The 56,263-nt window shown below is 72.6% G+C and carries 49 protein-coding genes and 1 pseudogene (1 of these 50 cut by a window edge); 33 read left to right on the plus strand and 17 right to left on the minus strand.

Translation table 11 applies throughout. The features are described from left to right. Positions 1 to 326: 326 nt before the first annotated feature. The 3 genes from AC069T_RS33705 to AC069T_RS33715 are packed head-to-tail and all read left to right on the plus strand — an operon-like array spanning position 327 to position 2,878. Positions 327 to 1,085, plus strand: a complete 759-nt coding sequence (locus AC069T_RS33705) for an NUDIX hydrolase (RefSeq protein WP_478786361.1) — start codon at positions 327 to 329, stop codon at positions 1,083 to 1,085. Next, positions 1,082 to 2,104, plus strand: a complete 1,023-nt coding sequence (locus tag AC069T_RS33710) for an ADP-ribosylglycohydrolase family protein (RefSeq protein ID WP_478786362.1) — start codon at positions 1,082 to 1,084, stop codon at positions 2,102 to 2,104. Before AC069T_RS33705 ends, AC069T_RS33710 begins: the two co-directional genes overlap by 4 nt. A 3-nt stretch (positions 2,105 to 2,107) precedes the next feature. Further along, positions 2,108 to 2,878, plus strand: coding sequence for a nucleotidyltransferase domain-containing protein (locus tag AC069T_RS33715; protein ID WP_478786363.1), 771 nt, complete (start codon positions 2,108 to 2,110; stop codon positions 2,876 to 2,878). On the opposite strand, the gene AC069T_RS33720 is transcribed toward AC069T_RS33715, so the two are convergent. Then, positions 2,783 to 3,547 carry a nucleotidyltransferase domain-containing protein gene (locus AC069T_RS33720; protein ID WP_478786364.1) on the minus strand — a complete coding sequence of 255 codons (765 nt, stop codon included), beginning with the start codon at positions 3,545 to 3,547 and terminating at the stop codon, positions 2,783 to 2,785. The two genes, AC069T_RS33715 and AC069T_RS33720, sit on opposite strands and share 96 nt — an antisense overlap. 251 nt (positions 3,548 to 3,798) lie before the next feature. Between AC069T_RS33720 and aroH the strand changes: the two genes are divergently transcribed. The 5 genes from aroH (at position 3,799) to der (ending at position 8,378) form a co-directional block, all read left to right on the plus strand. Then, a complete protein-coding gene (gene aroH / locus AC069T_RS33725; RefSeq protein WP_478786365.1) occupies positions 3,799 to 4,161 on the plus strand; it encodes a chorismate mutase in 363 nt (120 codons plus the stop codon). Further along, a complete protein-coding gene (locus tag AC069T_RS33730; RefSeq protein ID WP_478786366.1) occupies positions 4,158 to 5,243 on the plus strand; it encodes a prephenate dehydrogenase in 1,086 nt (361 codons plus the stop codon). Before aroH ends, AC069T_RS33730 begins: the two co-directional genes overlap by 4 nt. A gap of 192 nt (positions 5,244 to 5,435) precedes the next feature. After that, positions 5,436 to 6,131, plus strand: a complete 696-nt coding sequence (gene cmk / locus AC069T_RS33735) for a (d)CMP kinase (protein ID WP_358854130.1) — start codon at positions 5,436 to 5,438, stop codon at positions 6,129 to 6,131. Then, positions 6,089 to 6,799 carry a lysophospholipid acyltransferase family protein gene (locus tag AC069T_RS33740; RefSeq protein ID WP_478786367.1) on the plus strand — a complete coding sequence of 237 codons (711 nt, stop codon included), beginning with the start codon at positions 6,089 to 6,091 and terminating at the stop codon, positions 6,797 to 6,799. Before cmk ends, AC069T_RS33740 begins: the two co-directional genes overlap by 43 nt. Before the next feature lie 103 nt (positions 6,800 to 6,902). After that, positions 6,903 to 8,378: a ribosome biogenesis GTPase Der gene (gene der / locus AC069T_RS33745; RefSeq protein WP_358854132.1), complete on the plus strand. Its 1,476-nt coding sequence runs from the start codon at positions 6,903 to 6,905 to the stop codon at positions 8,376 to 8,378. Positions 8,379 to 8,433: 55 nt separating this feature from the next. Here der and AC069T_RS33750 read toward each other — a convergent pair whose 3' ends face one another. Both AC069T_RS33750 and AC069T_RS33755 read right to left on the minus strand, forming a co-directional pair. After that, positions 8,434 to 8,859, minus strand: a complete 426-nt coding sequence (locus AC069T_RS33750; protein ID WP_478786368.1) for a hypothetical protein — start codon at positions 8,857 to 8,859, stop codon at positions 8,434 to 8,436. A 131-nt stretch (positions 8,860 to 8,990) separates the two neighbouring features. After that, entirely contained in the window at positions 8,991 to 9,779 is a 789-nt protein-coding gene (locus AC069T_RS33755; protein WP_478786369.1) for a hypothetical protein, read from the minus strand. Positions 9,780 to 10,187: 408 nt separating this feature from the next. On the opposite strand from AC069T_RS33755, the gene AC069T_RS33760 reads away from it, so the two are divergent. From AC069T_RS33760 to AC069T_RS33775, 4 genes are all read left to right on the plus strand, one after another. Then, complete coding sequence (locus AC069T_RS33760; RefSeq protein WP_478786370.1) at positions 10,188 to 10,985, plus strand: transglycosylase family protein; 798 nt, start codon at positions 10,188 to 10,190, stop codon at positions 10,983 to 10,985. A gap of 38 nt (positions 10,986 to 11,023) precedes the next feature. Next, entirely contained in the window at positions 11,024 to 12,292 is a 1,269-nt protein-coding gene (locus tag AC069T_RS33765) for a glycosyltransferase family 4 protein (protein WP_478786371.1), read from the plus strand. After that, entirely contained in the window at positions 12,289 to 13,119 is an 831-nt protein-coding gene (locus AC069T_RS33770) for a hypothetical protein (protein WP_478786372.1), read from the plus strand. The genes AC069T_RS33765 and AC069T_RS33770 overlap by 4 nt, the downstream gene beginning before the upstream one ends. Before the next feature lie 84 nt (positions 13,120 to 13,203). After that, entirely contained in the window at positions 13,204 to 14,214 is a 1,011-nt protein-coding gene (locus tag AC069T_RS33775; RefSeq protein ID WP_478786373.1) for a helix-turn-helix transcriptional regulator, read from the plus strand. On the opposite strand, the gene ctaD is transcribed toward AC069T_RS33775, so the two are convergent. After that, on the minus strand, positions 14,123 to 15,853 hold the full coding sequence (ctaD, locus tag AC069T_RS33780; RefSeq protein WP_478786374.1) for an aa3-type cytochrome oxidase subunit I: 1,731 nt from the start codon (positions 15,851 to 15,853) through the stop codon (positions 14,123 to 14,125). The genes AC069T_RS33775 and ctaD overlap by 92 nt on opposite strands. A 403-nt stretch (positions 15,854 to 16,256) precedes the next feature. On the opposite strand from ctaD, the gene AC069T_RS33785 reads away from it, so the two are divergent. Continuing rightward, entirely contained in the window at positions 16,257 to 16,475 is a 219-nt protein-coding gene (locus tag AC069T_RS33785) for an I78 family peptidase inhibitor (RefSeq protein ID WP_358854141.1), read from the plus strand. 99 nt (positions 16,476 to 16,574) lie between these two features. On the opposite strand, the gene AC069T_RS33790 is transcribed toward AC069T_RS33785, so the two are convergent. Then, positions 16,575 to 17,597: a phosphatase PAP2 family protein gene (locus AC069T_RS33790; protein ID WP_478786375.1), complete on the minus strand. Its 1,023-nt coding sequence runs from the start codon at positions 17,595 to 17,597 to the stop codon at positions 16,575 to 16,577. A gap of 501 nt (positions 17,598 to 18,098) precedes the next feature. On the opposite strand from AC069T_RS33790, the gene AC069T_RS33795 reads away from it, so the two are divergent. Both AC069T_RS33795 and AC069T_RS33800 read left to right on the plus strand, forming a co-directional pair. Next, positions 18,099 to 19,715: an MFS transporter gene (locus tag AC069T_RS33795; protein WP_478786376.1), complete on the plus strand. Its 1,617-nt coding sequence runs from the start codon at positions 18,099 to 18,101 to the stop codon at positions 19,713 to 19,715. Positions 19,716 to 20,097: 382 nt separating this feature from the next. After that, positions 20,098 to 21,288 (plus strand): acyl-CoA dehydrogenase family protein, encoded by a 1,191-nt coding sequence (locus AC069T_RS33800; RefSeq protein ID WP_478786377.1) that lies wholly within the window; start codon positions 20,098 to 20,100, stop codon positions 21,286 to 21,288. Between the two features lie 54 nt (positions 21,289 to 21,342). On the opposite strand, the gene AC069T_RS33805 is transcribed toward AC069T_RS33800, so the two are convergent. Next, complete coding sequence (locus AC069T_RS33805; RefSeq protein ID WP_355793185.1) at positions 21,343 to 21,780, minus strand: cell division protein SepF; 438 nt, start codon at positions 21,778 to 21,780, stop codon at positions 21,343 to 21,345. A 291-nt stretch (positions 21,781 to 22,071) separates the two neighbouring features. Between AC069T_RS33805 and AC069T_RS33810 the strand changes: the two genes are divergently transcribed. Further along, entirely contained in the window at positions 22,072 to 23,286 is a 1,215-nt protein-coding gene (locus AC069T_RS33810) for a DUF5685 family protein (protein WP_478786378.1), read from the plus strand. A 129-nt stretch (positions 23,287 to 23,415) separates the two neighbouring features. On the opposite strand, the gene AC069T_RS33815 is transcribed toward AC069T_RS33810, so the two are convergent. After that, positions 23,416 to 24,375 (minus strand): ABC transporter substrate-binding protein, encoded by a 960-nt coding sequence (locus AC069T_RS33815; RefSeq protein WP_478786379.1) that lies wholly within the window; start codon positions 24,373 to 24,375, stop codon positions 23,416 to 23,418. Between the two features lie 524 nt (positions 24,376 to 24,899). Here AC069T_RS33815 and AC069T_RS33820 point away from each other — a divergent pair. The 9 genes and pseudogenes from AC069T_RS33820 (at position 24,900) to AC069T_RS33860 (ending at position 34,896) form a co-directional block, all read left to right on the plus strand. Continuing rightward, positions 24,900 to 25,745, plus strand: coding sequence for an amino acid ABC transporter permease (locus AC069T_RS33820; protein WP_478786380.1), 846 nt, complete (start codon positions 24,900 to 24,902; stop codon positions 25,743 to 25,745). Next, positions 25,742 to 27,517, plus strand: a complete 1,776-nt coding sequence (locus AC069T_RS33825; RefSeq protein ID WP_478786381.1) for an FAD/NAD(P)-binding protein — start codon at positions 25,742 to 25,744, stop codon at positions 27,515 to 27,517. Before AC069T_RS33820 ends, AC069T_RS33825 begins: the two co-directional genes overlap by 4 nt. Before the next feature lie 238 nt (positions 27,518 to 27,755). Further along, on the plus strand, positions 27,756 to 28,646 hold the full coding sequence (locus tag AC069T_RS33830) for an amino acid ABC transporter permease (protein WP_478786406.1): 891 nt from the start codon (positions 27,756 to 27,758) through the stop codon (positions 28,644 to 28,646). Next, positions 28,643 to 29,446, plus strand: coding sequence for an amino acid ABC transporter ATP-binding protein (locus AC069T_RS33835; RefSeq protein ID WP_478786382.1), 804 nt, complete (start codon positions 28,643 to 28,645; stop codon positions 29,444 to 29,446). Before AC069T_RS33830 ends, AC069T_RS33835 begins: the two co-directional genes overlap by 4 nt. 64 nt (positions 29,447 to 29,510) lie before the next feature. Continuing rightward, positions 29,511 to 30,482 (plus strand): ABC transporter substrate-binding protein, encoded by a 972-nt coding sequence (locus tag AC069T_RS33840; protein ID WP_478786383.1) that lies wholly within the window; start codon positions 29,511 to 29,513, stop codon positions 30,480 to 30,482. Between the two features lie 104 nt (positions 30,483 to 30,586). Continuing rightward, entirely contained in the window at positions 30,587 to 31,666 is a 1,080-nt protein-coding gene (locus AC069T_RS33845; protein ID WP_478786384.1) for an LLM class flavin-dependent oxidoreductase, read from the plus strand. Further along, positions 31,663 to 32,971: pseudogene (locus AC069T_RS33850) on the plus strand (NtaA/DmoA family FMN-dependent monooxygenase). The gene AC069T_RS33845 and the pseudogene AC069T_RS33850 overlap by 4 nt, the downstream one beginning before the upstream one ends. A gap of 4 nt (positions 32,972 to 32,975) precedes the next feature. After that, positions 32,976 to 33,758 carry a DUF1684 domain-containing protein gene (locus AC069T_RS33855; protein WP_478786385.1) on the plus strand — a complete coding sequence of 261 codons (783 nt, stop codon included), beginning with the start codon at positions 32,976 to 32,978 and terminating at the stop codon, positions 33,756 to 33,758. Positions 33,759 to 33,993: 235 nt separating this feature from the next. Continuing rightward, positions 33,994 to 34,896 (plus strand): S1 family peptidase, encoded by a 903-nt coding sequence (locus AC069T_RS33860; RefSeq protein WP_478786386.1) that lies wholly within the window; start codon positions 33,994 to 33,996, stop codon positions 34,894 to 34,896. A 197-nt stretch (positions 34,897 to 35,093) separates the two neighbouring features. Here the strand turns inward: AC069T_RS33860 and AC069T_RS33865 are convergent, their stop codons facing one another. Further along, the gene (locus AC069T_RS33865) at positions 35,094 to 36,158 is read right to left on the minus strand and encodes a DUF3533 domain-containing protein (RefSeq protein WP_478786387.1); all 1,065 of its coding nucleotides are present in this window, start codon (positions 36,156 to 36,158) and stop codon (positions 35,094 to 35,096) included. Positions 36,159 to 36,314: 156 nt separating this feature from the next. On the opposite strand from AC069T_RS33865, the gene AC069T_RS33870 reads away from it, so the two are divergent. Together AC069T_RS33870 and AC069T_RS33875 are read left to right on the plus strand one after the other, a co-directional pair. Then, entirely contained in the window at positions 36,315 to 39,827 is a 3,513-nt protein-coding gene (locus AC069T_RS33870) for a DNA polymerase III subunit alpha (protein WP_478786388.1), read from the plus strand. Beyond that, positions 39,824 to 40,798, plus strand: coding sequence for a DNA polymerase Y family protein (locus tag AC069T_RS33875; RefSeq protein WP_478786389.1), 975 nt, complete (start codon positions 39,824 to 39,826; stop codon positions 40,796 to 40,798). The genes AC069T_RS33870 and AC069T_RS33875 overlap by 4 nt, the downstream gene beginning before the upstream one ends. Positions 40,799 to 40,820: 22 nt before the next feature. Here the strand turns inward: AC069T_RS33875 and AC069T_RS33880 are convergent, their stop codons facing one another. Further along, positions 40,821 to 41,195 (minus strand): cupin domain-containing protein, encoded by a 375-nt coding sequence (locus tag AC069T_RS33880; RefSeq protein WP_478786407.1) that lies wholly within the window; start codon positions 41,193 to 41,195, stop codon positions 40,821 to 40,823. 90 nt (positions 41,196 to 41,285) lie between these two features. On the opposite strand from AC069T_RS33880, the gene AC069T_RS33885 reads away from it, so the two are divergent. Together AC069T_RS33885 and AC069T_RS33890 are read left to right on the plus strand one after the other, a co-directional pair. Next, positions 41,286 to 41,732: a MarR family winged helix-turn-helix transcriptional regulator gene (locus AC069T_RS33885; protein WP_478786390.1), complete on the plus strand. Its 447-nt coding sequence runs from the start codon at positions 41,286 to 41,288 to the stop codon at positions 41,730 to 41,732. Between the two features lie 161 nt (positions 41,733 to 41,893). Beyond that, entirely contained in the window at positions 41,894 to 42,754 is an 861-nt protein-coding gene (locus tag AC069T_RS33890) for an esterase/lipase family protein (protein WP_478786391.1), read from the plus strand. Positions 42,755 to 42,858: 104 nt separating this feature from the next. Here AC069T_RS33890 and AC069T_RS33895 read toward each other — a convergent pair whose 3' ends face one another. Next, on the minus strand, positions 42,859 to 43,914 hold the full coding sequence (locus tag AC069T_RS33895) for a lytic polysaccharide monooxygenase auxiliary activity family 9 protein (protein WP_478786392.1): 1,056 nt from the start codon (positions 43,912 to 43,914) through the stop codon (positions 42,859 to 42,861). Positions 43,915 to 44,065: 151 nt separating this feature from the next. Between AC069T_RS33895 and AC069T_RS33900 the strand changes: the two genes are divergently transcribed. After that, positions 44,066 to 44,536 carry a GNAT family N-acetyltransferase gene (locus AC069T_RS33900; RefSeq protein ID WP_478786393.1) on the plus strand — a complete coding sequence of 157 codons (471 nt, stop codon included), beginning with the start codon at positions 44,066 to 44,068 and terminating at the stop codon, positions 44,534 to 44,536. A 73-nt stretch (positions 44,537 to 44,609) separates the two neighbouring features. Here the strand turns inward: AC069T_RS33900 and AC069T_RS33905 are convergent, their stop codons facing one another. After that, positions 44,610 to 44,744: a hypothetical protein gene (locus AC069T_RS33905; RefSeq protein ID WP_358855575.1), complete on the minus strand. Its 135-nt coding sequence runs from the start codon at positions 44,742 to 44,744 to the stop codon at positions 44,610 to 44,612. 147 nt (positions 44,745 to 44,891) lie between these two features. Between AC069T_RS33905 and AC069T_RS33910 the strand changes: the two genes are divergently transcribed. Continuing rightward, the gene (locus AC069T_RS33910) at positions 44,892 to 45,503 is read left to right on the plus strand and encodes a class I SAM-dependent methyltransferase (protein WP_478786394.1); all 612 of its coding nucleotides are present in this window, start codon (positions 44,892 to 44,894) and stop codon (positions 45,501 to 45,503) included. 322 nt (positions 45,504 to 45,825) lie between these two features. Here AC069T_RS33910 and AC069T_RS33915 read toward each other — a convergent pair whose 3' ends face one another. Then, positions 45,826 to 46,347 (minus strand): ribonuclease FAU-1 family protein, encoded by a 522-nt coding sequence (locus tag AC069T_RS33915; RefSeq protein ID WP_478786395.1) that lies wholly within the window; start codon positions 46,345 to 46,347, stop codon positions 45,826 to 45,828. Beyond that, positions 46,328 to 47,257, minus strand: a complete 930-nt coding sequence (locus AC069T_RS33920) for a GNAT family N-acetyltransferase (protein WP_478786396.1) — start codon at positions 47,255 to 47,257, stop codon at positions 46,328 to 46,330. The genes AC069T_RS33915 and AC069T_RS33920 overlap by 20 nt, the downstream gene beginning before the upstream one ends. Before the next feature lie 121 nt (positions 47,258 to 47,378). Between AC069T_RS33920 and AC069T_RS33925 the strand changes: the two genes are divergently transcribed. After that, complete coding sequence (locus AC069T_RS33925) at positions 47,379 to 47,750, plus strand: GntR family transcriptional regulator (protein WP_358855578.1); 372 nt, start codon at positions 47,379 to 47,381, stop codon at positions 47,748 to 47,750. 165 nt (positions 47,751 to 47,915) lie between these two features. Here the strand turns inward: AC069T_RS33925 and AC069T_RS33930 are convergent, their stop codons facing one another. Both AC069T_RS33930 and AC069T_RS33935 read right to left on the minus strand, forming a co-directional pair. Next, a complete protein-coding gene (locus AC069T_RS33930) occupies positions 47,916 to 48,701 on the minus strand; it encodes a DUF72 domain-containing protein (RefSeq protein WP_478786397.1) in 786 nt (261 codons plus the stop codon). 77 nt (positions 48,702 to 48,778) lie between these two features. Then, the gene (locus AC069T_RS33935) at positions 48,779 to 49,873 is read right to left on the minus strand and encodes a DUF5925 domain-containing protein (protein WP_478786398.1); all 1,095 of its coding nucleotides are present in this window, start codon (positions 49,871 to 49,873) and stop codon (positions 48,779 to 48,781) included. A gap of 158 nt (positions 49,874 to 50,031) precedes the next feature. On the opposite strand from AC069T_RS33935, the gene AC069T_RS33940 reads away from it, so the two are divergent. Then, positions 50,032 to 51,453, plus strand: coding sequence for a GH39 family glycosyl hydrolase (locus AC069T_RS33940; RefSeq protein WP_478786408.1), 1,422 nt, complete (start codon positions 50,032 to 50,034; stop codon positions 51,451 to 51,453). A 42-nt stretch (positions 51,454 to 51,495) separates the two neighbouring features. Here AC069T_RS33940 and AC069T_RS33945 read toward each other — a convergent pair whose 3' ends face one another. Beyond that, the gene (locus AC069T_RS33945) at positions 51,496 to 55,674 is read right to left on the minus strand and encodes a lipopolysaccharide biosynthesis protein (RefSeq protein WP_478786399.1); all 4,179 of its coding nucleotides are present in this window, start codon (positions 55,672 to 55,674) and stop codon (positions 51,496 to 51,498) included. Continuing rightward, a protein-coding gene (locus AC069T_RS33950; protein ID WP_478786400.1) for a polysaccharide deacetylase family protein crosses the window boundary here: on the minus strand, positions 55,667 to 56,263 show its 3' portion. It continues 207 nt past the right edge of the window; the window shows 597 of its 804 coding nt (coding positions 208-804); its start codon lies beyond the right edge, outside the window; it ends in the stop codon at positions 55,667 to 55,669. The genes AC069T_RS33945 and AC069T_RS33950 overlap by 8 nt, the downstream gene beginning before the upstream one ends.

Here is a 56,263-nt window from a genome sequence, read left to right on the forward strand (position 1 = left end):
GGAGTCGACGCGGAGCGTCGGCGACCGACGACAACGCCGCAGATGTGCGTGCCAGACCCCGCGACGCCGGCGTGATCCAAACGACAGGCCCTAGTCGCCCCGCGTCACCGCGTACTCCCTCGGCCGGCCCCGGAACTGTTCCGGGGCCGGCCGACGCGTTCGTCCCGCGCGGACCGGAGTCGATCTCCGGGCGGCGAACCCCCGAACGCCCCGCGAAATCCGCGGGGCCGTGGGGCTTGTGGGTGCCGCGCCACGCCTTTATGGTCGTCCTGACTATTAGTCGTCCCGGCTATCGGTCGTGCCGACCAGGAAGGGGGCGGGCGGACGTGCGTGCGCAGGAGGGCCGGGCACCCGGCGGCAGGGCACCCGAGGGCTACGACAAGTACGCGTTCGAGCCCTTCGCGGTCACCGTCGACCTCGCCGTGCTCACCGTCCGCGCCGGCGGGCTCCAGGTGCTCCTCGTGGAGCGGGCGCAGGAGCCGTACGAGGGATGCTGGGCGCTGCCCGGGGGGTTCGTGCTGCCGGACGAGTCCGCGGAGACGGCCGCCCGGCGCGAACTCGCCGAGGAGACCGGACTGTCGGACGTCTCCGGACTGCACCTGGAGCAGCTGCGGACGTACAGCGAACCCGGCCGCGACCCGAGGATGCGGGTCGTCTCCATCGCCTTCGCCGCGCTGCTCCCCGACCCGCCCCTGCCGCGGGGCGGCGGCGACGCGGCCCAGGCCCGGTGGCTGCGCTCCGACGCCCTCGGCCCGCTCGCCTTCGACCACGACCGGATCCTCGCCGACGCCCACGACCGCGTCGGCGCCAAGTTCGAGTACACCTGTCTCGCCACGTCCTTCTGCCCGCCCGAGTTCACCCTCGGAGAGCTGCAGCAGGTCTACGAGACCGTGTGGGGCACCGCCCTCGACCGGCCCAACTTCCGGCGCAAGGTCCTCGCCACGCCGGGCTTCGTCGAACCGGTCCCGGGCGCCGCGCGCCTGACCGGCGGCCGCGGGAAACCGGCCGCCCTCTACCGCGCGGGCGGCGCCACCGCCCTGCACCCGCCCCTGCTGCGCCCCGCCTCGGAAGGACGGAACCCATGACCACCACGACGCTCGCGAAACGCGCCGCCACCGGCTCCCTGATCGGCCTCGCCCTCGGCGACGCGCTGGGCTTCCCGACCGAGTTCAACGACGTGCCCTCCATCCTCGCCAAGTGCGGCCCGTGGCGGGAGATGGACCTGCCCAGGCCCGCCGTCGTCACCGACGACACGCAGATGACGCTGGCACTGGGACGCGGGCTGCGGACGGCGATGGACCGCGGGCTGCTCGGGCCCAAGCGGCTCGAGCGGGCCGTGCGCGAGGAGTTCGTGGACTGGTACCAGTCGCCCGACAACAACCGCGCGCCCGGCCGCACCTGCCTCGTCGCCTGCGATCTCCTCAAGTCGGAGCGACGCCCCTGGCAGGACGCCAGCCAGGTCCAGTCCAAGGGCTGCGGGGCGAACATGCGGGTCGCGCCGCTCGGCCTCATCCGCGGGCTGAGCGACGAACAGCGGGCGGGCGCAGCCCAGTTGCAGGCGGCGCTCACGCACGGGCATCCGACGGCGCTCGCCGCCTCGGACCTCACCATGCACGCGGTACGGCTGCTCGCCCAGGGCGCCGAGCCGAGGGGGCTGATCGGCCTCCTGCGCTCCTACGCCTACGAGAACCGCGGCCGCTATCACGAGCGGTGGCTCGGCGACCTGTGGACCCGCGGCCAGGACCCGACGCCCGAGCGCTTCATCGCGCGCGGCTGGGACGAGTGCCTGGACGTGCTGGACCGCCTCCGGCACGCCGTGCACACCGTCTCCCCCGAGACCGACCCCTGCCTGGCCACCGGGGAGGGCTGGATCGCCGAAGAGGCGCTCGCCACGAGCCTGTTGTGCTTCCTGATGTTCGTCGACGAACCCGTCACCGCGCTGCGCCGGGCCGCCTGCACCTCCGGCGACTCGGACTCGATAGCGTGCCTGGCCGGCGCCTTCGCGGGCGCCTACCACGGCTCGGACGCCTGGCCGCGGGAATGGGCCGACCGCATCGAATACCAGAGCGACCTCATGTCACTGGGAGCGCTCTGGGACGCTTGAGGCATGAGAGACGTCCTGGAATTCGATCTTGGCCCCGTGGTGGCGGAACAGCCCGACCCGCTGCTCTTCGCCACCGTCTCCGGAGCGCACCTCTACGGCTTCCCGTCGCGCGACTCGGACGTGGACCTCCGGGGCGTCCATCTGCTGCCGACGGCCGCCCTCGTGGGCCTGCGCGAGCCGGAGGAGACCCGGTCCCGGATGTGGGACCGGGACGGCGTCGAGATGGACCTGGTCACCCACGACCTGCGCAAGTTCGTCCGGCTGATGCTGCGGCGCAACGGTTATGTGCTGGAGCAGCTGCTCTCGCCCCTGGTCGTGCACACCAGCGACGCGCACCGCGAGCTGGCCGCGCTCGCACCCGGCACCCTGACCAGCCACCACGCCCACCACTACCGGGGATTCGCGACGACGCAGTGGCGGCTCTTCGAGAAGACCGGCGAACTGAAGCCGCTGCTCTACACGTTCCGGGTGCTGCTCACCGGCATCCACCTGATGCGCAGCGGTGAGGTGCAGGCCGACCTGCCCACGCTCGTCGGGCAGGTCGGGGCTCCGGCGTACCTGCCGGACCTGATCGCGGCGAAGGCCGAACAGGAACACGGAGCGGCGGACGTCGGCCGCGCGCGCGTGAGGGACGACGTGGAGAAGCTGCACGCCCGGCTGGACGAGGCGCAGGACGCCTCAGAACTGCCCGACGCCCCGTCCGTCCACGACCTCCTGCACGAGTTCGTCGTCCGGGTGCGTCTGGAGGGCTCGGGGGACGGTCCGCAGGGCTGAGGCGTGGCGGGTGCGGACGAGGAAGTCCTCGACGCGGGCGTGGTCCGGCTCGGCGGGGAGGGGGCTGCGGGTGGCCGCCTCGTCGGCCTCCGCCGCCAGGCGGGACATCCAGGTCTCGAAGCGGGCCCAGGAAACCTCGCCGCGCCGCACGGCCAGCAGCGGCTCGCGCTGGTCGCCGACGTCGGTCGTCAGGGTGCCGGTGCGCAGGAGGTCGCGGGAGGTCATGAGAAGACGGAGCAGGTGCATGGCGTGCTTCCAGCGCGGCACCCCGTGCCCGCGCACGTCCGCCTCCAGCTTCTTGTACTGGCCGAGGGCGTAACGGGCGAAGGTCTCGTGCACCTGCCGGGAGAGGAACGCCTCGCGCAGGGCGAGCAGTTCGCGGCCGGTGTCGTCGACGCGCTCCACCAGCGGGGAGTGCAGGCACTCCAGGATGTTCGGGTTGGCGCGCAGGGCGAGGGAGCAGAAGCGCTCCAGCTCCCAGCTGAACTGTTCGTCCGCCGGCCCCTCGACGTGGGTCGGGGGCTTGTCGAAACGCCAGAACAGCGGAGTCGGGGCGAGGAACACGCCCCGGCGGTCGGTGTCGCTGCCGTCCGTGGCCAGACCGAAGGCGCGCGAGCCCATCACACAGGCGTAGATCGTGTGGTCGCGTACCAGGGCCTCGGAGTGCATGCCCCGGAGCGTACGGGCCGTCCCCGACCCGGCGAATCGAATTTCCCGTCCCCGTGATCCTCTCCGCGCGGGCCCGACCAGCGGCGCGGGGCCCCTGGACGTGCCGGCCGGCCATGACTCCGAGGCACGGCCGGCGCAGAAGTACGCGTGCGCCCGGCCGTCTCGGCAGGCGGGCGCCGCGCACCGGCCCGCCGCGGGCTGACTACGCTGGTGGGACACGACGTGTACGCAGATCAGCGAGGAGCATCACCGTGGCGGTACGAGCGGTCCGGGGCGCCGTCCAACTGGAGCGGGACGAGGCCGGCCACATGGACGAGCAGGTCAGCGAGCTGCTCACCGCCGTCCTCGAGCGGAACGGCCTCACCACGGACGACCTGATCAGCATCTGGTTCACCGCGACGCCCGACCTGCACAGCGACTTCCCGGCCGCGGCTGCCCGCAAGCTCGGCATCGTCGACGTGCCGCTGATCTGCGCCCAGGAACTGGACATCGAGGGCGCGATGCCCCGGGTGGTGCGGATCCTCGCCCACATCGAGTCCGACAAGCCCCGCGCCGACATCACGCATGTGTACCTGGGTGCCGCGGGCGCGCTGCGCAAGGACATCGCCCAGTGAGGACCGCACTCGTCCTCGGAACGGGCCTCATCGGTACGTCGGCCGCGCTGGCGCTGACCGCCCGCGGAGTCGTCGTCCACCTCGTCGACCGGGACCCGGAGCAGGCCCGTACGGCCGCCGCCCTCGGCGCCGGCACGGACGAGGCGCCGGACGGGCCCGTCGACCTCGCCATCGTCGCGGCACCGCCCGCCCACGTGGCGGCGACCCTCGGCGACGCGCTCAGGCGGGGGGTGGCGCGCGGCTACCTCGACGTGGCCAGCGTCAAGGGCGGCCCGCGCCGTGAGCTGGAGGCGCTCGGCCTCGACCTCTCCTCGTACATCGGGACGCACCCCATGTCGGGCCGGGAGAAGTCCGGCCCGCTGGCCGCCACCGGGGACCTCTTCGAGGGCCGCCCCTGGGTCCTGACGCCCACCCGCGACACCGACACCGAGGTGCTCAACCTCGCCCTGGAGCTGGTGTCGCACTGCCGTGCCGTGCCGGTCGTCATGGACGCGGACGCCCACGACCGGGCCGTGGCCCTCGTCTCCCACATGCCGCATCTCGTCTCCAGCATGGTCGCCGCGCGCCTGGAGCACGCGGAGGAGGCGGCGGTACGGCTCTGCGGCCAGGGCATCCGCGACGTGACCCGCATCGCGGCCTCCGACCCCCGGATGTGGATCGACATCCTGTCCGCGAACCCGGGCCCGGTCGCCGACCTCCTCGCCGACGTCTCGGCGGACCTCGACGAGACGGTCGAGGCGCTGCGCGCCCTCCAGTCCTCGGACGAGTCGAAGCGCCGGGTGGGCGCCACCGGCATCGAGAACGTCCTGCGCCGCGGCAACGCGGGCCAGATCCGCGTGCCCGGCAAGCACGGCTCCGCCCCGCGGACGTACGACGTCGTCGCCGTCCTGATCGACGACCAGCCGGGCCAGCTCGCCCGCATCTTCGCGGACGCGGGCGCGGCCGGGGTCAACATCGAGGACGTGCGCATCGAGCACGCCACCGGACGGCAGGCCGGTCTGGTCCAGCTGATGGTGGAGCCGAAGGCGGCCCCGGTGCTGAGCGCGGCCCTGCGCGAGCGGGGCTGGGCGCTGCGGCAGTAGCCGCCGGTCGCGGGGCGCGGCGACGGGCCGGCCGCGGGGGCGGTGACGGGCCGCCGCGGGGGACGGTGACGGGCCGGTCGCGGGGCGCCGGGACGGGCCAGTAATACGGGGTCCGCGGAGCCAGTAACCTTGTGCGGGGCGCCCTCGTGCCCCGCACAGACCTCCACCACGCACCAGGAAGGTGTCCCCACCGTGGAAAACGGCGCCGCCCGGACCGCCCCGGCAGTGATTGTCGCCATCGACGGCCCCTCCGGCACGGGCAAGTCGAGCACCTCCAAGGCCGTCGCCGCGCAGCTGGGGCTCAGCTACCTGGACACCGGTGCCCAGTACCGGGCGATCACCTGGTGGATGGTGAACAACGGGATCGACATCACCGACCCCACGGCGATCGCCGCCGTCGCCGGGAAGCCGGAGATCGTCTCCGGGACCGACCCGTCCGCGCCGACGATCACCGTCGACGGGACCGACGTCGCCGGCCCGATCCGCACCCAGGAGGTCACCTCCAAGGTGAGCGCGGTCAGCGCGGTGCCCGAGGTCCGGACGCTGATCACGGAGCTGCAGCGCTCGATCGCCGGCACCGCGGAGCGCGGCATCGTCGTCGAGGGGCGGGACATCGGTACGACGGTGCTGCCGGACGCCGACCTGAAGATCTTCCTCACCGCGTCCCCGGAGGCGCGTGCCGCCCGCCGCAGCGGCGAGCTCAAGGGCGCCGACGTCGACGCCACCCGCGAGGCCCTGATCAAGCGGGACGCGGCCGACTCCAGCCGCAAGACCTCCCCGCTCGCCAAGGCGGACGACGCGGTCGAGGTGGACACCTCCGACCTCACGCTCCAGCAGGTCATCGAGTGCGTCGTCACCCTCGTCGAGGAGAAGCGGGCCGCGAAGTGAGTCGAGCCCTCGCGGCGCAGGCGCCGTCCGTCCGCGGCGCCGAGGTCGGCCGCCGTATCGGCGTCGGTCTGATGTACGGCCTGTGGAGGCCGCGCGTCCTCGGCGTCTGGAGGGTGCCCGCGACGGGGCCGGCGATCCTCGCCGTGAACCACTCGCACGCCATCGACGGCCCGATGGTCATGGGGGTGGCGCCCCGGCCCACGCACTTCCTGATCAAGAAGGAAGCGTTCATCGGACCGCTCGACCCGTTCCTGCTCGCCATCGGGCAGGTGAAGGTGGACCGCACCACCACCGACCGCACCGCCGTCACGCAGGCACTCGGCGTCCTCCACGACGGCGGCGTCCTCGGTATCTTCCCGGAGGGCACCCGGGGCGAGGGCGACTTCGCCTCGCTGCGGGCCGGGCTCGCGTACTTCGCCCTCCGCGGCGGCGCCCCCGTCGTCCCGGTGGCGGTGCTGGGAAGTTCCGGCGGGAGCAGCCGGTTGACGAAGGCGCTGCCACCGCTGCGCAGCCGGGTCGACGTCGTCTTCGGCGACCCCTTCGAAGCGGGCGACGGCAGCGGACGACGGACGCGCCAGGCGCTGGACGAGGCGACCCTGCGCATCCAGAAGCAGCTCAGTACGCACTTGGACCACGCCAGACGTCTCACCGGACGCCCGGCGCAATGAACGCCGGGCGCCCCGCCGGGCGCTGAGCGACACTTGAGTAGTGGATCACCCGGCACCGGGCGCATCCACCGATCACCACGATGAACGACGAGGTACGCACTTCATGAACGACCACATCCAGCCCGAGGGCTCGGCCGAGCACGAGCACGGGGCGCTTGGCGATGCCGAGTACGCGGAGTTCATGGAGCTCGCCGCGGAAGAGGGCTTCGACATCGAGGACGTCGAGGGCGCCCTCGACGCGGCGGGCCACGGCCCGCTGCCCGTCCTCGCCGTCGTCGGCCGCCCGAACGTCGGCAAGTCGACCCTGGTGAACCGCATCATCGGCCGCCGTGAGGCCGTCGTCGAGGACAAGCCCGGCGTCACCCGCGACCGGGTCACCTACGAGGCCGAGTGGGCGGGCCGCCGCTTCAAGCTCGTCGACACCGGCGGCTGGGAGCAGGACGTCCTCGGCATCGACGCCTCCGTGGCCGCGCAGGCCGAGTACGCGATCGAGGCGGCCGACGCGGTCGTCTTCGTCGTCGACGCCAAGGTCGGCGCCACCGACACCGACGAGGCCGTCGTGCGCCTGCTGCGCAAAGCCGGCAAGCCCGTCGTGCTGTGCGCCAACAAGGTCGACGGCCAGAGCGGCGAGGCCGACGCCTCCCACCTGTGGGCCCTCGGCCTCGGTGAGCCGCACCCCGTCTCCGCGCTGCACGGCCGCGGCACCGGCGACATGCTGGACGCCGTCCTGGAGGCCCTGCCCGAGGCACCGGCGCAGACCTTCGGCGGCGCCGTCGGCGGCCCCCGTCGCATCGCCCTCATCGGCCGCCCGAACGTCGGCAAGTCGTCCCTGCTCAACAAGGTGGCGAACGAGGACCGGGTGGTCGTCAACGAGATCGCGGGCACCACTCGCGACCCGGTCGACGAGCTGATCGAACTCGGCGGCGTGACCTGGAAGTTCGTCGACACGGCGGGCATCCGCAAGCGTGTCCACCTCCAGCAGGGCGCCGACTACTACGCCTCGCTGCGCACGGCCGCCGCCGTCGAGAAGGCCGAGGTCGCCGTCATCCTGATCGACGCGTCCGAGAGCATCTCGGTGCAGGACCAGCGCATCGTCACGATGGCCGTCGAGGCGGGCCGCGCGATCGTCCTGGCGTTCAACAAGTGGGACACCCTCGACGAGGAGCGCCGCTACTACCTGGAGCGGGAGATCGAGACCGAACTCCTCCAGGTGGCCTGGGCGCCGCGGGTGAACGTCTCGGCGCGCACCGGACGGCACATGGAGAAGCTCGTCCCGGCGATCGAGACGGCGCTGGCCGGCTGGGAGACCCGCGTCCCGACGGGCCGGCTGAACGCCTTCCTCGGTGAGCTGGTCGCCGCCCACCCGCACCCGATCCGGGGCGGCAAGCAGCCGCGCATCCTCTTCGGCACCCAGGCGGGCACCAAGCCGCCGCGCTTCGTGCTCTTCGCCTCCGGCTTCATCGAGCACGGCTACCGGCGCTTCATCGAGCGCCGGCTGCGCGAGGAGTTCAGCTTCGCGGGGACCCCGATCCACATCTCCGTGCGGGTGCGCGAGAAGCGCGGCGCCAAGAAGAAGTGATCACGGGAAAGGGGCGGCTCCTTCGAGGAGCCGCCCCTTTCCCGTGGGTCCCGCCTCAGATCCCCTTGCGGGGCGCGGGCGGCAGCGCCGCCGGAACGTGGTGCATCCCGGTGCCGTGCTGCCGTACGCCCGCCTGCCAGACGGCGGGCGTCGAGGCGGTGTGCGTCTCGTGTGAGCCCCGGTGCGGGTCCGTGTGCTGGGCGCTGCCCTGGCGCGCGGAGTGCGCGCCCGCGCTGTACGAGCTGTAGGTGCTGTACGAGGTGTACGAACTCGCCCCCCGCGGCAGGCTCCCGAAGGGGGTGAAGACCGTCTCCTCCTCCCCGTGGCGGTCGCCGGGCAGCGCCCTGAAGGACCTGACCCACTCCGCGTAGAGCGCGTCGTAGATCGGCGTGGCCGATGGGCCGCCCGGCGGGTCCTGGGCCGGTCGCGCGGACGGGATCGGCTGGAAGGGCTGGCGGCGGGGGGAGTCGTAGGTGTGCACGTCTGTGCCAACGACCCGGTCGCCCAACGGATGCGGTCGCCCCGCCGCTTTCGCAGGTCAGCGGTCATGTGGGGCAGCGTGAGGGAGCCGGGGCGCGACCGGCGGCGCGCCCCGGCTCCCGTCCCGGAGGCTCAGGTGCCCGCGAGCGGCAGGGCGGCGGCGACGAGCTGGCCGCCTGCGGCGGCCTTGTCGAGCGCGTCGCGCAGCAGGTCCTCGCGCGGCTGTCGCCCGATCGAGCCGACCGGGGCCGCGAACAGCAGCACCTGCTGGTGCTTGTTGGCGGCGGCCCGCCAGCTCTCGGTGACCTGGAGCGGCTGGTGCGCCTGCCACCAGGCGACCGGGGAGCCGCCGCCGGTGCCCGGCTGGAGCACCGCGTGCAGCTGGCCCATGGCGAGCAGCACGGACCAGCCGTGCAGCACGGAGGGCGCCGAGTTCAGCTCGGTCACCGGCATGAAGCCCTGTTCGATGAGCAGCGGCAGGAAGTCGTCCCCCGGGCCGTTCGTGCCCGGGCGGGCGATGGGTCCGGTGGGCTCGACGACGAGCGCCGGGTGCAGCTCGCCGCTGATCAGGACGAGTCCGCTGGTGACGCCGAGCACGGCCTGCTCGGGCGCTGCCTGCGCGGGTGCGGCCTGGGCCGGCGTGTCGTCGGCACCGATGGAGCGGGCGGCGCCCTGGAGCTGCTCCTCGGTGACCTGGACGACCTGGGAGGGCAGGCAGGTGGCGTGGGCGAAGGCCAGGACGGCGGTCTCGTCGCCGATGAACAGGACGGTGCTGGTGCGCTCCTGTTCCGAGTCGCCCGGGGTGCGGCAGGACGTGCAGTCGTAACTGCCCGGGGCGTTCTCTCCGGCGAGCAGCCGGTCGGCTTCTTCGTCGCCGATCTCGGCGCGTACGTCGTCGCTGACGTCGAGCATGCGCGGCACGGGTGGCTCCTCGGGATGCGGTACGTGGCGATGCCGGGTGGCTCCCGGCCCATGAACCGGGGGTCCCCGGCTCATGAAGAAGACAACGGGCGATCCGCGGCAGGGGTCACGCCCGGGGGCGAACGGAATCGAACCGGCCGGCGCACGGGGTGACGTACGCACCGGGATGCACTCCCGCCTGCCAACTGCTCGGGGCGGAGGGTGAGTTGTGCCGCTCCGGCGAGCCGTCGACCGTCGAGCCGACAGGTCGACAAATCCGGACATCGCCGCATGCGGGGGCTGACGTAAATTTCGCCGCCGCTCCCGAGGGCGGCCGGCCGGGCCGCCGGTCCTCCGACCGGGTGGGACCCCGGCCGCCCCCGGGCGCGGTCGGCGGCCCGGCGGCGGCCCGCGGCCTAGCGTGGGCCGATGCTCGCCGTGTCGATCAAGCGCATCCGGTACGCGGCCGTGGCCGCCGCCGCCCTGGCCGTACTCCTCCCGTCGCGGGCGACCGCCGCGCCCCCGCCGTTTCCCGGACCGCCGTTTCCCGGATCCACGCTTCCCGGATCGCAGGGAGGCCTGTACGACTGCGCGGCGAAGGACTGGCCCTGGGGGTGTCTCGCCGAGTGCGAGAGCAGCGGGCGGTGGCACGCGAACACCGGGAACGGCTTCTACGGAGGGCTGCAGTTCGGGCAGTCCACCTGGAAGGAGTTCGGCGGGCTCGCGTACGCGCCGCGCGCCGATCTCGCCACCCGCAAGCAGCAGATCAAGGTCGCCCGGGAGGTGCTGGCCTCCCAGGGGTGGGGAGCCTGGCCGTACTGCTCGAGGAAGTACGGGCTCGCGGGCCGGGTGCATGTGGTGAAGTCCGGCGAGACGCTGTCGTCGATCGCCCGCAAGTACGGCGTCAAGGGCGGCAGGACAGCTCTCCAGAAGGCCAACAAGCAGATGCTCGGTCCCCGTCCCGGCCGGCTGAACCCGGGCACGATGCTGGTCATCCCGCAGGGTTCCGGCACGGCCCGGCATGCGGACCGCGTGCTCTTCGGCCCCCCGCTCGCGTCCCCGGCCCCCGCGCCCTCGTCGGTGCCGTCACTCTCCGCCCCGGCGGCCCCGATGCACGACGCGGAACAAGGGTTCCCCTATTCGCCTACCGATCGGGCAACTGTTCGGGAACAACACGGTAAGGGGACCCAACCCCTTGATGAACCTCCGGGTCTAACCATGCGGTAGGTGGACGAGATAGGGGAACACAGCAGATTCGGGGACGCATGCATATTTCCTTCCTGATACACAACGCGTACGGCATCGGGGGGACCATACGGACGACGTACAACCTGGCCAACACCCTCGCCCGGCAGCACGACGTCGAGATCGTCTCGGTCTTCCGCCACCGCGACGAGCCGGCCTTCGCACCCGACCCGCGCGTACGGCTGCGGCATCTCGTCGACGTCCGTGATGACGGCGGGGGACGCGACGGCGACGATCCGGACCTGAGCCGTCCCGCCAAGGTCTTCCCCCGCGCCGAGGGCCGCTACGAGCAGTACAGCGCGCTCACCGACCGGCGCATCGCCGAGCACCTCGCGAAGGTCGACGCCGACGTCGTGATCGGCACCAGGCCCGGCCTGAACGTCCATCTGGCCCGCCAGACCCGCCGCGGTCCGCTCCGCGTCGGACAGGAGCACCTCACGCTCGACAGCCACTCCGCCGCCCTGCGCGCCCAGCTGCGCGGCGCCTACCCGCGGCTCGACGCCCTCACCACGACCACCGAGGCCGACGCCCGCGCCTACCGCGGCAGGATGCGGCTGCCCGGGGTCCGGGTGGAGGCCGTGCCCAACCCGGTGCCCGCCCCCGGCGTCGAGCCGGCGGACGGCTCGGGCAAGTGGGTCGTCGCGGCCGGACGGCTCGCCCCGGTGAAGCGGTACGACCTGCTCATCAGGGCCTTCGACCGGGTGCGCGCCCAGCGGCCGGACTGGCGCCTGCGGATCTACGGCGGCGGCCGGCAGAGGGACAAGCTGCGGGCCCTGATCGACGAACTCGGCCTCTACAACCACGTGTACCTGATGGGCCCCGTCAACCCCATCGAACCGGAATGGGCCAAGGGGTCCATCGCCGCCGTCACCTCCAGCCTGGAGTCGTTCGGCATGACGATCGTGGAGGCCATGCGCTGCGGTCTGCCCGTGGTGTCCACCGACTGCCCGCACGGTCCCGGCGAGATCATCGACAACGGTGTCGACGGCCGCCTGGTCGAGGTCGGCAACGTGGAGGCCATCGCCGCGGGACTCCTGGAACTGATCAACGACGACGGCCTGCGGCTGCGGATGGCCGACGCGGCGCTGAAGGACTCCGCGCGCTTCGACCCGGCCCGGATCGCCGAGCGCTACGAGTCCATCTTCTCCGGTCTGGCGGGCCGCGGCGGCTCCACCCTCGGGGGCCGGGTGCGCGGATCGCTGCACCGTACGCGCGGAGCGCTGCTCAGCGGTGCGTATGCCGTTCGGGATGCCGGACGCGTCGCCGCGACGAAGGGGCACACCGCATGAGAACGCCGGCTCCGCAGACCACACCCCAGCGATCCGACGAGGACACCGCCATGCCGCCGCGTGCCGACTGCATCGCCGACTCCGCCGGCGGACTCACCTTCGACGTGACGGAGACGGGAGAGCCGGGAGACGCACTCCTGGTGCTGCGCCGCCGGGAGGGCACCGAGGAGGTCAGTCTGCCGCTGAGCCCGGCCGCGGACGGCCGGCTGCGCGCCGCCCTGCCCAGCAGCGTCGCCCTGCCCGAGGGCCGCTGGGACGCGTACGCGCAGGTCGCCGGGGGCGAACCGAGGCGCCTGACGCCGGGCGTCAACGACCTGCGCTCCCTCGTCGACCGGATGCCCAGCGGCTCCCTCGGCCATGTCGCCGTCCGCATCCCGTACGCGACCAAGCACGGCAACCTCACCGTCCGCAGCTGGCTGCGCGCACCGCACGCGGAGGCCGGTGAACTGCTGATAGAGAAGGACCGACTGACGGTGCGCGGAAGGGTGTTCGGCACCGCGCTCGGGCCGGACGCCCACGCCGAGCTGCGCCACCGGCACCCCGCGGGTTCCGTGGTGCGCGCCGAAGTGCACGCGGAGCGGGCCCAGTTCGCCCTCACCCTGTCGTACGGAGCACTGGCGCCCGGCATCTGGGATCTGTGGCTGCGGCCCGCGGGGGAGACCGGACCGCGGGTGCGGATCGCGCGGCTGCTCGACGACGTCGCCGACAAGAAGGGCATCTTCGCCTATCCCGGGGTCGACCTGGAGACGGAGCACGGCCCGGTGCAGGCCGGGCCCTACTACACCCGGGACAACGACCTGTCCGTCGCGGTCACCGCGGCCGGCTGAGCGGCACGGGGCCCCGGTGCGGCGGGGCGCCCGGAGTCCCCTCGCGGACCGTCACTGTCCGCAAGGGCTGGCAGACTCGGCGCCATGTTGGAGACATCGGCACGACTGCTGCGTCTGCTGTCACTGCTGCAGGCCCACCGCGAGTGGTCCGGCGCCGAACTGGCGGACCGCCTCGGGGTCACGCCCAGGACCGTCCGCCGCGACGTGGACCGGCTGCGCGGGCTCGGCTACCCCGTCAACGCCAGCCCGGGCACGGGCGGCGGCTATCAGCTGGGCGCGGGAGCCGAACTGCCGCCCCTGCTGCTGGACGACGACGAGGCGGTGGCCGTGGCCGTCGGGCTGCGACAGGCCGCGGGACAGGCGATCGAGGGCATCGGCGAGACGTCCGTCCGCGCTCTCGCCAAGCTGGAACAGGTGCTGCCGCACCGGCTGCGCCGCCGTGTGGGCGCCCTGAACGCCTTCACCGTGCCGATGCTGCGCGGTCCTCAGGCCTCCGCCGTCGACCCCGCCGTGCTCACCGAACTCGCCCACGCCTGCCGGGACTGCGAGCGGCTGCGCTTCGACTACCTCGACCACGGCGGCACCCCGACGCGGCGCACGGTGGAGCCGCACCGCCTGGTGTGCTCCGAGCGCCGCTGGTACCTGTTCGCCTGGGACGTCGACCGCGCCGACTGGCGCACGTTCCGCGTGGACCGCATCACGCCGAGACCCCCGCACGGACCGCGCTTCACGCCCCGCACCCCGCCCGACGGGGATCTCGCCGCCCACGTCGCCCGGGGCGTCTCCACACGCGCGTACGCCTCCCACGCGGTCGTCCGGCTGCTCGTGCCGCTGGCGGAGGCCGCGGAACGCGTCTCACCGTCCGCCGGAACCCTGGAGGCGGAGAGCGAGCACAGCTGTCTGCTGCGCGCCGGGGCCGCGAGCATCGAGCTGATGGTCGTTCACGTGCTGATCATGGGCTTCCCGTTCGAGGTGCTCGAACCGGCCGAGCTGGTCGACGCGCTCAGGACGGCCCGGGACCGTCTGACGGCCGCTCTTGACCGAAGCGCAGCTGCGGGCTGTCCTCCTGCCCGGAGCGGGTCTGCGGGGGAGTGATCGCCGCGAACGCCGGGTGGTGCAGGTCGAAGGCGGGGGCCTCGGAGCGGATCCGGGGCAGCGTGACGAAGTTGTGCCGCGGCGGCGGACACGAGGTCGCCCACTCCAGGGAGCGCCCGAAGCCCCAGGGGTCGTCGACGTCGACCGGGGTGCCGTACCTCGCCGTCTTCCAGACGTTGTAGAGGAACGGCAGCGTGGACATGCCCAGCAGGAGGGCGCCGACCGTCGAGACGGTGTTGAGCGCCGTGAAGCCGTCGGCGGCCAGATAGTCCGCGTACCGGCGCGGCATGCCCTCGGCGCCCAGCCAGTGCTGCACCAGGAACGTCGTGTGGAAACCGACGAACAGCGTCCAGAAGTGGATCTTCCCGAGGCGTTCGTCGAGCATCTTCCCGGTGAACTTGGGCCACCAGAAGTGGAAGCCGGCGAAGGTCGCGAAGACGACGGTGCCGAACACGACGTAGTGGAAGTGCGCGACGACGAAGTACGTGTCCGTGACGTGCAGGTCGAGGGGCGGCGACGCCAGGATCACCCCGGTCAGACCGCCGAACAGGAACGACACCAGGAAGCCCGTCGCCCACAGCATGGGCGTCTCGAAGGACAGCGACCCCCTCAGCATGGTCCCGGTCCAGTTGAAGAACTTGACGCCCGTCGGGACCGCGATCAGGAACGACATGAAGGAGAAGAACGGCAGCAGCACCGCGCCCGTCGCGAACATGTGGTGCGCCCACACGACCACCGAAAGACCGGTGATCGCCATCGTCGCGCCGACGAGCGTGAGATAGCCGAAGATCGGTTTCCTGCTGAAGACCGGGATGATCTCCGTGATGATCCCGAAGAACGGCAGCGCGATGATGTAGACCTCGGGATGCCCGAAGAACCAGAAGAGGTGCTGCCACAGCAGTGCGCCGCCGCTGGCCGCCTCGAACACCACCGAGCCGAACCGCCGGTCCGCCTCCAGGACCAGCAGCGCCGCCGCGAGCACCGGGAACGCGAAGAGGACGAGGATCGAGGTGAAGAGGACGTTCCAGGTGAAGATCGGCAGCCGGAACATCGTCATGCCGGGGGCGCGCATCCCGATGATGGTGGTGATGAAGTTGACCGCGCCGAGGATGGTGCCGAAGCCGGCCAGCGCGAGCCCCATGATCCACAGGTCGGCGCCGATGCCCGGTGACCGCTCCAGGCTGTTGAGCGGAGCGTAGGCGAACCAGCCGAAGTCCGCCGGACCCTCGGGCACCGCGAGCGAGCCGAGGACGATCAGGCCGCCGAAGAGGAACAGCCAGTACGACAGCATGTTGAGCCGGGGGAACGCGACGTCCGGGGAGCCGATCTGCAACGGCATGATCTCGTTGGCGAAGCCCGCGAAGGTCGGGGTCGCGAAGAGCAGCAGCATGATCGTGCCGTGCAGGGTGAACAGCTGGTTGTACTCGTGGTTGTCCATCAGCTGCAGCCCCGGGCGCGCGAGCTCGGCACGCATCAGCAGCGCCATGATCCCGCCGACCAGGAAGAAGACGAACGAGGTGATCAGGTAGAGGTGACCGATCTTCTTGTGATCGGTGGTGGTCAGCCAGTCCACGGCCAGCCGGCCCGGCCGCTTCGCCGGTACGGGTCGCGCCGCCGCCCGCGCGGTGTCCGTGCCCATCGCTCGCCCCTTCACTCGTCGCGCCCCGGGCCCTGCTGAAGCTGACGCCATGATGCTCGCGCCGCCCGGGCTCCGACAGAGGGCGCGCGGGGTTCTGTCCGGGAACCGCATATTTCCACGCCGCTCCGGTTTCCCCGGGGCGGCTTCGGATTCGGCTCGCAATGACGTTGCCGTACGCGCGTGTCCGGCCTTTCGACCGGTCAATTCGGAGCGTCGCGGGGCCCCTCGGGAATTGTCCGCGGCGGCTCGGCGGACACGCACAGAACCCCTCGAAGGTGTGACGGAGGCGAGCCGAAACGCGTGTCGTGATCCTGTGACAGAAGCGTGACCGGAGGGGGACACGTGACGCATGGTGTCCGGTCCGGGCTTCCCCGGCCGCGGCGGGCCGCCTAACGTGGCGTGCATGGCACCCATACCCACCACCCCGCCCGAAGAGCCCGAGGACAGCCCGGAGACCTACGTCGGGCTGGCGGCGAGCAGCGCCGAGGAACGTGCCCGGCAACGCGGCTGGTCCACGGTGCGCTCCCTGCCGCCCGGCTCGATCATCACCATGGAGTACCGCGTGGGCCGGCTGAACCTCGAGGTCACCGACGGCACGGTCACCCGCTGCTGGAAGGGCTGACCGCACCGCTCCCCGCACGACGAAGGCCCCCGGCTCGTCAGGAACCGGGGGCCTTCGCCGTGCGGGGAGGCTGTGCGTACCGGCCCCGCCGTTCTGTGCTCAGCCGCCCGTCAGGGGGCGGGCCGAGGTGCCCGTGGTGCGCGGCACACGGTCGGCGTGCGGCGGCCGGCGACTGCCCACGGGCGTGACGGGTGTGCGCTCCGAGCGGGCGGAGTGCGGACCGGGAGCCAGATGGGCGGGCGCCCGGGGCGGCCGGGTGGCGGCCGTCGCGTGCGCCGGGGCCTGCCCGTCGTCGGCGGTCGGCCGCGTGACCATGACCGGCGCGCCCACCGGCTTCGGGGAGACGGCCGGGACCGCAGTGCCACGGCGGCTGCGCCAGGCGTCGCGCAGGGTGAAGATCCAGGCCTCGGCGCGGGCGATCAACGGTTCGAACCAGGGCAGCGCCAGCAGGATCAGCAGACCCGCGGCCCAGCCCAGGAGCACGTCGCTCAGCCAGTGCGTACCGAGGTAGACGGTGGTGAGTCCGACACCGAGCGAGGTCACCGCCGACAGCGCGGACAGCCAGCGCCTGGCGCGCGGGGTCGAGGCGAGGTAGGCCAGGATTCCCCAGGTCACCACGGCGTTCGCGGTGTGGCCCGAGGGAAATATGTCGCCGCCGAGGCCCATCTCGTTCGAACCGATGGTGATGGCGTAGTGCGGGCCCAGGCGGCCCATGCCGATCTTCGCGGCGCCGACCGTGATGTTCAGCAGGAGCAGTGAGGCGCCGAGCGTGAGCAGCGGGCGCAGGGTGTGCTGCCGCCAGGAGCGCCAGCCGAGCCACGCGCAGACCATCACGGCGGTGGGACCGCGCTGGCCGAGCACCACGTAGTAGTCGAGGAACGCGTGGATCTCCGGCCACTGCTGGTACGGCCGGAAGAACATGACCTGCCAGTCGAAGCGGACCAGCCAGGACGTGATCGCGACGGCCCACACGATGGCCACGTAGAAGGCCAGGGTCGCGCTGAGGAGCACGACCCTGTGCCGGCTCATCCTCGGTACGGGGATGTGGGCCGGCCGTTCCGGCTCACGGTCCAGCCGGGCGAAGACCCGCTCCAGACGGGTGAGGTTTCGTTCGGTACGCACTCACTCGACGTTACAGCGAGTGAGCTGTGTTCCCGCGCGATTCACCGGCTTTGTGATGACGATGTGATGTGGGATTGCTCTCAACAGGGCCTTTATCGCTGCGGATTGCCTATTCGCAGCCGGGTTCGGCCTTCAATTCCTTTGATCATTCGGTGACGCTGTTTTGCGGCTCTTATGAATTCGTTCACCGGACGCTGGGGCGGAATTCCCCGCGTGCTCACCGGCGGCCGGGGCCGCCGCCGTGCCCCTCGCGGTGACCGGTCCGGCACACCGCGTCGCTGACCTCGGGCAACGGCGGCAGGCGGCGTGGCACACGCCACACGGCCCGCGCCGGGAACGTGAGAGGTCCGCCACGTGACACCCGGCGGAACTCGCGTACGCTGACCGTTCACTCGCCTTTCGTTGCGTGGGCCCGGGAGCCGCTCCTTCCGCGCCGCAGCCGCAGGGAGTCCCCACCCCGCGGTTTCCGCCGAGGCGAGGGAACATCTGGGAGGTACGTACATGTCCGGGACGACCACGGCCGCTGCGCGTCGCCGTCGGGAGACCGGGGCCGGTGCCAACCGCTGGGTCGTCCTCGTGGTGCTGTGCGTCAGCCTGCTTCTCGTCGCCGTCGACGCCACCGTGCTCCACGTCGCGGTGCCGGCCGTCACCGAGGACCTCAGGCCCGGCGGGATCGAACTGCTCTGGATCGTCGACGTCTACCCGCTCGTCTGCGCCTCGCTCCTCATCCTCTTCGGCACGCTGGGTGACCGCGTCGGCCGCAGACGGATCCTGCTCCTCGGCTACGCCCTCTTCGGAGTCGCCTCCGCCGTCGCCGCCTTCGCGGACACCGCACAGGTACTGATCGCGGCCCGCGCCCTGCTCGGCGTCGGCGGCGCGATGATCATGCCCGCGACGCTGTCGATCCTGCGCCAGGTCTTCCCCGACCGGCGCGAGCGCGCGCTCGCGATCGGCATCTGGAGTGCGGTCGCCGCCGTCGGCGCGGCCGTGGGGCCCCTGCTCGGCGGCTTCCTCCTGGAGCACTTCTGGTGGGGCTCCGTCTTCCTCGTGAACATCCCGCTGATGCTGGTCAGCCTCCCGGTCGGTCGCCGGCTGCTGCCCGAGTCGACCGGTGACCGCGACGGTCCCTGGGACGTCGTGGGCGCCCTGATGGCGGCCGCGGGACTCTTCGGGGCCGTGTTCGGTGTGAAGCGGCTCGGCGGCGGGGAGCCGCCCCTCAGCCCTGTCACGCTGCTGCCGCTGCTGGTGGGCGGCGCGCTGCTGGCGGCCTTCGTACGACGGCAGCGGCGGCGTGAGAAGCCGCTCGTCGACCTGCGGATGTTCGCCCGGCCCGCGTTCAGCACCTCGGTGGGCTGCATCGTCCTCGCCATGCTCGCGCTGGTCGGCCTGGAGCTGATCGCCGCGCAGTACCTCCAGCTCGTGCTGGACCTCTCACCGCTGGAGACCGGGCTGCGGCTGCTGCCGCTCACCGTCGCGGCGATGGCGGCGGGACTGGCCGGGGCCAACCTGCTGCGGCGGTTCGGACCCCGCGCGATGGTCTGCGTCGGCTTCTGCGTGACCGCGGCCGCGGTGATCAGCCTGACCGCCATGGGCGATCACGACAACACGGGCCTGCTGCTCTTCGGCTTCGTCCTGCTCGGCTTCGGTCTGGAGACCACGCTCTTCGGCGCCTACGAGTCCATGCTCAGCGAGGCGCCTCCCGCGCAGGCCGGCGGGGCCGCCGCGATCGGCGAGACCTCGTACCAGCTGGGCGCCGGCATCGGCATCGCCCTGCTCGGCAGCGTCATGAACGCGGCGTACACCCCCGGACTGTCCTCGGTGCCCGGTGTCCCCGCCGCCGACTCCGCCGCGGCGGGGCACTCGCTGGGGGAGGCGTACGAGGTCGCGGCGCGGCTCGGCGGGCCTTCGGGTGCGGCCCTGCGGGACGCCGCGCGGGACTCGTTCGTGCACGGACTGCATGTGACCCTGCTGGTCAGCGCCGGGCTGCTGTTGCTCGGGGCCGTGATGGCGCTGAGGTTGCCGCGGGTCATGGAGTGCGGAGCGGCCGCGGCGGGGCCGGCGGACGTGCCCTCGCCGCGGGAGGCCGCCGACGCGCGGAAGTCCCGCGTGACCGCCTAGGGCCTGTCGTTTGGATCAGGCTGGCTGTGACCGACGGTTCGTCCTGACCGGCCCGAGCGGGGTCTGGCGCGTGCAGCTGCAAGGCGGAGGAGGGAGTCGACGCGGAGCGTCGGCGACCGACGACAACGCCGCAGATGTGCGTGCCAGACCCCGCGACGCCGGCGTGATCCAAACGACAGGCCCTAGGCGTCCCGGGCCCCAACCCGGCAGGCGTCCTGCCACCCGCGCACCGCCGGCCTGCTTCGAGGTGCGCGTCTCCCGCGGGGCTCGGCGCCGTCGGCGGCTGCGGGCCGTGGGCTCTGGACTTGCGGGGCGGGGGCTCGTAACGTCGGGCCCGAAGTTTGGTTAACACTGCTAGTTTTCGCGTGCCGGAGGTTCTGCCATGACCGCGTCCTCGACGTTGCCGTCGTTCGACCCCGCCGATCCGCTGGGGATCGACGACCTCCTGGACGCGGAGGATCTGGCGATCCGCGACACCGTGCGCACCTGGGCGGCGGACCGGGTGCTGCCGTACGTGGCCGAGTGGTACGAGAAGGGGGAGCTGCCGGGCATCCGCGACCTGGCCCGGGAGCTGGGCGGGATCGGGGCGCTCGGGATGTCGCTCCAGGGGTACGGCTGCGCGGGGGCGAGCGCCGTGCAGTACGGCCTCGCCTGTCTGGAGCTGGAGGCCGCCGACTCCGGCATCCGCTCGCTCGTCTCCGTGCAGGGCTCCCTCGCCATGTACGCGATCCATCGCTTCGGGTCCGAGGAGCACAAGGAGCGGTGGCTGCCCTCGATGGCGGCCGGCGAGGTCATCGGGTGCTTCGGGCTCACCGAACCGGACCACGGCTCCGACCCGGCCGGCATGCGGACCCACGCCAGGCGCGACGGCGGGGACTGGGTGCTCAACGGGCGGAAGATGTGGATCACCAACGGATCGGTCGCCGGGGTCGCCGTCGTGTGGGCGCAGACCGACGACGGGATCCGCGGATTCGTCGTGCCCACCGACGCACCCGGCTTCTCGGCGCCCGAGATCAAGCACAAGTGGTCGCTGCGGGCGTCCGTCACCAGCGAACTGGTCCTGGACGACGTACGGCTGCCCGCCGACGCCGTGCTGCCCGGGGTCACCGGCCTGAAGGGGCCGCTCAGCTGCCTTTCGCACGCGCGCTACGGAATCGTGTGGGGCTCGATGGGGGCCGCGCGGTCCAGTTTCGAGTCCGCCCTCGCGTACGCGAGGACGCGCGAGCAGTTCGGCCGGCCCATCGGCGGCTTCCAGCTCACCCAGGCCAAGCTCGCCGACATGGCGGTCGAGCTGCACAAGGGGATCCTGCTCGCCCATCACCTGGGACGGCGCATGGACGCCGGACGGCTGCGCCCCGAGCAGGTCAGCTTCGGCAAGCTGAACAACGTGAGAGAGGCGATCGAGATCTGCCGTACGGCGCGGACGATCCTCGGCGCCAACGGGATCTCGCTCGAGTACCCCGTGATGCGGCACGCGACGAACCTGGAGTCGGTGCTCACCTACGAAGGCACGGTGGAGATGCATCAGCTCGTGCTGGGCAAGGCGCTCACCGGTCTCGACGCCTTCCGGTGAACCCGGTCCCCGTGACCGGCGCGCCGGAAGGCGGTGCCGGTGAGCGGCCCTGCCCTAGCTCTGGTTGAAGAAGCCGTCCGCCGGACGGCCCGCCGCCTCACCGCTCACGATCTCCGTGTGGGCGGGAGTCAGCAGGAAGACCCGGTTGGCGACCCGCTCGATCGTGCCGCGCAGGCCGAACGTCAGGCCGGCCGCGAAGTCCACCACGCGCTTGGCGTCGGCGGGCTCCATGGACGTGAGGTTCATGATGACCGGGACACCGTCCCGGAAGAGCTCGCCGATGCCGCGGGCGTCCCGGAAGCTGTCCGGGGTCACCGTGCCGATCCGGCGGCCCTTCTCCTCGGCCGTCTCGGAAGCGACCTTGACGCGCGGGTCGGTGACCCAGGCATCGCCGGACTCCTGTCCTTCGGCGTAGTCGTCGTCGTAGTAGCGCTCGTCATCGTTGTCGTCGACGAGGCCAAGCCAGGCACTCGCCTTGCGCACCGATCCCATGGACGCCTCCTCTCACAGCGGTCTTTATTGCTTTCCGCATCCCCATGGTCGTCCATGATGCGGATGTCGCGCCAAGTGGATAGACGCCGTGCGGGGGTTTCGTGACGGTACTGGTGCACAGCGAATCCGTCGAGAGCCCACGTTTCCCAAGGGTCGTGATGTAAACGGCTGCTGACTAGGAGTGAAATATGATTCTTCACTGCGTACGGGTGACGGAGGGTGCGTACGGGTGAACGACGGGGGCGGATACGATGCCGCAGCTCAACGTTGTACGAGGCACGGGGGAGTGTCATGTTCGGAATCGTCCGGCCCTGTCGGCATCGCCTGACAGAGGGTCTGAGAACCCAGTGGATGGCGCATTTGTGCGGCCTCTGCCTTGCGCTGCGCGGGGACCACGGTCAGTTCGCCAGAGTCGTCACCAACTACGACGGTCTGCTGATATCGGTTTTGACGGAGGCTCAGGCCGAGCGCGCCACGGGATGGCGGCGCACCGCGGGGCCCTGTCCGCTGCGCGGAATGCGCACGGCGTCCGTCGCGCAGGGTGAGGGAGCACGGCTCGCGGCGGCCGTCTCCCTGGTACTGGCCGCGGCCAAGGTGCGTGACCATGTCGCGGACGGTGACGGACTTCTGGCGCGCAAGCCCGTGGCGCTCGCCGCACGCCGGGTCGCCGCGGGCTGGGGCAGGGCCGGCGCGCGCAGCGGTTCGGCCGTCGGCTTCGACACCGCCGTCCTCGTCGACGCCGTCGACCGGCAGGTCGGCATCGAGGCACTCGCCGGGCCCGGGACGTCGCTGCTCACCGTCACGGAACCGACCGAGACCGCGACCGCCGCCGCCTTCGCGCACACCGCCGTCCTCGCCGGCCGGCCCGGCAACGCGGCGCCCCTCGCCGAGGCCGGGCGCCTCTTCGGGCGGCTCGCGCATCTGCTGGACGCCGTGGAGGACCGGGAAACTGACGCCGCGTCGGGTGCGTGGAACCCGCTGACGGCCACGGGGACGCCGCTCACCGAGGCGCGACGGCTCGCCGACGACGCGCTGCACGGGATCCGGCTCGCGCTGCGCGAGGTCGAGTTCACCGACGCCAAGCTGGCCCACGAGCTGCTCGCGCACGAGCTGGCGCGGTCGGTGGACCGCGCCTTCGGGACGGCCGGCTGCGGTCACGCGTCCGGACACCCCGGCGGGACGGACGGTTCGTTCGGACCGCCGCCGCAGCCGGGCCCGCACGGACCGTACGACACGCGGAATCCGTACAGCGCCGGCAACCCCTTCGGCGGCGGGCCCTCGCTCCCGCCGCCGGGGCCGGGCAGGCGCGGCCTGCTGACCGGGTGCGCCGTGGCGATCGGGCTGTGCTGCACCTGCAAGGTGTGCTGCGCCGACGAGTACGAGGGGCCGTGGTCGCGGCAGCGGCGCGAGGGCTGGTGCAGCAACTGCGACGGCTGCGACTGCTGTGACTGCTGCGAGGGCTGCCAGTGCTGTGAATGCTGCGAGTGCTGCTCCTGCGACTGCTGACGCGTGAGGCCCCCTCCGGGTGACCGGAGGGGTTTCCGTCGCTCGCGGCGGGCCCGGGAGCGACGGTTCCAGCAGCTCCGAGGACGGGAACCCGGGGACGCCGCGTGGTCAGCCCTCGGTCACCGGATCTCAGCCCTTGATCTCCGGCGGTGATATCTGCGACTTCTCGATGCCCGAGCCGGTCGTCCCCCATTTCCTGAGGATCTTCCGGTAGGTCCCGTCGGCGATGAGCCGGTTCACCGCGGCCTGGAAGGCGGGCGCCAGCTTCGTGTCCTTCTTGAACGCGAAGCCGACGTCCAGCCGGTGGAACTCGTTGAGGAACTTCACGCCCTCCTGATGGGCGACCGCGTAGCGCAGACCGTTGATGGTGCTCATCACGACGTCGCTGCGCCCCTGTTGCAGGGAGGACCAGATCGCACCCTGTTCGTTGTAGGTCTGCACCTTGTACGCCTTCTCGCCCGCGTCCGTGCAGAGCTTCCTGTTCTGCTCCAGGGTCGCCTCGAAGGTGGTGCCCGCGCTCGTCGCGACGTTCAGTCCGCAGAGCTGCTTCAGGTCGGTGACCTTCCCGAGCTTGCTGTCCTTGCGGGTGGCGAACCCCTGGCCGTCGTTGATGTAGGTGACGAAGTCGATCGTCCTGCGGCGCTCGTCGGTCACCCCGAAGTTGCTCGCCCCGAAGTCGTACTTGCCGCTGTCGAGTGCCGGCAGGATCGCCTCGAAGCTCGCGGCCTCGTGCTTCAGCTTGATGCCGAGTGTCCTTGCGACCGCGTCCGCGAAGTCGACGTCCTGGCCGGACAGGGTCTTGCCGTCCTCCAGGTAGGAGGTGCCCGGCGGCTGACCGGAGACGCTGATCGCGACGGTGAGGCTGTCGACGCCGGACGGCAGCAGCCTGGCCGCCGCCGGGTCCTTCGTGACGGACGAGACGACGTCCGTCGTCGGGATCGTGCCGCTGTCGGCCGCGGCCTCGGCGTCGCCGCCGGCACCCGCGCCGGCCGGGTCGCCGGAACCGCACGCCGTGAGCAGCAGTGCCGCGGAGGTGATCAGGGCGAAGGGGAGGAAGAGGCGGCGGCGGGGTTGCGCGGACGTGCTCATGGCGTACGGATCTCCTGAACTGGCAGACGGCACATGGGGTGTTGGGGCGCGTAAGCGCGCGGGCGGCCGGCCGGGCTCGCCGGCCGGCGTGCGGGCAGGCGGGCAGCACGGCTGACCGTTCAGAAAGGGAGCAGGCGCGAGGGGAGGCGCCGGGTACGCGTGTGAAGGCGTCGGTGGACGGCGCTCAGGCGCCGGAAAAACGCAGAGAGCGCCCAGGAGAGAGGGCGCCGGCGGTCAGCTCAACAGGACGAGGACCACACTCGACCGAAGTCGATGTGGGAGCGCGTGACCAGCCACTGCTGCGAATGCATGGGCCCAAGTGGAACAGGCATCCGTTTCCGCGTCAACCGGCCTGAGACGTACCGCTCACAGTGTGGACAGCCTTGACAGCGAGGGGAAATGCCCCCGTACCCTCGGCGGACGGCCCTGCTGAGGGGCTCGGCCGTGCGGCGCCCCCGCGGCGCCCTAGTGACCTGTGTGAAGGCATCACCCGTGTTCGACTCGACGCATCACGGAGTCTTCGCATGTCCTCCGACACCCTCACCAAGGTGGCCGCACCGCAAAGAGCGGCGCCCCTGCGCATCGTCCCGCGACGCCGCCCCGGCCAGTGGGCGGCCGCCGTCGCCGTCCTGGTCCTGCTCGGGCTCGCCCTCAACTCCGTCGCCCGCAACGACGCGTTCCAGTGGGACGTCGTCGGCGACTACTTCACCTCGGCCTCGGTGCTGCGCGGCCTCGGGCTCACCCTCTGGCTGACCGCGCTCGTGATGGCGCTCGGCTTCGCGCTGGGCACCCTGCTTGCGGCGGGCCGGCTGTCCGCGAACCCCGTGCTGCGCTCGGTGAGTTGGGGATACGTCTGGCTCTTCCGGTCGATGCCGATCCTGGTGCAGCTGCTGTTCTGGTTCAACATCGGTGCGCTGTACCCGCGGATCCTCGGCGTGCGGACGGTCGATCTGCTGGGCCCGGTCACCGTCGCGATCGTCGGCCTCACCCTGCACGAGGCCGCCTACGCCGCCGAGGTGGTGCGCGGCGGCATCCTCTCCGTCGACCGCGGGCAGATCGAGGCCGCGCAGGCGCTGGGGCTGAGCCGCTGGCGGCGCTGGTGGAAGATCGTGCTGCCGCAGGCGATGCGCGCCATCGTGCCGCCCGCCGGGAACATGCTGATCGGCACCCTCAAGGGCACCTCCATCGTCAGCGTCATCGCCGTGCAGGACCTGCTCTACTCGGTGCAGCTGGTGTACCACCGCACCTACCAGGTCATGCCCCTCCTGATGGTGGCCACCCTCTGGTACGTCGTCGTCACCTCGGTGCTCAGCGTCGGCCAGTACTACGTGGAGAAGCGCTACGCCCGCGGTTCGGAGCGTGTCCGATGAGCGCCCAGGACCCGGCGGCGCGGCCGTCCCTCGTCATCGTCGGTGCCGGACCGCGCGGAACCGGACTGCTGGAGCGGATCGCCGCCAACGCGCCCGAGCTGTACGCCGGTTCGGGCCTCGACATCCATCTGGTCGACCCCTATCCGCCGGGCGGCGGACGCATCTGGCGCGAGGAGCAGTCGCCGCTGCTCCGGATGAACTCGCAGGCCCAGGACGTCACGATGTTCACCGACGAGAGCGTCGGCATGGCGGGACCCGTCCGCGAGGGGCCCACGCTGCACGAGTGGGCCGGCATCGACGGGCGGACCTTCGCCGGCCGGCGGCGGCAGGGCGCGTACCTGCGCTGGGTGTTCGAGCAGGCCGTGGCCGCCCTGCCACCGGGAATCCACGTCCACCACCACGCGCGGCGGGCCGTACGTGTCGACGGCCCGCGCGAGGGCCGCCAGCAGGTGTGGCTGGCGGGCCTGGCCCGTCCGCTCCCGGCCGACGTCGTCGTCCTCGCCCTGGGGCACCTCGATGCCGAACTCGACCCTGAACAGCGCGCGTTGTCGGCCTACGCGCACGACCACGGACTGGTCCACCTGCCGCCGGACTTCACCGCCGACAGCGATCTGTCCGCCCTCGCCCCCGGCGAGCCCGTCCTCGTGCGCGGCTTCGGGCTGGCCTTCGTCGACCTGGTCGTGCTGCTCACCGAGGGGCGTGGCGGGCGGTTCGAGCGGGGGGAGTACGTGCCGTCCGGGCGTGAGCCGGTCCTGCACGTCGGCTCCCGGCGCGGTGTCCCCTACCACTCCAAGATCGGTTACGACTGGGAGGGTGAACGCCCGCCGCTGCCGCGGTTCCTGGGCCCCGCCGAGATCGACGGACTCCTCGCGCGCCCGGCCGGATTCGGCTTCCGCCGGGACGTGTGGCCGCTGGTCGAGAAGGAACTGGGGTTCGCGCACTACCACCGGCTGTTCACGGCCCACCCCGACAGGACCCGGATGGCCTGGACGGACTTCGAGGAGAAGTACGCGGCCGGGGACGGCGCCGGGATCAGGGCTCTGGTGGCGTCCGCCGTGCCCGATCCCGCCGACCGGCTGGACCTCGCCGCCCTCGACCGTCCGCTCGACGGGGTGCGGTACTCCTCGCCCGAGGAGTTCCAGGTCGGACTGCGCACGTACATCGAGCAGGACCTGACGCGGCGTCACGACGCCGCGCACAGTCCGGACCTGGCCGTCTTCCTCGGGCTGCTCTCGGTCTACGGTCAGCTGGTCCGGCTCGGTGACATCGGCTCCTGGTGGCACGGCTTCTTCAGCTACCTGGCGTCCGGGCCGCCCGGTCCCCGGCTCCGGCAGCTGCTCGCCCTGTCCCGGGCCGGGATCCTCTCCTTCGTGGGCGCGGACATGACCGTCGCCGCCGAGGACGGTGTCTTCCGGGCGCGCAGTGCCACGGTGCCGGGCTCGGTGACCGAGGCCCGCGCGCTGGTCGAGGCGCGGCTGCCGCATCCCACGGCCGAGCGCACCGGCGACTCCCTGCTGCGTGCGCTGTACGCCGAGGGGGCCGCGGCGACCCCCGAGGGGCTGCTCGCCGTGCACCCCGGCGACGGCCGGATCCTGGACCGCTCGGGCACCCCGCACCCCCGGCGCTTCGCGCTCGGCCCGCACACCGACGCCCGGGGCTCGGGCGCCTTCACCCGGCCGCGTACCGGCGGTCCCGCCTTCCGGCAGAACGACGCAGCCGCCCGCGCCGCACTGGCGTTCCTGCGCGCCCTGTCCTGTCGCGTCGCCGCCTGACGGCGCCGCCGGCCGGGGTGCCGCGTCCTTGAGGGTGCCGAGGCCCGGTCGTACCGGCCCCTGACGGGGCGGTACCCCGCACGGCGCCCGGCGATCCCGCCCCGTTCCCCGAACGCCCCGGGACCGGCCGCTCCCGCGGCCGAGCGCGTACCCGCCCGGCTCCTTGGCCGGCGGCACGCCATGCCGGCCCCGGCCCTCGCCCGAACTCCCGCCCATGCCCACCACGTCCGAGGAACCCATGTCCCTGACCAGCGATCCACCCCGTCCGTCCCTTGCCGCCCCGGCTGCCGAGCCGGACGATCCCGGCATGCTCCAGGTCGTGCCCGTACGCCACCCCTGGCGCTGGGCCGCCGTCGTCGTGACCGCCGTGCTGCTCGCCCAGTTCGTGCACGGGCTCGCCACCAACTCCGGCTGGGAGTGGGAGGTGTTCGCCGAGTTCTTCACGGCCGACGTGGTCCTCAAGGCGGTCTGGGTCACTCTGCAACTGACCTTCTACGGCACGGCGCTGGGGTTCGCGCTCGGCATCGTGCTCGCCTTCATGCGGCTGTCGGCCAGCCCGTTCCTGAAGGCCGTGGCCTTCGCCTACATCTGGGCGTTCCGCTCCATCCCGCTCATCGTGCAGCTCCTCTTCTGGTTCAACCTGGCCTACCTGTACAAGGAGCTGCAGTTCGGCATCCCCTTCGGGCCCGGCTTCTTCTCCTTCGACACGATGGGACTGGTCGGGGCGATGAGCGCGGCCGTGCTCGGGCTCGCCCTGCACCAGGCGGCGTACGCGGCCGAGATCGTCCGGGGCGGCGTACTGGCCGTCGACGGCGGCCAGTTGGAGGCGGCCGCCGCGCTCGGTATCCCGCGGCTCCGGCAGATCCGGCGGATCGTCCTGCCGCAGGCCATGCGCTCGATCCTGCCGAACGCGGCCAACGAGGTGATCTCCCTCTTCAAGGGCACCTCGATCGTCTCGGTGATGGCGATCGGCGAACTCTTCTACCAGGTCCAGGTGATCTACGGACGCAACGGCCGGGTCGTCCCGCTGCTCATGGTCGCCACCGCCTGGTACATCCTCCTGACCACGGCGCTCTCGGTCCTCCAGCACTACGTGGAACGTCACTTCGCGAAAGGAACCGCCCGATGAGCGCGCCCGCCGAGTCCGCCGGCACCCCCGCCGCCCCGGACACCGCCATGGTCGACATCAAGTCCGTCCACAAGAGCTTCGGTTCGCTACAGGTGCTGAAGGGCGTCGACCTCGAAGTGAGGGCGGGGGAGGTCACCGTGATCCTCGGCCCCTCCGGCTCCGGCAAGTCGACGCTGCTGCGCACCATCAACCACCTGGAGAAGGTGGACCAGGGCTGGATCAGCGTCGACGGCGCGCTCGTCGGCTACCGGCGCTCCGGCGACAAGCTGTACGAGCTGCGCGAGCGCGAGATCCTCAGGCAGCGCACCCGTATCGGCTTCGTCTTCCAGAACTTCAACCTCTTCCCGCACCTCACCGTGCTGGACAACGTCGTCGAGGCGCCGGTGTCCGCGCTGAAGCGCCCGCGCAGGGCCGCCGTGGCGAGTGCCCGGACGCTGCTGGACCGGGTCGGGCTCGCCGACAAGGCCGATGCCTACCCCAAGCAGCTGTCGGGCGGCCAGCAGCAGCGCGTCGCCATCGCCCGCGCGCTCGCCCTGGAGCCGAAGCTGCTGCTCTTCGACGAGCCGACCTCGGCACTCGACCCCGAGCTGGTCGGCGAGGTGCTCGACGTCATCAAGGACCTCGCCCACCGGGGCACCACGATGATCGTCGTCACCCACGAGATCGGCTTCGCCCGCGAGGTCGCCGACACCGTCGTCTTCATGGACGACGGCCGCATCGTCGAGCAGGGCACGCCCGGCGACGTACTCGACCGCCCGGGGCACGAACGCACCCGCGCGTTCCTCTCCAAGGTCCTCTGACCACCTCTGACCACCCCTTCCTTCTTTGTCGCCAAGTCCCCTGTCACCCATGAGGAGTTCCACCATGCTGTCCCGACGCGTCCTCGCCGCCTCGCTCGCCGCACTCGTCGCCGCCCCCCTGATCAGCGCCTGCGGCGGTGACAGCGACGCGGCGACCGGGACGGGCGCCGCCGGCACCAGGAAGGTCGGCGGCCTCAACACCGGCCCCGACCAGCACCCCATCCGCGGCGAGAAGGTCGACGAGATCGCCGCCCTCGTCCCGGCGCCGATCCGCGAGCGCGGCACGCTCAAGCTCGGCCAGAGCGCCGACGCCTCGCCGCCGCTCGGCTTCTACGCGACCGACGACAAGACCCGCATCGGCTCCGAGATCGACCTCGCGACGCTGGTCGCCGACACCCTCGGGCTGAAGCTCGACAACGACGAGGTCTCCTGGGAGAACCTCTTCGTCGGCCTCGACAGCGGCAAGTTCGACGCCGTCTTCTCCAATGTCACCGTCACCGAGGAGCGCAAGGAGAAGTACGACTTCGCGACCTACCGCCTCGACAACATCGCCTTCGAGGCGAAGAAGGGCACGTCCTGGAAGGTCGAGGGGCCCAAGGACGTGGCCGGCAAGACCGTCGCCGTGTCCTCCGGCACCAACCAGGAGAAGATCCTCGTCGACTGGAGCAGACAGAACGAGAAGGCGGGCCGCAAGCCCGTCTCCATCAAGTACTTCCAGAAGGACACGGACTACTACCTGGCACTCCAGTCCGGCCGCATCGACGCCTATCTCGGCCCCAGCCCGTCCGCCGCCTACCACGTCGCGTCCGCCGGCCAGAGCGAGATCGTCGGCACGCTCTCCGGCGCCGGCGACAAGCTCCAGGGCAAGATCGCCGCCACCACCAGGAAGGGCAGCGGCCTCGTCGACGCCTACGCGGCGGCTCTCGACCACGTGATCGAGGACGGTTCCTACGCGCGGGTGCTGAAGCGCTGGGGGCTCACGAGCGAGGCGGTGCGCAAGTCCGAGATCAACCCGCCCGGCCTGCCGAAGACCTGAGGCGTCACCGGCGGTCGCACACCTCGCGCCGACCGCCGGTCCCCCGCCGCCCCGCCCGCCGCCACGGCGGCGGGCGGCCCCCCACCATCAGAAAGGTTCACCCCATGACCGCACCGAACGGCCGGGGGCTTCTGCACCTGGCCGCCGCCCTCAACCAGGAGGCGGCCCACGACGCCGCCCCGTACGTGGAGTCGGCCCGGCTCGCGGAGCGCGGTGCCCTCGACTTCGTGACGCTCGGCGACACCTTCGCGCGGCCAGGACCCGACGCGCTCTCCGTGCTGTCCCGGGTCGCGCCCGCCACCACCCGCATCGGCCTGGTGCCGACGGTGACGACCACGCACACCGAGCCCTTCCACGTCCAGGCGGCGGTGGCGACCCTGGACTGGGTCAGCCGCGGCCGGGCCGGCTGGCACCTCGACGTGTCGACTACCGAGGGCGAGGCCCGGCTGTTCGGGCGGCGCCGCGCCGCGCCCGCCGAGGCGCTGTGGCAGGAGGCCGGCGAGGTCGCCGACGTGGCCGCCCGGCTCTGGGACAGCTGGGAGGACGACGCCGAGATACGCGACCGGGCGACCGGCCGCTTCATCGACCGGGACAAGCTGCACCACGTCGACTTCCAGGGCACCGCCTTCTCCGTGAAGGGCCCCTCCATCGTGCCGCGGCCCCCGCAGGGCCACCCCGTCCGGGTCGTCGACGCGACCGGGGAACACGCCCGGCGGGTCGCGGCCCGCCACGCGGACGTGGCGATCGTCCGGGCCGTGAACGCCGCCCAGGCCGGCGCGCTCCGCACCGAACTGCGGGAATCCGCGGCGCGGTCGGGCCGTGACCCGGACGCGCTGCGTGTCCTCGCCGGTCTCACCGTCGACCTCGGTGGCGGCGAGCACGCGGCGGACCCCGGCCACGGCGGGGGAGGGCCCCGGCAGACCGCGCAGGGTCTCCTGTACCGCGGCGGCCCCGTGGACCTCGCCGAACTGATCGCCGCCTGGCACGAGGCCGGTGCCGCCGACGGCTTCCACCTCACACCCGTCGCACCGCGCCGTGACCTCGAGCGGCTGGTGAACGGCACGGTCGCGCTGCTCCAGCACCGCGGCCTGTTCCGCACCTTCCATCCGGGCAGCACGCTCAGGGAACACCTGGGACTGGCGCGGCCCGTCAACCAGTACGCCGTGGCAGGGGGAGCGTCATGACCGTCCGTCCGTCCGCGCGCAAACAGATCCATCTGGCGGCCCACTTCCCGGGCGTCAACAACACCACGGTGTGGGCCGACCCGCGGTCGGGGTCGCAGATCGACTTCACGTCCTTCGAGCACCTCGCCCGCACCGCCGAACGCGGTCTGTTCGACTTCTTCTTCCTCGCCGAGGGGCTGCGGCTGCGGGAGCACAAGGGGCGCATCCACGACCTCGACGTCGTGGGCCGGCCCGAGTCCCTCACCGTCCTGAACGCCCTCGCCGCCGTCACCGAGCGGCTCGGGCTCGCCGCCACGGTCAACGCCACCTTCAACGAGCCGTACGAACTCGCCCGCAGGCTCGCCACGCTGGACCACCTCAGCGCCGGCCGGGCCGCCTGGAACGTGGTCACCTCCTCCGACGCCTTCACCGGCGAGAACTTCCGCCGCGGCGGCTACCTCGACCACGCCGAGAGGTACACGCGTGCCGCCGAATTCGTGGCCACGGCACGAGAGTTGTGGGACTCCTGGACACCGGACGGCGTGCCGCGCCCGTTCGCCCACCGGGGGCGGCACTTCGACATCGCGGGTGAGTTCACCGTGCCCCGCTCCCCGCAGGGGCACCCCGTCGTCATCCAGGCCGGGGACTCGCCGGAGGGGCGGGAGTTCGCCGCGTCCGCAGCCGACGTCATCTTCACCCGGCACGGCACCCTGGAGGCGGGCCGCGCGTTCTACGCCGACGTGAAGGGACGGCTCGCGGCGTACGGGCGCGCACCCGAGGATCTCAAGATCATGCCGGGCGTCACCGTCGTGCTCGGCGACACCGCCGCCGAGGCCCAGGAGAAGGCGTACGGGATCCGCCGCCGGCAGGTCTCCCCGCAGAACGCGCTCCTCGCGCTGGAGCAGATCTGGGGCGTCGACCTCTCCTCGTACGACCCGGACGGGCCACTTCCCGACCTCGACCCGGTGCCGGACTCCGAGCTCGCGCAGGGCCGGACCCGGCTCGGCGACCCCTTCGCCATCGCCGCCAGGTGGCGCGCCCTGTCGCGCGAAGGGGCTGTCCATCCGGGAGACCGTGATCGAGGCGACCGGCCGTCAGTCCTTCATCGGCACCCCGGAGGCGGTCGCCGCCGATCTCGACGAGTTCGTGCGGACCGACGCCGCCGACGGCTTCATCCTCGTACCGCACCTGACACCCGGCGGGCTCGACGAGTTCGTGGACCGGGTGGTCCCGCTGCTCCAGGAGCGGGGCGCGTTCCGTACGGAATACACCGGGACGACGCTGCGCTCGCACCTCGGGTTGCCGGATCCGGTATGGAAGGGTTGATCACATGACGACGGACGCATCCCAGGACTGGAAGCACTGGCACGAGCAGCGCACCGAGACGGTGACGGCGCCCTACGGCCCGCTCTCCCTGACGGGCACGCACTGGCTGGAGGATTATCCGGAGGGTCGACTTCCGGACATCCCGGGGCGGTGGGCCGCCGAGGACGACGCGGTCGTGCTGACGGCCGGGGAAGCCGACGGCCTCACCGTCGACGGAGCGCCCTTCGGTGGCGAGATCCGGCTGGTGGCCGACTCGGGACCGGTCGCCGCCGCCCGGGTCGGCCACGGTGAGCGCCGGCTCGTCGTCCTCGCCCGCGAAGGGGTCTGGGGGGTACGCGACTTCGACCCCGCGTCCCCGGCGCGGCAGGCCTTCCAGGGCATCGACGCCACCCCGTACGACGCCCGCTGGTCGGTGCCCGGACACTTCACGCCGTACGGCGAGAGCCGCACCGTGCGGGTCGAGAACGTGGACGGCCGGACCCGGGGTCTGGGGCTCGGCGGAGTGCTCGCCTTCACGCTGGACGGACAGGACCTCACCCTCCAGGTGTCGGTCGAGGACGACGGTTCGCTCTGGGCCGTCTTCGCCGACACCACCAGCGGGAACGGCAGTTACCGCTTCCGGTTCCTGCGCCCCGCGGCACCGGACGCCGACGGCGGTACGACGGTGGACTTCAACCGCTCGCTGCTGCCTCCGTGCGCCTTCGCCGACCACTTCGTCTGCCCCTTCCCGCCGCCCGGGAACACGCTGGGCACGGCGATCGAGGCGGGGGAGCGCAGACTGCGGTGAACCCGTGCGGGGAAGCCGGGGTCCGGAAGGTTTGCTGATCAACTCCCCTGTGGTGAGCGCAAGTTGAACACTGCACGGCCGAAAGGCGCCCTTGCGCCGGTCGGCCGTGCAGCCGAATATTCCCCACAGCGCTTGTCAGGGGCACGCCTTGTTCGGAATCCGGACGGACCCCTGGCTGCGCCTCACGGGCCCCGACCCCACGCGGGCCCCCGACTTCCCTTCGGAGGAACGACACGTGAGGATCAAGCGCACCACCCCCCGCAGCGGCATATCGAGACGGTCCCGGCTGATCGCCGTGAGCACCGGACTCGTGGCCGCCGCATCGTTCGCGGTCCCCAACGCGAGCGCGTCCGACGCGCACACCTTCAGCGCCACCCAGCTGAGCAAGGTGAACAAGTCGGTGCTCGCCTCCGACATCGCGGGCACCGCCTGGGCGGTCGACCAGAAGACCAACCGCGTCGTCGTCACCGTCGACAGCACGGTGTCGAAGGCCGAGATCGCGCAGATCAAGCGGGACGCCGGCAGCAACGCCGACGCCCTCGTCATCAAGCACACCCCGGGCAAGTTCAACAAGCTGATCTCCGGCGGCGACGCCATCTATGCGAGTAGCTGGCGCTGCTCGCTGGGCTTCAACGTCCAGGACAACAGCGGGAACTACTACTTCCTCACCGCCGGTCACTGCACCGACGGCGCGGGCACGTGGTGGTCGAACTCCGCGCACACCACCACGCTCGGCACGACCACGGGCTCCAGCTTCCCGACCAACGACTACGGCATCGTCCGGTACACCAACTCGTCGGTCACCAAGTCCGGCGCGGTGGGCAGCCAGGACATCGCCAGCGCGGCCACGCCGTCCGTCGGCACCACCGTCTACCGTCGCGGCTCCACGACCGGCACGCACAGCGGCCGGGTCACCGCGCTCAACGCGACGGTCAACTACGGCAGCGGCGACGTCGTCTACGGCATGATCCAGACCACGGTCTGCGCCGAGCCCGGAGACTCCGGCGGCCCGCTGTACGGCGGCTCCACCGCCTACGGTCTGACCTCCGGCGGCAGCGGCAACTGCTCCTCCGGCGGTACGACGTTCTTCCAGCCGGTCACCGAGGCCCTCAGCGCCTACGGCGTCCACGTCTACTGAGACAGGCGCACCGCACCCGTACGGCCGGACTGCAGCCGGCGGCACCCGGGCCCCCGCACGCAACCGGCGTGCGGGGGCCCGTCGTCACCGGGGCGCTCTCGGCGACCGGTGCCCGGATCGGAGACGGCTCACCGTTCCGGCGAGAGTCCCGCCCCCACCGGTCGTGGGGGCGGGACTCTCGCCGGGGTGCGGGCCGGTCACACGGGCCGGGGGGAGACCTCGGCCGGGGCTTGGTGCTTCTCGCGCAGGGATGCCGCGAGGAGGGCCACCGCGCTTCCCACCACCGCCCAGGCGGAGAGCACCAGCAGCGAGACGGTCACGTCGTTGCCCTTGAAGTAGGCGATCGAGCGGGCGGCCCAGGTGCCGGCGCCGGGCGGCAGGGCCGGCCCGATCGCCTTCCAGAAGGGCGGCAGCATGGGCAGCGGGAAGGCGCCGCCCGCGCTCGGGTTGCCCGCGATCACGATCAGCAGGATGGCGAGCCCGATCCCGACGATCCCGAAGAGGCCCTGCAGGGCCAGCGTGGCCGCGCCGACCGCGAAGGTGATCAGCGCCCCGAGACCCCACAGCGCCCAGACGCTGCCGGGCAGGGCGCCGAGGACCGGCCCGACGATGACCGCGCCGCCGAGCCCGCCGGTGATCGCGATGAGGGCCATCACGGCGAGCCGGATCGCCGCGCGGCGCGGGTTGGCCGGCCGGGCGCCCGAGCTGATCGCCAGGATCGACGCGGCGAGATAGCCGCCGACGCACCAGCCGACGACCAGGTAGAAGGACGAGAGCCCGTCGAAGTCCTGGTCGGAGGCCGGGGCCAGGTCGATCACCCGGACCGTGCGCCGCTCGCTCTTCTCCAGGGCGGTGGTGAGGGCGCCCAGTGTGTTGGCGAGGGCCGCGCCCCCGCCGGAGGCGACCAGCAGTGTGTCGCTGGTGCCGGACGGATCGACCACCAGCGCGCCGTCGATGTCGCGGTTCATGATCTGCCGGCGTGCCGCGGCCGCGTCGGTGACCGTCCGCGCGTCCAGCGGCCCGCCCGGGATCTGCCGCAGCCTGCTCACCGTCTGCTCGGCCGCCGCCGCCTGGGGCGCGACGACTCCGAAGGGCACGTCCCTGGGTTTCGGGTCGTGCAGCGCGCCCACGTAGGAGGCGACGAAGAGCAGCTGGAGGGCGATCACTCCGATGACGAGGAGCGTGGCCCGTGGGGTGACCGCGTCCCTCACCTCGGTGAGAAAGGACGTACGCGGGGTACCGGCACCGGCTGTCTGCGTCATGCCCCCACGCTCCGGGCGGCACGGTGTTTGCGCAGGTGGGACAGGCCCGAATGGATGTAGCACGCTTGTTCGAAAATTGGTCTATGGTGGAGGTGAGGCAGTTGGGAACTAATGTTCGAGAGCCCGGCCAGGGGCTCACGGGTGCGGGAGGTGCGTGTGCCGGGGTTCACGCATCTGCACACCGTTTCCGGGTTCTCCGTGCGGTACGGGGGCTCGCACCCGGAGCGGCTGGCCGAGCGTGCCGCCGAGCGGGGCATGGACGCCCTCGCGCTCACCGACCGGGACAGCGTCGCGGGCGCGGTCCGGTTCGCCAAGGCGTGCGCGAAGGCGGGCGTCCGTCCGCTGTTCGGCGCCGAACTCGCGGTGGGCGAGACCGGACGCGGGGAGAAGCGGCGCACCCCGGTCCGCGGCGGCGCCTTCGTCGACGAGTCGGCGCCCCGCGTGACCTTCCTCGCCCGGGACGGTGCGGCCGGCTGGGCGGACCTCTGCAGAATCGTTACGGCATCGCAGGCCGGTGAGGGCCCGCCGCTGCTGCCCCGGGCGGACAACCACGCCGAGGGTCTGACCGTCCTGCTGGGCCCCGCCTCGGACGTCGGCCGCGCGCTCGCCGCCGGCCGTCCCGACCGGGCCGCGGCACTGCTCACGCCGTGGCGGGAGGGCTACGGTGACGCCCTGCGGCTGGAAGCCGTGTGGCACGGCCGGGCGGGCACCGGACCCGGCTCCCTGCGGCTGGCCGCGCGCACCGTCGGCTTCGCGGCCGAGCAGGGGGTGCGCCCGGTGCTCAGCAACGCCGTCCGGTACGCCGATCCCGGCATGGGCCCGGTCGCCGACGTCCTGGACGCCGCCCGCCGCCTCGTCCCCGTCGACCCCCGGCGCGAGCTGGACAGCGGCGAGGCCTGGCTCAAGGACCCGGGCGCCATGCTGGGCGCCGCCGAGCGGATCGTCGAGGCCGCCGGCTTCCGCCGCGACACCGCGTACCGGCTGCTCGAACAGACGCAGGCCACCGCCGCCCAGTGCCTCGTCGACCCCGAGGACCACCTCGGCATCGGGACCGTCCACTTCCCCGAGCCCCACCTCGTCGGGGCGGGCCGCCGCACCGCCCAGCGCGCCCTGGCCTCCCGGGCGGCGGCGGGCATGGTGCTGCGCGGCTACGCCGGACGCCGGGACTACTGGGAGCGGATGCACCGGGAACTCGACATCATCGCCCACCACAACTTCGCCTCCTACTTCCTGACGGTCGCTCAAGTCGTGGATGACGTGCGGGAGATGGGGATCCGGGTCGCCGCACGCGGTTCCGGCGCCGGCTCGCTGGTCAACCACCTCCTCGGCATCGCGCACGCCGACCCCGTCGAGCACGGGCTGCTGATGGAGCGGTTCCTGTCCAAGCGCCGCTCGGTGCTGCCCGACATCGACATCGACGTGGAGTCCGCGCGCCGGATCGAGGTCTACCGGGCGATCATCGGCCGGTTCGGCACCGAGCGGGTCGCGACCGTCGCGATGCCCGAGACCTACCGCGTCCGGCACGCCATCCGCGACGTGGGCGCCGCGCTGTCCATGGACCCGGCCGACATCGACCGGATCGCCAAGTCCTTCCCGCACATCCGCGCCCGCGACGCCCGCGCCGCCCTGGACGAACTGCCCGAACTGCGGCAGCTGGCCGGGGAGAAGGAGAAGTACGGGCGGCTGTGGGAGCTGGTCGAGGCGCTCGACGCCCTGCCGCGCGGCGTCGCCATGCACCCGTGCGGGGTGCTCCTCTCCGACGCCTCCCTCCTCGCCCGTACGCCGGTCATGCCGACCAGCGGCGAGGGCCTGCCCATGTCGCAGTTCGACAAGGAGGACGTCGAGGACCTCGGGCTGCTCAAACTCGACGTCCTCGGGGTGCGGATGCAGTCCGCGATGGCGCACGCCGTGTCCGAGGTGGAGCGGGCGACGGGCGGCCCCGTGGACCTGGACGCCGTACCGCAGGGCGACCCGGCGACGTACCGGCTCGTCCAGTCCACCGAGACGCTGGGCTGCTTCCAGATCGAGTCGCCGGGCCAGCGGGACCTGGTCGGGCGGCTGCAGCCCGCGACCTTCCACGATCTCGTCGTCGACATCTCGCTCTTCCGGCCGGGGCCGGTCGCCGCCGACATGGTGCGGCCGTTCATCGAGGCACGGCACGGCCGCGCGCCCGCCCGCTATCCGCACCGGGACCTGGAAGGTCCGCTGAAGGAGACGTACGGGGTCGTCGTCTTCCACGAGCAGATCATCGACATCGTCGACATCATGACCGGGTGCGGGCGCGACGAGGCGGACCGGGTGCGGCGCGGGCTGTCCGACATGGAGTCGCAGGGGCGGATCCGCATCTGGTTCGCCCAGCACGCGGCGGCGAAGGGCTACGACGCGGAGACGATCGCGCGCACCTGGGAGATCGTCGAGGCCTTCGGTTCGTACGGCTTCTGCAAGGCGCACGCCGTCGCCTTCGCCGTACCGACGTACCAGTCGGCGTGGCTGAAGGCGCATCACCCGGCCGCCTTCTACGCGGGGCTGCTCACGCACGACCCCGGGATGTATCCGAAGCGGCTGCTGCTCGCGGACGCGCGGCGCAGAGGGGTGCCGATCCTGCCGCTGGACGTGAACCGGTCGGCGGTCGCCCACCGTATCGAACTGGTGTCTGAATACAGGGGAGTCAAGGACGTCTGGGGTGTGCGGCTGGCCCTCTCCGACGTGCACGGCATCAGCGAGGCCGAGGCGGCACGGATCGCGGACGGGCAGCCGTACGCCTCACTGCTCGACTTCTGGGAGCGGGCCCGGCCGAGCCGGCCGCTCGCCCAGCGGCTCGCACAGGTCGGCGCCCTCGACACGTTCGGCGCCAACCGCCGTGATCTGCAACTGCACTTGACGGAGCTGCACCGGGGCGCGCGCGGCGGGCGCGGCGCCCAGCTCCCGCTGGCAGGCGGCCGGCGGACGGCGTCGGCCGGGCTGCCGGACCTCGACGAGGCGGAGAAGCTCAGCGCCGAGCTGGGCATCCTCTCCATGGACACCTCCCGCAACCTGATGGACGACCACCGGGAGTTCCTCCAGGAGCTGGGCGTGGTCACGGCCCGCCGGCTGCGGGAGGCGCGCAACGGGGAGACGGTCCTGGTCGCCGGCGCCAAGGCGGCCACCCAGACCCCGCCGATCCGCTCGGGCAAACGCGTCATCTTCTCCACGCTGGACGACGGCACGGGCCTGGTCGACCTCGCCTTCTTCGACGACTCCCACGACACCTGCGCGCACACCGTCTTCCACTCCTGGCTGCTCCTCGTGCGCGGAGTGGTCCAGCGCCGCGGCTCACGCGGCTTCAGCGTGGTGGGGGCCGCCGCCTGGAACCTCGCGGACCTGCTGGAGGTGCGCCGGGAGGAGGGCCTGGACGGCGTGGCCGCACGGCTGGCCGAGGCGGACAGGGCGGCCGAGGACGGCTCCGACGGTCCTCAGCGGGACGGCGACGGACCGTCCCGGGCCAGGCTCGCGGGTTCGGAGGGGCGGCCCCGCCCGGCCGGCTCCGCCGCCCAGGACCCGATGGCCGGCCGGAGCATCCGCCTGCCCACGGGGTTCCAGATGCACCCCTGGGCCGATCTGAAACCCGCGGGCGAAGGGCCCGCGGGGGGAAAGAAGTTGTGGCACCAGTCTCCGGGGAGTGCGGGATGACCATCCTCTGCGTACGTTTCCAGCTGCCCTCGATGTCCGAGGCCGCCCTGCCTGAACTCATCGGCCTGCTCGAGGAGTTCACCCCGGTCGTCGAGGCGCTGCCGCCCGATGGGGCGCTCGTGGACCTGCGGGGCGCCGAACGGTACTTCGGCCGGGGCGTCGTGGAACTCGCCTCGGTGATACGGGTGCGGGCCCTCGCGCGCCACGGCGTGGACTGTGTCATCGGGGCCGGCCCCGGCCCGATGCCGGCGCGCATGGCCCTGCGGCAGGCCACGCGCGGCGGGACCCGGGTGGTGTCCGGCGATCCCGGCTCCGTCAGGGAGTTCCTCGCGGACCAGCCGGTCGCCGCACTGCCCGGCGTCGGCGCCGCCACCGCCCGCACCCTGTGCGAGTACGGCCTCGACACCCTCGGCAAGGTCGCCGCCGCACCCCTGTCCACCCTCCAGCGGCTCACCGGCGCCCGGGCCGGCCGCGAACTGCACGAGAAGGCCTCCGGCGTCGACCGCGGCCGTGTCGTCCCGAACGCCGCGGCGCGCTCCCTGGCGACGGAACGCCCCTTCCCCCGGGACGAGTTGGATCCCGGGCGGCACCGCAGGGCGCTGCTCTCCGCGACCGAGGAGCTGGGCACCCGGCTGCGCTCGCTGGAGCAGGTGTGCCGCACGCTGACGCTCACCGTGCGCTACGCCGACCGCTCCGCGACGACCCGCAGCCGCACGCTGAAGGAGCCGACCGCCCACTCCTCGGCGCTCACGGCCACCGCGTACCGCATGTACGAGGTGCTCGGCCTGCAACGCGCCAGGGTGCGCGCGGTCGTCCTGCGCGCCGAGGGACTGGCCCCCGCCGGACAGGCCTCCTACCAGCTCACCTTCGATCCGGTGGACGAGAAGGTCCGCCGGGTCGAGGAGGCGGCGGACCGGGCGCGGGCCAGATTCGGACCGCACGTGATCGTGCCGGGGACACTGGCCGCGTAGCCGAACCCGCTTCGCCGCGGCCTCAGTTGGCCCAAGGGGGCGTGATCCGTGTGCCGTCGGCCAGTTCCGCCTCCAGGCCGACGGACGTGGTGACCCAGGAGACCGCCGGCTCCCCCGTGGGGTTCTCCACGCCGAGAGTCGCACCGGCGTTGACGATCAGGACGTCGCCCGCGGTGATCCGCTCGGTGCGGCCGTCGAGGGTGATCAGCAGTTCTCCGGAGACGAGGTGGAAGATCTCCTCGCGGTTCACGGTGTGCAGCGGTGCCCTGGTGCCCGCGGGGATCTCACCGCGCCAGGCGCAGAGCTCCCGGCTGCCGCTGCGGGGGGCGGCGTACGAGACGAAACGGGCGCCGTGCATCTCGTGGACGACGGCTTCGGACGAACGGACGACGGGCATGGCGAACCTCCACTGGGACCATATGGTCAAGCTGCTTGACTATATGGTCAGGCAGCTTGACCAGTTCGTCAAGGGTGTTTGAATGCTCCCGTGCACAATTCCGAGGCCATGGCCCTGTCCGCCGCCCTGCTCGCCGTCGCCGGTGAGCTGACGCAGCGCATCCACGCCGGTGTCGTCGCGCGCGGCTTCGAGGGGCTGCGGCCCGCACACGGCTTCGCGTTCGCCCGGCTCGCCCCGGACGGCGCGACGGCCACCGATGTCGCCGCCCATCTGGGGATCACCAAGCAGGCCGCGAGCCAGCTCGTCGACGAACTGGTCCGCAAGGGGTACGTCGAGCGCCGGCCGCACCCCGGGGACGCCCGCGCCCGGCTGCTCGTGCTGACCGAGCGGGGACGGGCCTGCACGCGCGCCGCGGAGGAGGCGGCGGCGGAGGCCGTGCGGCCGTGGGCAGAACTGCTCGGCGAGGAAGAAGTCGACCGGCTGTGCGCGCAGTTGACGCGCATCTCGCCCCGGGGCCCCATCCGCCCCACGTGGTGAGGCCGAACCACAGGACCCGCTTACCCGTGCGAGTTTTTGCCGCCGCGTAACTTCACACTTGCGCTACTCGTTCGTAACTTGACGAGTGAACAGCATCCTCGTGATCCGGATCACAGGGCGTACGCCGTCGCAACTCCCTTGAGCCGCAAGGAGATCACACGATGCTGCCCTGGAAGCGCGCCCTCAGACCCCTGGCAGCCCTGCTGCTGGCCGCCGCCGCCACCGCCGTCCCCGCCGCCACCGCCCGTGCGGACACCGCCCCCGGGCGAGGCTGGAACGACTACTCCTGCAAGCCCTCGGCCGCCCACCCGCGCCCCGTCGTCCTCGTCCACGGCACCCTCGGCAACTCCGTCGACAACTGGCTGACCCTCGCCCCCTACCTGGTGGACCGGGGCTACTGCGTCTACTCACTCGACTACGGCCAACTGCCGGGCGTCCCGCTCTTCCACGGCCTCGGCCCCATCGACAAGTCGGCAGGACAGCTCCGGGTCTTCGTGGACAGGGTGCTCGCCGCGACCGGCGCCGCCGAGGCCGACCTCGTCGGCCACTCGCAGGGCGGCATGATGCCCCGCTACTACCTCAAGTTCCTCGGCGGCGCCGCCAAGGTGAACGCCCTCGTCGGAATCGCGCCCGACAACCACGGCACCACTCTCAACGGACTCGCCAAGCTCCTCCCGTACTTCCCGGGTGCCGAGGCCCTGCTGTCCGCGAGCACGCCGGGGCTGGCCGACCAGGTGGCCGGCTCCGCCTTCCTCACCAAGCTCAACGCGGGCGGTGACACGGTCGCCGGCGTCCACTACACGGTGATCGCCACCAAGTACGACGAGGTGGTCACGCCGTACGCCTCGCAGTTCCTCAGCGGCTCCGGCGTCCGCAACGTGCTGGTGCAGAACCTGTGCGCCGCCGACTTCTCCGGGCACGTGGCGATCGGCCTCCTCGACCGGGTCGCGTACCACGAGGTGGCGAACGCCCTCGATCCGGCGCACGCCACCGCGACCACCTGCGCGTCCGTGCTCGACTGACCAGCTCGGCCGAGGAGTCCGGCCGACGTGAGCGGGGTCCGCCCGGCCTGAGCCGCCGGGCGGACCCCGGACCCGTTCGCGACCGGGCGCGAAGTCGCGTCGCCTCAGCGGCCGGAGCGACCGCCGGCCGCCGCGCGGCGCCTGACCGAGGCGAACAGCGCCGCGGCGCCGGCGGCCAGGGCGGCCGCCCCGCCGACCGCGAGGTACGAGGTGCTGGGATCGCCGCCCGTCTCCGCCAGGTTCTCCGAAGTCCCCGCGGCGGCAGGCCGGTTCACGGTGCCGGCGGCCGGCTCGGCGGCGTCCGCGCCGGAAGCCGCGGTGGGCTCCGCGTCGTCCGCGCCCAAGGCCGCGGTGGGCTCCGCCGACGTGGCGGCGTCGTCGTCGCCGTGGCCGTGGTGCTCCACGGTCGACTTGTCGGCACCGTCCTCGATCTGCTCCTCGGAAGGCGCGGAGGCCGACGGGGTGGGGGCGGAACCGCCGCCGCCCCCCGCGGAACCGCTGCCCTCGCCGCTTCCGGCTCCGCTGCCGCCGAAGGTGACGTCCGAGCAGGAGTAGAAGGCCTCCGGGCTGTCCGAGCGCTGCCAGACCGCGTACAGCAGCTGCCTGCCGGAGCGCTGCGGCAGCGTGCCGGAGAAGGTGTAGTAGCCGTTCGCCGCGGCCGGGTCGGTCTTCGCGGCGACCGGGTGGGCAAGGTCCAGGTCGCCCCAGCCGAGCGGCTTCGACGGGTCGTAGCCGTCCTTGGTGATGTAGACCTTGAACGTGCCCCTGTGCGGGGCGGTCACCCGGTACCTGAAGGTGTACGAGCCGCTGCCGACGCTCGTCGCCGGCCAGTCGGCGCGGGGCAGGTCGAGGCCCTTGAACTCGTCGTTGCCGGCGCTGCACAGCGTGCCGTCGGCGATCAGCTGCTGGTGCCGGCCGTCCGCGTCACCGATCCGGATGCCGTTCCAGTCGTACAGCGCCTGCGTGCCACCGGCCGCGACAGCCGCCTTGCAGGCAGCCGACCTCGGGCTCTCCGGGCCCTCCGCGTAGCACTGGGACACCCGGCTCACCGGGTCGCCCATCGTGCCGTGCGCCGCGGCCGGCGCGGTGGCGAGCGCGGTCAGCGCGAGCGGGACGACACCGGCGGAAGCGACCGCGGCGGCCGTGCGGCGAGCGGGCATGAAGACTCCTCGAAACGGTCCTGAACTGTGGGGCGCTCAGCAAACTAGCCCGGGGAATCCGCGAAATCCCCTGCTGGGGGCGGGGCATGGCGATCTTTATGGTGCGGTTAAGGGAGCGCTGAGACTGCGATCAGGTAGGTACCGTTCCGGTATGGACGAGGCTTCGACAGACGCAGGAGTGCCGGGGATCCGGCCGGCGGGTGCCGCGGACGTGGCCGCCGTCGCGGCCGTGACCGACGCGGCGTACCGGCCGTACATCGCGCGCATCGGTGTGGTGCCGCAGCCCATGGAGGCGGACCACGCGGCGCAGGTGGCGGCGGGGCGGGTGTTCGTCACGGGAGAGCCCGTCACGGGCCTCGTGGTGATCGAGGCGCACGCGGACCATCTGTTCCTCGACAGCATCGCCGTCCACCCCGACGCCCACGGGAAGGGCGTCGGGGGACGGCTGCTCGCCTTCGTCGACGCACACGCGCGTGCGCTCGGGCTGTCCGAGGTCAGGCTCTACACCAACGCGATGATGTGGGAGAACCAGAAGATCTATCCGAGGTTCGGCTACGAGGTCGTGGAGCGTCGTGTCGACGGTCCCTATGACCGCGTCCACTACCGAAAGCGGCTGCTCTGACGCTCTCCGCAGTTGTCCGGGGCGGTCGACGGTTGGCGGGGCTCAGGAGGGGCGGGCGTGCGGACGGCGTGGATCAGCCGTCGGGCCACCAGGTGCGGTGGATGTCCTTGCGGACCTCCGGGCGCTCCGTGGGGCGCTCGTCGGCCTCGTCCCGCACGCGACGGGAGTCCGACCTCTTCAGGGGCTTCTGCACGGTCACACGGCGCATGGCTGCCTCCTTGGCCTACCGGGTTCCGTGACTCCACGGAGGTAGACCCTGCTGGGGAGCGTTCCTCATCGGTCGGGATCTGTCAGTGGCGGTGGTCACGATCCGACGGTCCGTCGGACTGTCAGTGGTGGGTGTCACCCTGGCCACATGACCATTAACAGCGACGGCCAAACGTCGGGCGTCGATTGGGAAGCGGAGTCCGTCACTTTCGACGACGCGCCGGATCACGGTCTGCGTGATCCCCTGGTGCGCGATTCCTGGGCCGCCCGGCTGCGGAAGTGGCTGCCGGAGCGGGCCTCGGACGTCCTCGACCTGGGATGCGGGACGGGAAGTCTGTCACTCCTCGCCTCCGAGCAGGGGCACCGGGTCACCGGTGTCGACCTCTCTCGGTCCATGGTCTCTCAGGCCCGCGCGAAACTCGCGGGACGCGACGCGGTGTTCATGGTCGGTGACGCTGCGCTGCCGCCGGTGGGGGAGGAGCGGTTCGACGTCGTCCTCGTGCGCCACGTCCTGTGGACGCTGCCCGAACCCGGGCGGGTGCTGCGCCACTGGCGCGGGCTGCTGCGTCCCGGCGGGCGGCTGGTGCTGATCGAGGGCGTGTGGGGGACGGTCGGCCCGGTCGGGATGTCCGCCGAGCGCCTGGTCGGGCTGCTGGCACCCCTCGCAGGGGCCGTCCGCGTGGAGCGGCTGTCGGACGATGCCCGGCTGTGGGGGCGCGAGGTCGAGGACGAGCGGTACGCGGTGGTGGCGTCGGCGTGAGGGGGTGCCGGAACCGGGGGTCGCCGTGAGTGACGGGTGCCGAGTCCGGCGGGCGCTGTGCCCGGGTGACTCGGCGACCCGTCGGGCGCGGTGGGTGACGGTCGCCGAGGCCGAGCGCGCCCCGGCCGCCGCCTCGGCCTCCCGTCGAGCGGTATGCGGCTCCGAGTCCAGAGATCCCCGAGCGGTTCTCGAACGGGCGCCGAGCCGGCCCGGGGCCGTCGTCGAGCCACCGCCGGGCAGTACGGGAGCGCGGCCGGACGTGAGGCCGACAGGGCCCGGGTGCGATACCGAGGCAGTCCCCGGCTCCGGCCCGGCGTCGGCGTCACGTCCCGGCGAGCAGCGCCTCGAAGTCGCCCTCCCGGGCGAGCCGTTCGAGTTCGTCGAGGGCGTGCTCGGCCGCGGCCGCCGCCGCTGGATCCGCCGCCGCGAGACCGCTCGCCGCGAACTCGTCCTCGTCCAGGCGCAGTACGGCCGTCCCGTCGGCCGACCGCCACAGGTCCAGGTCGAGATCCTCCACGACCAGCTCACCGGCGCGGACCACGGCCGGGCGCGTGATGTCGCAGTACCAGCCCTTCAGGGCGCCCCCGGCGTCGCGCACCTCCTTCACCGCGTACCAGCGGTCCCGCCAGTAGTGCTCGGTGAAGACGTCGCCCGGTTCGAACCGTACGAAGCCGAAGTCGCGGACCCCGTCGCCGGCCCACGGAGCGCGCACCGTGACCCGGGTGCCGTCGTCGTCGACCAGTACGGCCGGGTAACGGATCTTGACCCGGCCGGACTTGACCAGGACCACCTCCACCCGGCGTCGGGGTGCCGCGGACCGCGCGTCAGCCGAGTTCGCGGACATACCTCACCTCCGTCGCGCAGATCTCGTATCCGAACCAGCGGTTGATCGCCATCATCGGTCCGTTGCCGCTGTCGTTGCCCGTGAACGCCTCCGTGAAGCCGGCGGCGCGGGCGCGGTGCAGCGAGTCGTTCTTCGCGAGCTTGGCCAGTCCGCGCCCGCGATGGGCGCGGCCGGTGCCCGTCATCACGGTGCCGTAGCGGGTGCCGCCGTCGGTGCGCGCGGCGCTGAACGCCGCCGGCCGGCCTTCGACGACGGCGACCGAGGTCAGCTCCGGGCTGAACAGGGGGTGGCGCCAGGTCTCCTCGAGCCAGCTCTCGTAGTCCGTGAACTCGTGCGCGATGTCGCCCGGTTCGTCGTTCGACGTCTCCGCGTCCAGCGTGAAGAGGGCGCGCGGGTCGTCGGCGTAGTCGGACGCCTTGCGGAGTTCGACTCCGGGCGGGGGGTCCTGGAGCGCCGGCAGGCCGCCGTCCAGCAGATCGAGGCGGAGGAAGTGCGCCGAGCGGCTCGCGCGGTAGCCGCGCTTCTCCGCGAACGTGCGGTTCGCCGGCTCGTCCAGCACCCAGGCGAACAGCCGCGTGGCGCCGAGGGCGGCCAGATGTTCCTCGGCGGCGCGCACCAGCAGCGAGCCCGCCCCGCGACCGGTGCGGTCCGGGTGCACGTACACGTTCAGATAGCCCTGGCCGGGCTGCGGGCTGTCGTACGCCAGGCCGACCTGGGCCGTGCCGACCGGCTCGCCGTCCTGTTCGGCGACGAGGGGCCGGAAGCGGGCGTCGGGATGCGTGTGGGTGGCGTCGTACGCGACGGATTCGGAGGTGGACAACATGTAGGGAAGGGCGAGGCCCCGGATCCTGGCGAAGGCCTCGGTGTCCCGCGGGTCGCCCGGGCGGACGTCGCGAACGATCACTGTCATGGAGCCGCACGCTACGCGCGGGGCGGGTTCCGGTGCCTCCCATTTTCCGCCGACGGCGGGCAGGCGGGGCGGTTGCGCGCCGGGGCGTCCTGCGCCGCGCCGCGTGCGGGACAATCACCGCGTGACCCTGAAGATCCATATCGATGCGGGGGCCGCGCCCTACGAGCAGGTGCGCGCCCAGATCTCCGAGCAGGCCAGGTCGGGAGCGCTGCCGGTCGGCTACCGGCTGCCCACGGTGCGCGGTCTCGCCGAGTCCCTCGGCCTCGCGGCCAACACGGTCGCCAAGGCGTACCGGGCCCTGGAGGCGGACGGGGTGATCGAGACCCGCGGCCGCAACGGCACGGTCGTGGCCGCCGCCGGCTCGGCCGCCGAGCGTGAGGCCGCGTCCGCCGCGCAGGCGTACGCCGAGCGCGTCCGCCGCCTCGGTCTCGCCGAGGACGCCGCCCTCGCCGCCGTCCGCGACGCCCTCCGCGCGGCCTACGGCGAGAACTGACCGAGGGGCGGCCGGTGCTGTGAACCTTTCCGGTCACAGCGCCTGTCTGACAATTCCCGTCTGCCTCGCGACGCCATGCACTCCCCCTGCCTGAACGGCGTGGGAGGTACCCCCACTCGCCGCGAAACCGGTCTCCGGGTGACGACGGGAATTGTCAGACAGGCCCTAGGAACCCGCGGCCGGGGCCGCCGGCAGGTGCCGCGGGGTGCGGGTGACCGTCAGGCCCGACGCCGTCGCGGCCCTGGCGAACACCACCGCGTCCAGGACCGCCGCGGCATGCGGGTCGTTGTTGAAGTACGTGTACACGTCGTGGCCGTCGGACCAGGTCTCCGCGATCCGCCCGGCCCACGTCATCAGGGACTGCCGTCCGTAGTGCGGCCACCGCCGGGTGCGTCCGACGTGGAAGCGGACGTAGCCCCAGTCGGTGGTCCGCCACAGCGGGGTCACCGGCCGGGCCAGCACGTCGGCCCAGCAGAGCGCGGCGCCCCGGGACTCCAGGACCTCGCGCACGGCGGGGGTCCACCACGATTCGTGGCGCGGCTCGACGGCGACCCGGGTGCCCGCGGGAAAGCGGGCGAGGCAGTCGTCGAGGAGACCGGCGTCGCCGCGCAGCGTGGGCGGCAACTGGAGCAGGACCGGGCCGAGCCGGTCGCCGAGCCCCGCGGCGTGGCTCATCAGCCGCTGCACGGGCTCCTCCGGGTCGCGCAGCCGCTTGATGTGGGTGAGGAAGCGGCTCGCCTTGACCGCGACGACGAAGTCCGGCGGAGTACGCTCCCGCCAGTTCTCGAAGGTCTCCCGCGCCGGCAGCCGGTAGAAGGCGTTGTTGACCTCGACGGTGGCGAACCGTGCCGCGTACGCCTCCAGCCAGAGCCGCGTCGGGACCCCGGCCGGGTACAGGACGTCGCGCCAGTCCTTGTACTGCCACCCCGACGTGCCCAGGAACACGGTCATACACCCATCAAAGCACCAGCCGTGGCACGCGACCTGCGGACGAGACCCGCGCGACCGCAGACGCGACCCCGGCCCTGCTACAGATACAGACCCGCGTCCGCGCCCTCCCGCTGGTCCGGCACGGACGTCGGTGACGTCCCCCGGCGCAGCGCGTACAACTCGGCCAGGGTCGCCCCCTCCCGTCCGACGCCCTCCTCCGTGCCCAGCCAGTTCACGGACTCCCGGCGGGTCAGCGGACCCACCTCGATCCGGGCGAGGCAGCGGCCGGGACGGACGACGGCGGGGTGCAGACGCTCCAGGTCCTCGTTCGTGGTCACGCCCACCAGCACGTTGCGCCCCTGGCCGAGCAGGCCGTCGGTCAGGTTGAGCAGGCGCGAGAGGGCCTGGCCCGCGGTGTGCTTCGCCTCGCCCCGGATCAGCTCGTCGCAGTCCTCCAGCAGGAGCAGCCGCCAGCGGCCCTTGCCCGTGCCGTCCTCCTCGCCGATCGCGATGTCCATCAGATAGCCGACGTCGCCGAACAGGCGCTCCGGGTCCAGGACGCAGTCGACCTGGCACCAGTCCCGCCAGGAACGGGCCAGCGTGCGCAGCGCGGACGTCTTGCCCGTGCCCGGCGGGCCGTGGAGCAGCAGCAGGCGGCCCGCGATGTCCTCCGGTGTCGTCTTCATCAGCCGGTCCATCGCGTCGGCGACCGGCGCGGTGTAGTTCGGCCGGACCTCCTCCCACGTGCCCGCGGAGATCTGGCGGGTCGTGCGGTGCGGGCCGCGCCTCGGGGACACGTACCAGAACCCCATGGTCACGTTCTCCGGCTGCGGCTCGGGTTCGTCGGCGGCGCCGTCCGTGGCCTGGCCGAGGATCTTCTGGGCCAGCTCGGGGCTGGTCGCGGTGACCGTGACGTCGGCGCCCCGGTTCCAGCGGGACACCAGCAGGGTCCAGCCGTCGCCCTCGGCGAGCGTCGCGCTGCGGTCGTCGTCACGGGCGGAGCGCAGCACCCGGGACCCGGGCGGGAGCAGGGTCGCCCCGGAACGTACGCGGTCGATGTTCGCCGCGTGCGAGTGAGGCTGCTCGCCCGTCGCGAAGCGGCCGAGGAACAGCGCGTCGACGACGTCCGACGGTGAGTCGCTGTCGTCGACGTTGAGCCGGATCGGCAGAGCGTCGTGTGGGTTCGCAGACATGCCGCCATGATCCGTCACGCGGACGCCCCGTGCACCCGCTTTCCGCGGTGCGCCCCGTGTGCCGTGGCTGCGCCCGCTTCCTCCGGTGCGCCCGCCCACCCGGCTGCGCGCCGACGAGGCCTGTCTCCCGTCGCGCCCCGCCGTTACTGTTGCCGATGATGGGACGTCACGGGTGGAACTCGGGGCCGCTGCGGTGGCGGCTCACCGCGCTGCTCGGCGTGGCGGCGGCCGCGCTGGCCCTGGTGCTGACGCTGCTCAACACCCTGCCCGGCGACGGCGGGAGCACCGCGGGGACGACCCCGGACGGGGACAAGGTGCACGGCACCCCCGCCGTCCCGCACGGCGCGGTGGGACCGGAGGTGGGCTGGGGCCTCACCCACACCCAGTTCAGCGCCGACCAGGGCAGCGGCGCGGCCACCGCACGCGTGAAGGGACTGCTGTCGAAGCGCAGGCTGCCGCAGATCCAGCACATCATGGGCTGGGGGGCCGGCAACCCCGAACCGGTCAAGGGGCGTTACGCCTTCGCGGAGATGGACCGCCGCATCGACTTCGTCCGCGCGACGGGCGGCACCCCGGTCGTCACCCTGTGCTGCTCCCCGGACTGGATGAAGGGCGGCGAGTCCGGCGCGGACAGCACCGACTGGAGTCAGGCGGCCCTGGAGAGGGCGCCCGACCGCGCGCACTACGGGGACTTCGCCGCGCTGGCCGCGACCGTCGCCAAGCGGTACCCGGACGTACGCCACTTCATCGTCTGGAACGAGTTCAAGGGCTTCTGGAACGAGTCCGAGGGCCGCTGGGACCACGAGGGCTACACCGAGCTCTACAACCTGGTCTACAAGGCGCTCAAGAAGGTCGACGAGGACATCATGGTGGGCGGCCCCTACCTGGTCATGGACAGCGTCCATCCACGCCAGCGGCAGGACGCGTCGGCGACCGTGAGAGGGCCCTGGGGCGCCATGGACCGGCGCGTCCTGGACGCCTTCACCTACTGGAACGAGAAGAAGGCGGGCGCCGACTTCGTCGTCGTCGACGGCTCCAGCTACACCAGGGACGACGACCTGCTGCCCGACGAGTTCACCGCCACCGACAAACTCACGGCGGTCGGGACGTGGGTGCGCGAGCGGACGGGCGGCCTGCCGCTGTGGTGGGCCGAGTACTACGTCGAGCCGGCCGACGGGAACGACGAGCGCACCGGCTGGTCGGAGACCCGTCGCGTCGCCGTGCAGGCGTCCGGGCTGATGGCGATGGCCCGCGGTGGCGCCTCCTCCGGTTTCTACTGGAACCCCGAGAAGGAGAAGGGGCCCGCGTGTGCGGGCTGCCTGTGGTCCCCGACGGCGGGCGACGACGGGGGCGAGGCCCTGCCGATGCTCGGGCTGATCTCCCGCTTCCACGAGGAGTTCCCGCCCGGCACCGCGTACGAGACGGTCTCCGTCGCGAAGGACGACCGGCCCGACGTCCGCGTCCTGGCCGACGACGAGGCGGTCCTCGTGGTGAACACCCGGGACCGCTCCGTCAGCGCGAAGGTCGACGGAAAGCGGTTCCACCTGGCGGCCTACGAGGTGCAGTGGCGCGACCGGTAGACCGCGTGCCCCCGGCCGGACGCCCGCCGGTGCTCCGGCGCGCTACGACATCGTCATGAACCGCTGCACCAGCGAGGCCAGCAGCACCGCGAGCAGCGGCAGCGAGAACCAGAAGCTGCCCTGCAGCAGGCGCAGTTGCCGCACCCCGGGCCGTACCGAGACCCGCACGACCTCCCGCGCGGTCAGCAGCACGATCAGCGCGATCGCCGCCAGCCCGCCGACCACCGACCAGGGAGTCCACGTCACCTGCGGCCCGATCGGCCCGGGGTCCGCCCTCGGGACCGCGCCCGCGGGCTGTTTGCGCAGCGCGTACATCGTCACGTCCGCGTTGGCGAAGACCCTCTTCAGGTCCTTGCGGCCGTCGAGGTGGCCGACCAGCCGCGACTCCCAGGCCGCCGGATAGCCGACGTCCATCCGGAGATAGACCACCTGGCTGCGGTTGACCATCAGGTACGAGTTCGGGCCGGCGTCCTTGAGTCCCTTGACCAGCCCGGAGACCAGGACCGGGTCGGCGGGTGCGAGCGTCGGCACGTACTCGACCTTCTCCATGTCGCGCGCGCCCCACGGCATCGCGGGCGTCACGTTGTCCACGGTGTCGTTGCTCAGCCACAGCAGCCGGACGGTCGGATCGTCGTGCGCGTACACGTAGTCCATCGCGGCGACCTCGCCCGGCCTGATCCGCTCGAAGGGCTCGTTGCCCCAACGGGCCACCAGGAAGCCGCCCATGAGGACGAGGCCCGCCATGAGCGCGGCCAGCGGCGCCGGGCCCACCCGGTCGCGCGCGCGGTCCCCGCCGGTGACACCGGTGCGCGGGAAGAGGGCAAGGCCGGCGAGCAGCGCCGCTCCCGGCAGGGCGAACATGAAGACACGCAGAGCCATTTCACCGCCGTACGACTGCATGCCGAAGCCCAGGAACGGAACGAACGTCAGGATCAGCAGGGAACGCTCGCTGTACCGGTGGCGGCGCCGGCGCCACCAGCCGCAGCAGGCGAGCGCCAGCACCCCGCCGGCGAGCAGCACGCGCGCGTAGAGGACGAGTTTGTGGGTCGGACTGCCGCCCTCGATACGGCCGGACACGGACGACGAGACGTTGCCGCCGACTCCGCCGATCCCGCCGAACAGCTCGTCGAAGTGGCCGGACCAGTACGGCTCGGCCATGAAGCCGACCCAGAAGACGACCAGGACGCCGAACAGCAGCGGCAGCCCGCGCAGTTCACTGCGGCCGGCCAGGACCAGGACCGCGAGTACGCCCAGCATCATGAACGGGGTGAGCTGGTGGGCCGGGACGGTCGCCGCGAACAGGGCGATCAGGACCGTCAGCAGGACGGCCCGCTGCCGGCGGTCGGCCGGTTCGACCTCCGCCTCGCCGGGCCGCAGCCGTGCCCACAGCACCCGCGGCGCCCGGAACCACACCAGCAGGACGGCCACGAAGACCAGGTGGAGGAGGTAGGTGAAGCCCTGCGGGGAGAAGTAGTCCTGGCCGACCCAGCCGCTGAGCACGAAGATCCAGATGCCGGTCCACTTGGCTCGCCAGTCCGCCCGCAGCGAGCGCACCAGCAGGAACAGGGGCGGCAGGTAAAGGAGTTGCATGGTCAGCGGCCACCAGCGGATGACCTCGGTGAGATCACCGACCCCGCAGGCCCGGGCGAGGAACGCGGCCAGCGCGAAGAAGCCCGGCCAGCTCCAGCGCGCGTCCAGGTCGGGCACGGCCGACCCGGTCCGGTCGATGTGGTCCAGGAACCCGAGGTGCTGCCAGGCGGTGGCGAACCGCGGCTCGGTCTCGAGGACGGCGGGCAGGGCGTGCAGCGACACCACGGTGGCGAGCAGGGTGACGAGCAGCAGCCCCCGGTGCTCGCGCGCGGGCCACAGGAGCGAGGCGAACACGACGGCCAGCAGGGCGGCCCCGGCCAGCGTCGGCAGCGGCAGCACGGAGATCAGCCCGAGCCCGCCCATCCGGTCGAGGTCGGCCTCGCCGAGACGCAGCGCGGGCAGCCAGTAGAGCAGCAGCGCTGCCGTCAGCAGACAGCCGGGCAGCAAGCCGGGCCGGGCGGGGTGGGTGAGCCGCTCCCGCAGCGACCGCGACGGTCCGGCCGGGTTGCCCCCCTGAACCACACCGGCGACACCGGCGACACCGGCGACACCGGCGACACCGGCCACACCGGTCCCGGACACCGGTGCCTCCACGACCTCGCCGCCGCCGGACACTTCGGCTTGCCGTCCGCGGGGCACCCCGGCCGCCCGTCCGCCGGGCACCTCGGCCTGCCCGGCGGCAGACGTCCCGGCTTCGGCTTCCCGTCGGGCCGGCACCCCGGTCTCCCCGCCGCCGGCCGCCCCGGCCCCGAGTCCGCCCCGCGCCCCGGCCCCCAGTCCGCCCGGCAGCCCGGCCCCCCGTGGGCCCGGCCCCCCGGTCCGCACTCCGCCGGGCACCCCGGCACCCCGTCGGCCCGGCCCCTCAGCCGCCCGTATGGGCCACACCCCGCCCCTCGGGGCGTCGTCCGCCCGGGCACCCGACGGCGCGTCGTCCGCCCGGACCGGCTCGGCCCGCGCCGGTGAGGCCTCTGCGCCGGGCTCGCGCGCCTCCGGCGGCAGGCCCACCCGCTCCCGCGGTGCCCCCGGGGTCGCGCGGGCCCACGACGGCCGGCGGTCCGCCCGCACCGCCGGCGTCCCGGTGGGCGGGGTCCCCGGACCCGGCCGTACGTCCGGCCTGCGTTCCAGGTGCTCGAAGTCGACGTGCAGTCCGAGCCCGAGGGTGTCCGAGTCGAGGGCCCAGGCCGGCCCGCGCCTGTGCCCACCGGTCCGGGACACCGCGATCTCGCGCGTCCCCAGGTCCGCGAGGTCCCCGTCCGGCGCGGTGTCCTCGGGCGGCGCCGGGGCCGGCGCGGTCCGCACGATCCGGTACAGCTTCGGCGCCGCGATCGCCACGATCACCACGAGGCTGACGATCTCCGCCACGCCCGCGCCGGTCAGGCCCGTGCGGGGCAGCAGGGCCACGGTCAGCCCCAGCACCAGTACGCACAACAGGCCCTGCAGATAAGCGAGTCCGGAGGTGCGGCTCTGCGCGCGCAGGACCGCGAAGTACGTCTCCATGACGACCCGCAGCGCCGCGCCGACCGCGAAGCAGCGCAGCAACGGCGTCGCCGCGTCCGCGTAGCCCGCGCCGAACACCCGCAGGATGTACGGCGCCCCGAGGAACAGCAGCCCGCACACCGGGAGCATGATCCGTGCCATCCGGCGCAGCGCGGCCCGGGTGTTGGCGGAGAGCCGCGCCGGGTCGTGCGAGCCCTCGACGGTCAGTGAGGCGCCCATGTTGATGGCGAGCAGGTTGACCGTGCCGCCGATCGTCGTGGTGATGTAGAAGTACGCGTTGTCGGTGGAGCTGACCTGCGAGGCGACCAGCACCGGGACCAGGTAGACCACGGCGAGCGAGAAGAGGGAGCCGGTGTAGTCGCCCGCGAGGAAGCGGCCGACCTCCCTGAGCGTGGGCGGCCGCGCGCGGTCCCCGGTCGCCTTCGCGTGCCGGGGTGCCAGACGCCGGAACACCAGCCAGCCGAGCGGCACCACGGACATCGCGATCGCGGCGACCCAGGAGACGAAGACACCGGTCGCCGGGATCACCGCGGCCAGGACGACGAGCAGCAGCAGCTTCACCGCGGAGAACACGGTGTTGCCCACCGGCACCCACAGCGCGCTGCGCAGCCCGGTCAGCACCCCGTCCTGCAGCGTCAGGAGCGACCAGGCGATCACCGCGAGGACGAACCCGAGCCCGTGCAGCGGCCCGCCCAGGAAACGGTACGAGGGTCCCCAGACGTCCAGCGTGAGGAGGAAGAGGACGGCCGCGAGACCCACGACGGCCGAACTGCCCGCGTACGTGCGGAGGATGAGACGGCCGGTGGCCCGGCCCGCGACGGGGATGAAGCGGGCGAGGGCGCCGGTCAGCGTCACCGCGGTGAGGCCCGCGAGCAGCTTCATCGCCGCGATCGCGGCGGAGCCCTGGCCGACGGCCGCCTCGGAGTAGTAGCGGGCCGCCACCAGCCAGTACCCGAGGCCCAGCACCGCGGAGATACCGGTGTTCAGCATCAGGGCGTAGGCGTTGCGGAACAGCTGGCTGCCGCCCGCGGCGCCGCCCCGGCGGCGCAGGGGCAGCCGCAGCCGGCGTCCCGGCTGCCGCCCGGGAACCTCGGGCGCGGGCGTGTCGGCCTGGGTGGTGGTCGTGTCAGACACGGGAACGGATGGCCTTCCGGCGGACCTGTCGTGCTCTGCGGACCACGGCGTACCCCTTGGTGAGCGCGCGGTCCCTGGCGAAGTTGCGGGCGATCGCGCGGCCTTCGACCAGCCGCTCGAACTCCTCGATTCCGGTCGTACGGCGCACGGTGACCCGCTGCAGCGCGTACGGCCCCTGCCGGCGGCGCGCGAGGGCGTTGCCGACGGCGAGCGACTGGCTGAAGCCCGCCTCGCGCACCCCACGGCGCACCCGGCGGCTGGAGTAACCGTACGGGTACGCGAACGAGCGGGGCGGAGCGCCCAGTTCACCGGCGATGATCTCGTGGCAGCGCAGCAGCTCGGACCGGAGCGCGTCGTCCGGCAGGTCGTCGAGCCGCGGGTGCGTGTGGCTGTGCCCGCCGATCTCGGTCTGCTCGGCGGCGAGTGCGCGCACCTGGTCCCAGTCGAGCATGGTGTCGAGGGCGCCCCCGGTGTCGTGCGCGCCGCGCAGCCAGCCCGTCGAGACGAACAGGGTGCACGCGAAGCCGTGCCGGGCGAGCACGGGCAGCGCGTGCCGGTGCACGCCCTCGTAGCCGTCGTCGAAGGTGAC

This window comes from Streptomyces sp. NPDC043867 (assembly GCF_056435845.1).

What these genes read in the sequence shown, in the direction of transcription:
- AC069T_RS33890 (WP_478786391.1), top strand. Translation starts at nt 41,894, where the DNA reads ATGCTGCCCTGGAAGCGCGCCCTCAGACCCCTGGCAGCCCTGCTGCTG.
- AC069T_RS33900 (WP_478786393.1), top strand. Translation starts at nt 44,066, where the DNA reads ATGGACGAGGCTTCGACAGACGCAGGAGTGCCGGGGATCCGGCCGGCG.
- AC069T_RS33720 (WP_478786364.1), bottom strand. Translation starts at nt 3,547, where the DNA reads ATGCACTCCGAGGCCCTGGTACGCGACCACACGATCTACGCCTGTGTG.
- der (WP_358854132.1), top strand. Translation starts at nt 6,903, where the DNA reads ATGAACGACCACATCCAGCCCGAGGGCTCGGCCGAGCACGAGCACGGG.
- AC069T_RS33770 (WP_478786372.1), top strand. Translation starts at nt 12,289, where the DNA reads ATGAGAACGCCGGCTCCGCAGACCACACCCCAGCGATCCGACGAGGAC.
- AC069T_RS33895 (WP_478786392.1), bottom strand. Translation starts at nt 43,914, where the DNA reads ATGCCCGCTCGCCGCACGGCCGCCGCGGTCGCTTCCGCCGGTGTCGTC.
- AC069T_RS33835 (WP_478786382.1), top strand. Translation starts at nt 28,643, where the DNA reads ATGAGCGCGCCCGCCGAGTCCGCCGGCACCCCCGCCGCCCCGGACACC.
- AC069T_RS33710 (WP_478786362.1), top strand. Translation starts at nt 1,082, where the DNA reads ATGACCACCACGACGCTCGCGAAACGCGCCGCCACCGGCTCCCTGATC.
- AC069T_RS33865 (WP_478786387.1), bottom strand. Translation starts at nt 36,158, where the DNA reads ATGACGCAGACAGCCGGTGCCGGTACCCCGCGTACGTCCTTTCTCACC.
- AC069T_RS33785 (WP_358854141.1), top strand. Translation starts at nt 16,257, where the DNA reads ATGGCACCCATACCCACCACCCCGCCCGAAGAGCCCGAGGACAGCCCG.
- AC069T_RS33810 (WP_478786378.1), top strand. Translation starts at nt 22,072, where the DNA reads ATGTTCGGAATCGTCCGGCCCTGTCGGCATCGCCTGACAGAGGGTCTG.
- AC069T_RS33800 (WP_478786377.1), top strand. Translation starts at nt 20,098, where the DNA reads ATGACCGCGTCCTCGACGTTGCCGTCGTTCGACCCCGCCGATCCGCTG.
- AC069T_RS33940 (WP_478786408.1), top strand. Translation starts at nt 50,032, where the DNA reads ATGGGACGTCACGGGTGGAACTCGGGGCCGCTGCGGTGGCGGCTCACC.
- AC069T_RS33915 (WP_478786395.1), bottom strand. Translation starts at nt 46,347, where the DNA reads ATGTCCGCGAACTCGGCTGACGCGCGGTCCGCGGCACCCCGACGCCGG.
- AC069T_RS33905 (WP_358855575.1), bottom strand. Translation starts at nt 44,744, where the DNA reads ATGCGCCGTGTGACCGTGCAGAAGCCCCTGAAGAGGTCGGACTCCCGT.
- AC069T_RS33875 (WP_478786389.1), top strand. Translation starts at nt 39,824, where the DNA reads ATGACCATCCTCTGCGTACGTTTCCAGCTGCCCTCGATGTCCGAGGCC.
- AC069T_RS33805 (WP_355793185.1), bottom strand. Translation starts at nt 21,780, where the DNA reads ATGGGATCGGTGCGCAAGGCGAGTGCCTGGCTTGGCCTCGTCGACGAC.
- AC069T_RS33910 (WP_478786394.1), top strand. Translation starts at nt 44,892, where the DNA reads ATGACCATTAACAGCGACGGCCAAACGTCGGGCGTCGATTGGGAAGCG.
- AC069T_RS33765 (WP_478786371.1), top strand. Translation starts at nt 11,024, where the DNA reads ATGCATATTTCCTTCCTGATACACAACGCGTACGGCATCGGGGGGACC.
- AC069T_RS33825 (WP_478786381.1), top strand. Translation starts at nt 25,742, where the DNA reads ATGAGCGCCCAGGACCCGGCGGCGCGGCCGTCCCTCGTCATCGTCGGT.
- AC069T_RS33845 (WP_478786384.1), top strand. Translation starts at nt 30,587, where the DNA reads ATGACCGCACCGAACGGCCGGGGGCTTCTGCACCTGGCCGCCGCCCTC.
- AC069T_RS33880 (WP_478786407.1), bottom strand. Translation starts at nt 41,195, where the DNA reads ATGCCCGTCGTCCGTTCGTCCGAAGCCGTCGTCCACGAGATGCACGGC.
- ctaD (WP_478786374.1), bottom strand. Translation starts at nt 15,853, where the DNA reads ATGGGCACGGACACCGCGCGGGCGGCGGCGCGACCCGTACCGGCGAAG.
- AC069T_RS33840 (WP_478786383.1), top strand. Translation starts at nt 29,511, where the DNA reads ATGCTGTCCCGACGCGTCCTCGCCGCCTCGCTCGCCGCACTCGTCGCC.
- AC069T_RS33930 (WP_478786397.1), bottom strand. Translation starts at nt 48,701, where the DNA reads ATGACCGTGTTCCTGGGCACGTCGGGGTGGCAGTACAAGGACTGGCGC.
- AC069T_RS33920 (WP_478786396.1), bottom strand. Translation starts at nt 47,257, where the DNA reads ATGACAGTGATCGTTCGCGACGTCCGCCCGGGCGACCCGCGGGACACC.
- AC069T_RS33715 (WP_478786363.1), top strand. Translation starts at nt 2,108, where the DNA reads ATGAGAGACGTCCTGGAATTCGATCTTGGCCCCGTGGTGGCGGAACAG.
- AC069T_RS33830 (WP_478786406.1), top strand. Translation starts at nt 27,756, where the DNA reads ATGTCCCTGACCAGCGATCCACCCCGTCCGTCCCTTGCCGCCCCGGCT.
- AC069T_RS33795 (WP_478786376.1), top strand. Translation starts at nt 18,099, where the DNA reads ATGTCCGGGACGACCACGGCCGCTGCGCGTCGCCGTCGGGAGACCGGG.
- AC069T_RS33775 (WP_478786373.1), top strand. Translation starts at nt 13,204, where the DNA reads ATGTTGGAGACATCGGCACGACTGCTGCGTCTGCTGTCACTGCTGCAG.
- AC069T_RS33855 (WP_478786385.1), top strand. Translation starts at nt 32,976, where the DNA reads ATGACGACGGACGCATCCCAGGACTGGAAGCACTGGCACGAGCAGCGC.
- AC069T_RS33820 (WP_478786380.1), top strand. Translation starts at nt 24,900, where the DNA reads ATGTCCTCCGACACCCTCACCAAGGTGGCCGCACCGCAAAGAGCGGCG.
- AC069T_RS33815 (WP_478786379.1), bottom strand. Translation starts at nt 24,375, where the DNA reads ATGAGCACGTCCGCGCAACCCCGCCGCCGCCTCTTCCTCCCCTTCGCC.
- AC069T_RS33760 (WP_478786370.1), top strand. Translation starts at nt 10,188, where the DNA reads ATGCTCGCCGTGTCGATCAAGCGCATCCGGTACGCGGCCGTGGCCGCC.
- AC069T_RS33935 (WP_478786398.1), bottom strand. Translation starts at nt 49,873, where the DNA reads ATGTCTGCGAACCCACACGACGCTCTGCCGATCCGGCTCAACGTCGAC.